The sequence below is a fragment of the Bacteroides nordii genome, assembly GCF_019930665.1.
In the GTDB taxonomy this organism is placed as follows: domain Bacteria; phylum Bacteroidota; class Bacteroidia; order Bacteroidales; family Bacteroidaceae; genus Bacteroides; species Bacteroides nordii.
The window spans coordinates 4,152,345-4,210,015 of record NZ_CP082886.1 but is presented as its reverse complement, the minus strand read 5'-3'; the positions used below and the strand labels follow the sequence as shown (position 1 = coordinate 4,210,015).

42 protein-coding genes, 1 tRNA gene and 6 pseudogenes (2 of these 49 cut by a window edge) are annotated in these 57,671 nt (G+C 43.0%); 43 read left to right on the top strand and 6 right to left on the bottom strand.

The genetic code is table 11. The features are described 5' to 3' along the window. Positions 1-442, top strand: partial view of a transcription elongation factor GreA gene (gene greA, locus K8P02_RS16660; RefSeq protein ID WP_002558148.1) — the 3' portion only. It extends 23 nt beyond the left edge of the window; only the last 442 of its 465 coding nucleotides appear in the window; the start codon falls outside the window, past its left edge; it ends in the stop codon at positions 440-442. 51 nt (positions 443-493) lie between these two features. Then, positions 494-892, top strand: coding sequence for an HIT family protein (locus K8P02_RS16655; RefSeq protein WP_002558147.1), 399 nt, complete (start codon positions 494-496; stop codon positions 890-892). 64 nt (positions 893-956) lie between these two features. Here K8P02_RS16655 and K8P02_RS16650 read toward each other — a convergent pair whose 3' ends face one another. The 3 genes from K8P02_RS16650 to K8P02_RS16640 form a co-directional block, all read right to left on the bottom strand. Then, positions 957-2,132, bottom strand: coding sequence for a DUF418 domain-containing protein (locus K8P02_RS16650; RefSeq protein WP_025868162.1), 1,176 nt, complete (start codon positions 2,130-2,132; stop codon positions 957-959). 174 nt (positions 2,133-2,306) lie between these two features. Continuing rightward, complete coding sequence (locus K8P02_RS16645) at positions 2,307-3,527, bottom strand: IS4 family transposase (RefSeq protein WP_025868357.1); 1,221 nt, start codon at positions 3,525-3,527, stop codon at positions 2,307-2,309. Positions 3,528-3,715: 188 nt separating this feature from the next. Further along, on the bottom strand, positions 3,716-4,798 hold the full coding sequence (locus K8P02_RS16640; RefSeq protein ID WP_025868293.1) for a mannose-1-phosphate guanylyltransferase: 1,083 nt from the start codon (positions 4,796-4,798) through the stop codon (positions 3,716-3,718). 157 nt (positions 4,799-4,955) lie between these two features. Here K8P02_RS16640 and K8P02_RS16635 point away from each other — a divergent pair. The 15 genes and pseudogenes from K8P02_RS16635 to K8P02_RS16565 all read left to right on the top strand — a co-directional run bounded on the left by K8P02_RS16635 (position 4,956) and on the right by K8P02_RS16565 (position 17,034). Beyond that, positions 4,956-5,039: transfer RNA gene (locus K8P02_RS16635), tRNA-Leu, on the top strand. Between the two features lie 237 nt (positions 5,040-5,276). Beyond that, positions 5,277-6,185 carry a hypothetical protein gene (locus K8P02_RS16630; protein WP_025868292.1) on the top strand — a complete coding sequence of 303 codons (909 nt, stop codon included), beginning with the start codon at positions 5,277-5,279 and terminating at the stop codon, positions 6,183-6,185. A 124-nt stretch (positions 6,186-6,309) separates the two neighbouring features. Further along, entirely contained in the window at positions 6,310-6,597 is a 288-nt protein-coding gene (locus tag K8P02_RS16625; RefSeq protein WP_025868291.1) for a helix-turn-helix domain-containing protein, read from the top strand. Between the two features lie 5 nt (positions 6,598-6,602). Then, positions 6,603-7,676 carry an AAA family ATPase gene (locus K8P02_RS16620; protein ID WP_195533885.1) on the top strand — a complete coding sequence of 358 codons (1,074 nt, stop codon included), beginning with the start codon at positions 6,603-6,605 and terminating at the stop codon, positions 7,674-7,676. A gap of 163 nt (positions 7,677-7,839) precedes the next feature. Next, a pseudogene (locus tag K8P02_RS16615) lies at positions 7,840-8,013 on the top strand (toprim domain-containing protein); the annotation flags it as partial. 556 nt (positions 8,014-8,569) lie between these two features. Beyond that, positions 8,570-10,378, top strand: a complete 1,809-nt coding sequence (locus K8P02_RS16610; protein WP_004308094.1) for a reverse transcriptase/maturase family protein — start codon at positions 8,570-8,572, stop codon at positions 10,376-10,378. Beyond that, entirely contained in the window at positions 10,368-11,288 is a 921-nt protein-coding gene (locus K8P02_RS16605; RefSeq protein WP_025868290.1) for a toprim domain-containing protein, read from the top strand. Before K8P02_RS16610 ends, K8P02_RS16605 begins: the two co-directional genes overlap by 11 nt. Positions 11,289-11,434: 146 nt before the next feature. Further along, a complete protein-coding gene (locus tag K8P02_RS16600; RefSeq protein WP_223381548.1) occupies positions 11,435-11,806 on the top strand; it encodes a MobC family plasmid mobilization relaxosome protein in 372 nt (123 codons plus the stop codon). Positions 11,807-11,830: 24 nt separating this feature from the next. Beyond that, the gene (gene tnpA, locus K8P02_RS16595) at positions 11,831-12,187 is read left to right on the top strand and encodes an IS66 family insertion sequence element accessory protein TnpA (RefSeq protein WP_025868341.1); all 357 of its coding nucleotides are present in this window, start codon (positions 11,831-11,833) and stop codon (positions 12,185-12,187) included. Between the two features lie 3 nt (positions 12,188-12,190). Further along, positions 12,191-12,556, top strand: coding sequence for an IS66 family insertion sequence element accessory protein TnpB (gene tnpB / locus K8P02_RS16590; protein WP_025868342.1), 366 nt, complete (start codon positions 12,191-12,193; stop codon positions 12,554-12,556). A gap of 75 nt (positions 12,557-12,631) precedes the next feature. After that, positions 12,632-14,305 carry an IS66 family transposase gene (gene tnpC, locus K8P02_RS16585; RefSeq protein WP_032542125.1) on the top strand — a complete coding sequence of 558 codons (1,674 nt, stop codon included), beginning with the start codon at positions 12,632-12,634 and terminating at the stop codon, positions 14,303-14,305. A 376-nt stretch (positions 14,306-14,681) separates the two neighbouring features. Then, a pseudogene (locus tag K8P02_RS16580) lies at positions 14,682-14,765 on the top strand (plasmid mobilization relaxosome protein MobC); the annotation flags it as partial. After that, entirely contained in the window at positions 14,731-15,657 is a 927-nt protein-coding gene (locus K8P02_RS16575) for a relaxase/mobilization nuclease domain-containing protein (protein WP_025868196.1), read from the top strand. The pseudogene K8P02_RS16580 and the gene K8P02_RS16575, both read left to right, overlap by 35 nt. 4 nt (positions 15,658-15,661) lie before the next feature. Further along, the gene (locus tag K8P02_RS16570) at positions 15,662-16,381 is read left to right on the top strand and encodes a hypothetical protein (protein WP_025868197.1); all 720 of its coding nucleotides are present in this window, start codon (positions 15,662-15,664) and stop codon (positions 16,379-16,381) included. A 350-nt stretch (positions 16,382-16,731) separates the two neighbouring features. Beyond that, a complete protein-coding gene (locus K8P02_RS16565; protein WP_032579587.1) occupies positions 16,732-17,034 on the top strand; it encodes a hypothetical protein in 303 nt (100 codons plus the stop codon). 79 nt (positions 17,035-17,113) lie between these two features. On the opposite strand, the gene K8P02_RS16560 is transcribed toward K8P02_RS16565, so the two are convergent. After that, the gene (locus K8P02_RS16560; protein WP_025868199.1) at positions 17,114-18,775 is read right to left on the bottom strand and encodes an IS1182-like element ISBf3 family transposase; all 1,662 of its coding nucleotides are present in this window, start codon (positions 18,773-18,775) and stop codon (positions 17,114-17,116) included. A gap of 508 nt (positions 18,776-19,283) precedes the next feature. On the opposite strand from K8P02_RS16560, the gene K8P02_RS16555 reads away from it, so the two are divergent. From K8P02_RS16555 to K8P02_RS16435, 25 genes and pseudogenes are all read left to right on the top strand, one after another. After that, entirely contained in the window at positions 19,284-19,427 is a 144-nt protein-coding gene (locus tag K8P02_RS16555; RefSeq protein WP_081030034.1) for a DNA alkylation repair protein, read from the top strand. Positions 19,428-19,568: 141 nt separating this feature from the next. Further along, on the top strand, positions 19,569-21,239 hold the full coding sequence (locus K8P02_RS16550; protein WP_025868201.1) for a DUF6377 domain-containing protein: 1,671 nt from the start codon (positions 19,569-19,571) through the stop codon (positions 21,237-21,239). A 201-nt stretch (positions 21,240-21,440) separates the two neighbouring features. Continuing rightward, positions 21,441-24,422, top strand: a complete 2,982-nt coding sequence (locus K8P02_RS16545; RefSeq protein ID WP_195534201.1) for a SusC/RagA family TonB-linked outer membrane protein — start codon at positions 21,441-21,443, stop codon at positions 24,420-24,422. Between the two features lie 20 nt (positions 24,423-24,442). Further along, positions 24,443-26,167, top strand: coding sequence for a RagB/SusD family nutrient uptake outer membrane protein (locus K8P02_RS16540; RefSeq protein WP_025868202.1), 1,725 nt, complete (start codon positions 24,443-24,445; stop codon positions 26,165-26,167). Positions 26,168-26,208: 41 nt separating this feature from the next. Next, complete coding sequence (locus K8P02_RS16535; protein WP_195534200.1) at positions 26,209-27,873, top strand: SusF/SusE family outer membrane protein; 1,665 nt, start codon at positions 26,209-26,211, stop codon at positions 27,871-27,873. Between the two features lie 39 nt (positions 27,874-27,912). Then, complete coding sequence (locus K8P02_RS16530) at positions 27,913-29,289, top strand: alpha-galactosidase (protein WP_025868204.1); 1,377 nt, start codon at positions 27,913-27,915, stop codon at positions 29,287-29,289. A gap of 33 nt (positions 29,290-29,322) precedes the next feature. After that, positions 29,323-29,730: a CBM35 domain-containing protein gene (locus K8P02_RS16525; protein WP_162173726.1), complete on the top strand. Its 408-nt coding sequence runs from the start codon at positions 29,323-29,325 to the stop codon at positions 29,728-29,730. Next, complete coding sequence (locus tag K8P02_RS16520; RefSeq protein ID WP_032579563.1) at positions 29,727-31,721, top strand: glycoside hydrolase family 97 protein; 1,995 nt, start codon at positions 29,727-29,729, stop codon at positions 31,719-31,721. Before K8P02_RS16525 ends, K8P02_RS16520 begins: the two co-directional genes overlap by 4 nt. 22 nt (positions 31,722-31,743) lie before the next feature. Further along, a complete protein-coding gene (locus tag K8P02_RS16515; RefSeq protein ID WP_025868206.1) occupies positions 31,744-33,870 on the top strand; it encodes a glycoside hydrolase family 97 protein in 2,127 nt (708 codons plus the stop codon). A gap of 284 nt (positions 33,871-34,154) precedes the next feature. Beyond that, a complete protein-coding gene (locus K8P02_RS16510; protein ID WP_004312012.1) occupies positions 34,155-35,810 on the top strand; it encodes an IS1182 family transposase in 1,656 nt (551 codons plus the stop codon). 205 nt (positions 35,811-36,015) lie between these two features. Continuing rightward, a complete protein-coding gene (locus tag K8P02_RS16505; protein ID WP_025867464.1) occupies positions 36,016-36,567 on the top strand; it encodes a helix-turn-helix domain-containing protein in 552 nt (183 codons plus the stop codon). Between the two features lie 8 nt (positions 36,568-36,575). Next, positions 36,576-37,843, top strand: a pseudogene (locus K8P02_RS16500) (site-specific integrase). Beyond that, entirely contained in the window at positions 37,840-39,000 is a 1,161-nt protein-coding gene (locus K8P02_RS16495; RefSeq protein ID WP_025867463.1) for a tyrosine-type recombinase/integrase, read from the top strand. Before K8P02_RS16500 ends, K8P02_RS16495 begins: the two are co-directional and overlap by 4 nt. A gap of 158 nt (positions 39,001-39,158) precedes the next feature. Beyond that, a complete protein-coding gene (locus K8P02_RS16490; protein WP_025867462.1) occupies positions 39,159-39,788 on the top strand; it encodes a recombinase family protein in 630 nt (209 codons plus the stop codon). A gap of 1,334 nt (positions 39,789-41,122) precedes the next feature. Then, positions 41,123-43,378 carry a TonB-dependent receptor family protein gene (locus K8P02_RS16485; RefSeq protein ID WP_025867461.1) on the top strand — a complete coding sequence of 752 codons (2,256 nt, stop codon included), beginning with the start codon at positions 41,123-41,125 and terminating at the stop codon, positions 43,376-43,378. A gap of 55 nt (positions 43,379-43,433) precedes the next feature. Beyond that, a complete protein-coding gene (locus tag K8P02_RS16480; protein ID WP_008776952.1) occupies positions 43,434-46,808 on the top strand; it encodes a SusC/RagA family TonB-linked outer membrane protein in 3,375 nt (1,124 codons plus the stop codon). A gap of 11 nt (positions 46,809-46,819) precedes the next feature. After that, positions 46,820-48,349 carry a RagB/SusD family nutrient uptake outer membrane protein gene (locus K8P02_RS16475; protein ID WP_118418028.1) on the top strand — a complete coding sequence of 510 codons (1,530 nt, stop codon included), beginning with the start codon at positions 46,820-46,822 and terminating at the stop codon, positions 48,347-48,349. Positions 48,350-48,383: 34 nt separating this feature from the next. Further along, a complete protein-coding gene (locus K8P02_RS16470; RefSeq protein WP_008776950.1) occupies positions 48,384-49,355 on the top strand; it encodes a putative zinc-binding metallopeptidase in 972 nt (323 codons plus the stop codon). A 6-nt stretch (positions 49,356-49,361) separates the two neighbouring features. Further along, positions 49,362-50,393: a DUF4302 domain-containing protein gene (locus K8P02_RS16465; RefSeq protein ID WP_008776949.1), complete on the top strand. Its 1,032-nt coding sequence runs from the start codon at positions 49,362-49,364 to the stop codon at positions 50,391-50,393. 49 nt (positions 50,394-50,442) lie between these two features. Next, entirely contained in the window at positions 50,443-51,069 is a 627-nt protein-coding gene (locus K8P02_RS16460) for a hypothetical protein (protein ID WP_008776948.1), read from the top strand. A 15-nt stretch (positions 51,070-51,084) separates the two neighbouring features. Continuing rightward, positions 51,085-52,278 (top strand): DUF4856 domain-containing protein, encoded by a 1,194-nt coding sequence (locus K8P02_RS16455; protein WP_008776947.1) that lies wholly within the window; start codon positions 51,085-51,087, stop codon positions 52,276-52,278. Between the two features lie 15 nt (positions 52,279-52,293). Beyond that, entirely contained in the window at positions 52,294-53,457 is a 1,164-nt protein-coding gene (locus tag K8P02_RS16450; RefSeq protein ID WP_025867460.1) for a fibronectin type III domain-containing protein, read from the top strand. Positions 53,458-53,464: 7 nt separating this feature from the next. After that, positions 53,465-54,376: a hypothetical protein gene (locus K8P02_RS16445; protein ID WP_008776945.1), complete on the top strand. Its 912-nt coding sequence runs from the start codon at positions 53,465-53,467 to the stop codon at positions 54,374-54,376. Between the two features lie 88 nt (positions 54,377-54,464). Then, positions 54,465-54,755, top strand: coding sequence for a hypothetical protein (locus K8P02_RS16440; RefSeq protein ID WP_008776944.1), 291 nt, complete (start codon positions 54,465-54,467; stop codon positions 54,753-54,755). Positions 54,756-54,874: 119 nt separating this feature from the next. Continuing rightward, positions 54,875-55,570: pseudogene (locus K8P02_RS16435) on the top strand (IS30 family transposase); the annotation flags it as partial. A 186-nt stretch (positions 55,571-55,756) separates the two neighbouring features. Here K8P02_RS16435 and K8P02_RS16430 read toward each other — a convergent pair. Further along, positions 55,757-56,713 (bottom strand): annotated as a pseudogene (locus K8P02_RS16430) (IS4 family transposase); the annotation flags it as partial. Positions 56,714-56,902: 189 nt separating this feature from the next. Between K8P02_RS16430 and K8P02_RS16425 the strand changes: the two are divergent. Continuing rightward, positions 56,903-57,076: pseudogene (locus tag K8P02_RS16425) on the top strand (tyrosine-type recombinase/integrase); the annotation flags it as partial. A 69-nt stretch (positions 57,077-57,145) separates the two neighbouring features. Here K8P02_RS16425 and K8P02_RS16420 read toward each other — a convergent pair. After that, on the bottom strand, positions 57,146-57,671 hold the 3' portion of the coding sequence (locus tag K8P02_RS16420) for a hypothetical protein (protein WP_008776940.1). 26 nt of this gene lie beyond the right edge of the window; the window shows 526 of its 552 coding nt (coding positions 27-552); its start codon lies beyond the right edge, outside the window; the stop codon is at positions 57,146-57,148.

Sequence of the window (57,671 nt, the reverse complement as noted above, 5' to 3'; positions counted from 1 at the left end):
TTACAAGAAATTAATGGCAGAACTAAAAGAACTGGAAACAGTAGAGCGCCCCAAAATTTCTGCGGCAATAGCCGAAGCACGTGATAAAGGTGACTTGTCAGAAAATGCAGAGTATGATGCTGCAAAAGAGGCGCAAGGTATGCTTGAGATGAAAATCAATAAGCTGAAGGCAATTATTGCAGACGCGAAGATTATTGATGAGTCGAAACTGAAAACAGATTCAGTACAGATTTTGAATAAAGTAGAACTGAAGAATACAAAGAATGGTATGAAGATGACTTATACCATTGTATCTGAAAGTGAAGCTAACTTGAAAGAAGGAAAGATTTCCGTAAGTACCCCGATTGCTCAGGGATTACTTGGCAAGAAGGTGGGTGATATTGCTGAGATTCAGGTACCACAAGGTAAAATCAGTCTGGAAGTAGTAAACATTTCGTTTTAATACTAAGGCAGGTCCGTTATAAGGGCTTGCCTTATTTTATATATTTAGGTTATGGCAACAATATTCAGTAGAATTATCGCAGGTGAAATTCCCTGTTATAAGGTGGCAGAAGATGAACGTTTTTTTGCTTTCCTTGATATTAATCCGTTGGTGAAAGGGCATACGTTGGTTATCCCCAAGCAAGAGATTGATTATATTTTCGATTTAAGTGATGATGACCTGGCAGCTATGCATGTCTTTGCCAAATCGGTAGCTCGTGCCATTGAGAAAGCTGTTCCTTGCAAACGTGTGGGGGTAGCTGTTATGGGTCTGGAGGTTCCTCATGCTCATATTCATCTTATTCCTATCAATAAGGAATCGGATATGATAATCTCCAATCCGAAACTAAAATTATCTGATGAAGAGTTTAAGGAAATAGCCGGAAGTATTCATCAGGCATGGATGAAATAAATACCTTCTTCTTCTAAATAATGGAAAAGCGCATTGTCCGGGTGGATAGTGCGCTTTGTTGTTTTTATATCTTTATCCATGTACCTTTACGCCATAAAAACTCAAGTGGCCCTTGTTTATGGCGTTCCAGCCAGTAGCGACTGAATATCAGCTGGATCGTAAATATGAATAATCCGATGAATAGCGTTGCAGTTGCTCCGGTAGATGTGTAAAGTCCTAACCCAAAGCCATAGTAAATACAAACGCCTATGATGGACTGTGAGATATAGTTAGTCAGGCTCATTCGGCCATAGGGAATAACTATCTGCTGCCATTTATATCCGTCGCCTTTCTTAAACCATAATAATGTAAATGCAGAGATTAAAATAAGCATGAAAGTAAAGTTTGCCAGCGATGGAATGGCTATGTTGAAGGGCGTTAATACAGACTGATTATGAATGTATGCCGGAGCAAAAACGCGAAGGATATGTAGTGGAATAAACGCGATAACAGATAGTTTAAGCATGCGTTTCCAAATACAGATTGTAGATGTACCTTTGATAAAGTATTTCTTGCGTCCCAGTAACATCCCAAACATAAATAAAGCGGCTGTTTGAAATAGACGTCCATTTTCTACCTGCCAGATATTACTGTATAATTGTCCGTTCCATATATTATTGTTTAAAACCTCAAGGAAAGTTCCGTGACTGGTAGCCTCTTTGGTAAGTAGGGCATAAGGCATGAACTTATCTGCGCTTATTATGTAATCGGGGTTTAATAGTGCATAAATCATCCGTCCCCATTCAAAAGGTTGGAGTAGCAGAATCAGTGCAATCCAGAAGACCGTTTTATCTTTTAGTCTGCAAACGGGGATCAATATGAGTCCAACGATGGAGTAAAGTAATAAGATGTCGCCGTTATAAAATAGTGCATGCAATTGTGAAAACAAGAATAGCAAAATCATGCGCCAGGCAAAACGTCCACGGAAATCTATTCCCCGCTTTTCGGCATTGTGGTATTGAATGTAGAAACTAAATCCAAAAAGGAGTGAGAATGTTGCATAGGCTTTTCCCGCAAATAAGAAGAACAGCACATTCCATACCCCCTTGTCCAACGTTTGCAACCATTCAGGTTGAGTTTCAGGAGTAAAATAAATATTGTAATGTTCTAAGTTATGTAATAATACAATGGCCAGTAAGGCAAAACCACGTAGTGCATCTACTACATTGAGTCTGTGAGAGTTTTGAAGAGTTTTGTCCATTTCTCAGTTGGTGCTGTTTTATTAACCGGAAACATGTCCGGAATGGTAATAGATTTTTGGCAAAGATAAAAGAATACTTTTTAATACCTATATATCTTTTGCTAAAACTGAGATGGAGTATTACTTGATAAAAAAGGGGCTTTTTTTAGCAGGAGTGGTCGGAAGAAATTCCGGTCACTCTTTCTTTATCTTGAAAAATAAGTTTGGGTCTCCCCCGCATTGCAGGACAATCATGGCTATTGCCAGATCGCGAACTTCCATAGCAAATCGCCGTTTAGCGGTTTTATAACCTATCTTGTTGGCTTTTTTGTATATCAACACGAGCATGGCTACAATCAAAGTCATGTAAAGCATCACCTCTATTCCATTCTTATTCAGTGATATAAGATGGCTTGCGTTTAATTCCTGCTTGATGAAGCGAAAAAAGACTTCAATATCCCATCGTTTACGGTAGGCATCGGTAATTTCCTTTGCCGTGAGTTCAAAGTCATTGGTAATAAACCAATACTCCATCGCTGGATCAGTTTTGCTTCGGGCAACAATAAGTCTTAAAGGTTCTTTGACCAATACCTGCCGGTAATGTTTATTACCGCGCTTATTGATAACAGGCTGGCCTGTGTACAGATACACCTTACTGTCGCGAATAAGTTCCAAAGTGGCTAAGTCGCTGTTAGAAAACGGTATCGGCTCCAGTTCTACATACTTACGGTTTTCTTTACTTCGAGCAATAAAAGTAGTTCTCTGATCGCAAAACTCTTTCATCGTTCTGGTTGACTGAAAACCTCTATCCAATACATATACGTTGCGATGTCCGGACTGCTGCTTAACGTGACTGGTTACTATTTGGGGCAGGGAAATATCCTCGCTCGAAAATACTGGATCTGTAAACAGGTTTACTTCACAAGGTAACATACCATCGAAAGCTATACTATACTTTACAGCCTTTCCGCCACAGTTGCCCAACCCCTCTGCCATCCTGCCGGATGTGTCTGAAACAATGGAACTGTCAACCCGGATAAGGTTGTATTGTGCTATCTCTGTATCGGAATAGCACTCCGAGAACTGGTCATAGACACAATCGTAAATCTGACGGAAGTAATCCGGTGATATCTTCGACAACCTCTCAGAGAGAGAACTCCGGCGTACTTTTTCATCTTCGTCCAACCCGAACAAAATCTTGAATACAGAATCGTTAAAAGTATCTTCAAGCGTTCGCTGACTAAGGCGATCATTTTCCAGAATACCGTACAATAGCAGATAGAACACCTTTTTACCGTGGAGAACTTTGGTGTAGTAATCGATGGGTGTTGTGGTTGACAGGTGTGAAATCAGGCTTTCGGGAATCACTCCCAATAGGTCGTTAACCCTTACTTTGTGATCTTTAAAAATTGCCATAATATTTTGATTATCAATGATTAAAGATAAGCAAAATAAATAACAAAAACAAATACAATCACCTGAATATCAAAATAATAACCAAAAAAATGCAGATGCAGATATCAAAATATGTACACATTAAAATACGAAAAGGGTCGAAAGAAAAATCTTCCGACCACTCCTGCTTTTTTTAGCCCCTCCTTTATTTAAATGTAGTCATCGCCCATTTTTATCTGAGCGTCATTGACATATTTTCGTATAGCATGTTCTTCGTCTTTTTTGCAGATAAGTAATACGTTTTCTGATTCTGCAACCAGGAATCCTTCGAGTCCTTCAATGACTGCCAGTTTTCCTTCAGGTAAGACAACTATATTGTTTTTGCTGTTGTAGATCAATGATTCACTTTTCAAAGTGACATTGTTGTTCTCGTCTTTCGGAGAGAGGTCATATAATGATCCCCATGTTCCTAAATCCGACCAGCCAAAGTCCCCAAGTGACACATAAACATTATCTGCTTTTTCCATAACACCAAAGTCAATGGATACATTGGGGCAAGCAGGGAAGTTCTCTTCAATAAAAGAGGTTTCTTCGGGAGTTCCATAGAAATCTTTTCCTGCTCCTAATTTTGATGCTAATTCGGGTAATAATATTTCGCTGGCTTTGATAATGGTATTTACGTTCCACATAAATAATCCGGAGTTCCAATAGAACTCACCACTTTCTACAAATACTTTAGCCAGTTCGAGTTCCGGCTTTTCTGTAAAAGTTTTTACTTTGTAGAAATTTTCTCCATCCTGTTCGGCTATCTGAATATATCCGTAGCCTGTTTCCGGCCGATTCGGCTTAATACCTAATGTGAGTAGTTTGTCTGAATGTGCAACAAAGTCGAGTCCTTTTTCAATTGCTTCCAGAAACTCACCTTCTTTCAGTATCAAATGGTCTGAAGGAGCTACTACTATGTTAGCGTTCGGGTTTAATGCACGGATATGATAGGAGGCCCACGCGATACAGGGAGCGGTATTTCTTCTTGCCGGTTCAAGCAAAATTTGATCCGGGTTCAATTCCGGAAGTTGTTCTTTTACCAGGTCTGCATACATCGCATTGGTTACGATGAGTATATTTTCCGTAGGGATTACTTTGTTAAAGCGATCAAAAGTTTGCTGTAACAAAGAGCGTCCGGTACCAAAGAAATCCAGAAATTGTTTAGGCAGAGTTTTGCGACTAAATGGCCAGAAGCGGCTGCCAATGCCACCTCCCATAATTACACAATAATTATCTTTACCTGTCATGATATTGACTGTTTTAAAAGTTTCTGCTAATTTACGGTTTATTCTTTGAACAGAGAAGTGTTTAAGGGATGTTTTATAAATTTTTCCTCCTTTTTTTATCAAAATGCTTGTGGGTTTAGAAAAAAGACGTATCTTTGCACCGCAATTGAAACCAAATGCCCAGATGGCGGAATCGGTAGACGCGCTGGTCTCAAACACCAGTGGATTCACTTCCATCCCGGTTCGACCCCGGGTCTGGGTACGAATAAACCCTGATAATCACTTGATTATTAGGGTTTTCTGCTTTTATAGGGCGTACTAAACGTGTACTGAATGACGAATACAAAGAAAAGGTGTACTTTAATAGTTTTCTTCCCCATATCTTTATAATTTCTTAACGCTTATCCTATCTTTATCTACCTTATTATTGCCGATGTTTTCGGGAAAAGTGAGATTCTTACCTTATATTTGTAGTAAGAACGTTTAAAGGCGCACGATTATGGAAAATCATATGGAAAACAATTTCAGAGAAATACAGAAGATATTAGATAGTTGTATAGCTCATGACTATAAAACTAAAGTAGATGCACTATTTTTAAAACGTGAATATTTGACGCAAGCTCAGCTAAAGGATTATTTGCGGCAAGAAATTTTCCGTGTGACTGAAAATATTGTAGCCATCCAACAAAAATACCGTGTCGTGCGTAACATTGTATCGGATATGGATATTCCCGATTTTTTGTGGGAAAGCGGTTATTTTGAGGACTTGAATTCTGATGAAAGAAAAAAGTATATCGGTTTCCGCTGCTCTGATTTTGATATGGACGCATATTTGCATGAACCGTCCTGTTATGATGGGCGGCTTCCCTATTTGTCTATTATCGTTAATCTTGTCGTGCTTTCCAAGTATTTGCGCTATCTGCAAGAACAGGAAAGCAATTACCATACAGATGCGGTTGCCATCCAAGAGCAAGTCTTGCCAAAAGAGAAAGAGGAAAGTGCAGATACTAATCCAACCAAGATTGTGGGCAAAAGCAATCCTTTCAAGTCCACGTTGAAAGCCAATGAAATCAAACTTCTGACCGACTGTGTGAATGAAGCGAATATGTTTACTACTACCGTCAGTGCCAAAATACTTACCGATTTTTTCGACTGCAAACTGAATGGGGTATTGAAAGTTAATAATACTCGTCTGTTAGCCTATCTTATGATGCAACTTAGCTGTTATAATTACATCGTTTATGAATGGCAGTCTGTCATAGCAAACAATAAGCTGATATTGAAGAAGATAAAAGGAGAACCGCTTACACGTACTGACCTGTCGAGTGCGACAGACCAAGCAAAAAACATCTATCCGAAAGGATATGAAATCATAGACAAATACATCAAACAACTGAAAAAAGGTTGAGCATAGATTGAACGCTCAAACAAAGGTCAATTAGACTTCATTTTCAACCTCTTAACTTTGCCCCCGTTAACAAAAAAACGAGGGTGCGCACCTTCATATTGTTTCACCTAAATTCCTAAACAATATGGAAAGAGATTTAGAGTTAAGAGTTTCCGAACTCGAAAAGATGTTGTTCCTTTCAAAGAGTGTGCTTAGCTTCGATGAAGCGAGCAAGTTCTTGAACCTTTCTAAAAGTTACCTGTACAAGTTGACTTCGGGTAACTTGATACCCCATTACAAGCCGCAGGGCAAAATGCTTTATTTTGAGAAAGCGGAGTTGGAAGCATGGTTACGTCAGAACCCGGTCAAGACGCAGGCGCAGATAGAGCAGGAAGCGCAGAAGTATATCCTTAACCGTCCTCTAAAGAAATAACGGCTATGGAAAATAGAAAAGCGACAGAAGCCGGGCAGGGTGTTACCATGCAGAAAGAGGATTTCGCAGCCCTTTGGAAAACCATTCATTTAAAGGTAACGGACACTTACGAAGTGCCGCCCGAAATACTCTGGGTGAACGGCTCTACCATTGGCACGCTGGGTAATTTCAGCGCATCCACGGGTAAAGCCAAGAGCAAAAAGACATTCAACATCTCCGCTATCGTTGCGGCAGCGTTGAAGAATGACGAGGTACTGAAGTATTCGGCATACCTGCCACCGAACAAGCGGAAAATCCTCTATGTAGATACCGAGCAGAGCAAATACCATTGCCATAAGGTCATGGAGCGTATTTTACGGCTTGCCGGACTACCTACCGACAAGGACAGGGACGATTTTGTTTTCATCGTGCTAAGAGAGCAGACCCCCGACAAGCGGAAACAGATTATCGGCTATATGCTTGAAAATATGCCCGATGTGGGGTTGCTCATCATTGACGGAATCCGTGACTTGATGTACGACATCAACAGTCCCAGCGAATCAACCGACCTAATCAACCTTTTGATGCGCTGGTCAAGCGGATATAACCTGCATATCCATACTGTTCTACATTTGAATAAGGGGGATGACAACACAAGGGGGCATATCGGCACGGAACTGAACAACAAGGCTGAAACCGTCCTGCAAATTACGAAAAGCCGGCAGGACGGCAACATAAGCGAGGTAAAGGCAATGCACATACGTGACCGGGAGTTTGACCCGTTCGCATTCCGTATCAATGACAACGCTTTACCCGAAATCGTGGATGATTATGTATTCCAACAACCTAAGCAGGACAGGAATTTTCCGCTTACGGAACTGACTGAACAGCAACACCGGGAAGCGTTGGAGAACGGTTTCGGCAAGCAGGTGGTACAAGGCTATTCCAATGTCATAGCGGCATTGAAGCAGGGTTATGCGAGTATCGGCTACGAGCGTGGACGCAATGTCCTTGTGTCACTTAACAAGTTTCTTGTGAACAAGCGCATGATTGTGAAAGAGGGCAAGGGCTACCGCTATAATCCCGATTTCCATTATTAAAAGTCCGTTTGGTTTAGTCCGGGTGTATATATAAGAGGAACGGACTTACTATTTCCCTGTATCGGAACAAGCAGGTTTAGTATGGTACGGGTATATATATAACGGACTAAACAGGACTGGCGCACTTTTCAACTATTTTTTAATCCCCCAAAAAGAAAATGTTATGAATATCGAAGATGTGAAACAAATACCCATCGCAGACTATCTGCACAGTTTAGGCTACTCTCCTGTCAAGCAGCAGGGCAACGGCTTATGGTACAAATCACCGTTAAGGGAGGAACACGAACCGTCTTTCAAGGTGAACACTGACCGCAACCTTTGGTATGACTTTGATGCGCCCATATAGGCTACACAATAAATATCTCTATGGCAAGAGATTAGGTTAGAGTTCAACAGACCTATCCTCAACGACTTAGCTGGAGGAGAAATCCAAAGGTGACAAAAGCATGTCGGTAAAGTCATTAGTCAGCTAAATACCAAGCTGCGACTGCATGGCGAGAGGAAAAGACAGACACAAGGATGAAGCCTGATTGGTTGAACGATAGTTCTGCTGCACACGTACCAGCCCCGACGAAAGGTATTTGATTCACGTCGGGCTGAAGCACCCCATGTAAACCGAAATTACAATGGAGCAGGAGCTGGCTTCAGAGCAACCACAATAAGTGGAATAGGAACGTAAGTCGCATCCGACAGTCTGCCGAGCCAAACAGTTATTGTGAAAGCAAATGGGGATTCCCTAAATCAGAATGCCGTAAGGCTATGGGCATAGGACCCTGAATATCTGACATGGGAACGGAGCTTCCGTAGTAGTCCGAGCAAGGGAAAGCCTTGTACATGGCGAAGGGAAGCAGTTAGATAACTTAATACAAATAATGGAAAATGTGTGAGACATTATGAGAAGTCCTGAGCAAGTATTAAAAGCTTTAAACAAGCATGGTAAAGTTTCGGATTACAAGTTCGAAAGGCTGTACCGTATCTTATTCAATGAGGAGATGTTTCATGTTGCTTACCAGCGTATTTACGCCAAACCAGGCAATATGACACCCGGTACGGATGGGAAAACCATCAATCGGATGAGTCTTCAAAGAATAAACAAAGTCATTGCATCTTTGAGAGATGAGTCTTACAAGCCTAATCCGGCAAAAAGGATATACATACCCAAGAAAAACGGTAAGAAAAGACCGCTTGGAATTCCTTCCTTTGAGGACAAACTTGTACAGGAGGTGGTGCGCATGATTCTTGAAGCCGTCTATGAAGAGGTGTTTGCAAACACCTCACATGGATTCAGACCAAACAGAAGCTGCCATACCGCATTGACCCATATCCAAAAGACATTTACAGGTACAAAATGGTTTGTGGAAGGAGACATTAAAGGATTCTTCGACAACATAGACCACAATGTATTGATTGCAACTTTGCGGAAACGGATTGCCGATGATAGATTTCTAAGGCTTATCCGCAAGTTGTTGAATGCGGGATATATTGAAGACTGGAAGTTTCATAATACAAACAAGGGAACTCCACAAGGCGGTAATATCAGTCCTATACTGGCAAACATTTATCTTGATAATTTTGACAAGTATATGGAAGAATACGCCCTACGCTTCAATAAGGGAAAAGAAAGACACATCACCAAAGAATACAAGCAACTTAGCGATAAGATGCAACGCATCCTTAAAAGCATCAAGAACATACAGGATGCAGATGTCAGATTACAGCTTAGGGATGAGTATGAGAAACTGAGACGTGAAAGGCAAAAGATTGAGAGCAGAGACAGTATGGATGAAACATACAGAAGGCTTCGATACGTAAGATACGCAGATGATTTCCTCATTGGTGTTATCGGAAGCAAGGCAGAGTGCGTTAAAATCAAGTCGGACATTACCAAGTATATGGAAGAAAACCTCAAGCTGGAACTGTCACAGGAAAAGACATTGATAACAAACGCACAAAAGCCCGCGAAATTTCTTGGCTTCGATGTTTCAGTCCGTAAGTCTGATGCTATCAAGCGGGACAAGAACAATGTGCCAGCCCGTTATTACAACGGTAAGATAGTCCTAAAGGTCGCCATAGAAACGGTGCGGAACAAACTGGAAGAATACAGCGCCATCAGATACAAGGTAGAAAATGGCCGACAAGTTTGGTTTGCAAAGTTCAGAGGCAATCTTATGAAGAAGAAAATCGAGGACATAGTGGCGGCATATAACTCTGAAATCAGAGGGTTCTACAACTACTACTGCATTGCCAACAACGTGGCATACGCGCTCTCAAAGTTTGGATACATCATGGAGTACAGTATGTACCATACCATTGCAGGAAAAACCAATAGCACTGTAAGCAAAGTCATTGACAAATATAAGGTTGGGAATGACATTATAGTGCCATATCAGGATGCAAAAGGTAAATTACGGTACAGGAAATTCTATAATGAGGGATTCAAACGTAAACCACCAATGTACTATACGGAGGTAAACGACTTATCCTACACAATCGCAATTCCACAGCCGACACTTACTGAGCGATTGGATGCGAGAACATGTGAATTATGTGGAAAAGTCGGACCTGTAGTCATGCGTCATGTCAGAAAGCTAAATCAGCTTAAAGGAAAAACTGAATGCGACAGGCTGATGCTTGAAAAGCATAGGAAGACATTGGTTGTCTGTGAAAAGTGTTATGCCAAAATACACAGCCATGCTAAATAAAGTCATGTTATCAACGGAGAGCCGTATGCGTGGAGACATGCAAGTACGGTTTGGGGGCAGGTACGGGAAAACCTACTGCCGAAAGGCAGTAAGGCGTTCTGTACCGAGCCTACGCGCAGGTAAGGGCGGCAACATCATTGCACTGGCAAAGGAACTTTATTGCTCCGGCAGCGTGCCATACCTTTTAAACCAGATAGCAGAACAGACACCGCACATCCGTCCGGTCAGTTTTTCTTTTCCCCAGCGTAGGACAGAACCGAGTTTCCAACATTTGGAAGTCCGTGACTTGACCCATCTGGCATTGCTCCGTTACTTGCAGGGACGAGGTATCAATGTCGAACTGGCAAAAAGAGAATGCAAGGAACTCCATTTTATCAATAACGGCAGACCATTCTTTGCTATCGGTTTCCCGAACATGGCAGGAGGTTACGAGGTTCGCAATTCCTTTTTTAAGGGTTGCATCGCCCCGAAAGACATCACCCATATACGGCAGCAGGGAGAGCCGAGAGAGAAATGTTTGGTATTCGAGGGTTTTATGGACTATCTTTCTTTCCTCACGTTCCGGATGAAGAACTGTCCGACCATGCCCGACCTTGACAGACAGGATTATGTCATACTCAACTCTACTGTCAACGTGCCGAAAGCCATTGACGTGCTGTACCCGTATGAACGCATCCACTGTATGCTTGACAATGACGAGACGGGGTATAAGGCGACACAGGCTATTGCATTGGAATACTCCTTCCATGTGCGTGACTTCTCGGGCAATTATAGGGGCTATTCGGACTTGAACGATTACCTGTGCGGCAAGAAGCAGGAACAGAAGAACAGCACCAGCCAAGTGCAGGAGATAAAGCAGGAAACCGGACAACGTGCCGCCCCAAGACAGAAAAGGGGCAGGGGGATTTAGTCCGGCAGGATTACCAACGGCAGGCGGTTTAATTTGGAGAGCAAGGTTATGTTTCGGTAAACCGAAACTACCTTGCTTTGCTCATCGCAAAGAAAATTTCTCCCGTTGGTCGCAATTTTTAAGACACTATTTAAACGTAAAAACTTATGACGAATATAAAGGATAAGCCGGGGGGACGTCCGGCAAAGAAACGGATAGAGAAGCAGCAACGGGTTGTCAGTACGAAACTGACCGAGTTGCAGTATTACGCCATCAGAAAGCGAGCCGGAGAAGCCGGGTTGCGTGTCAGTGAGTATGTACGGCAGGCAGTTGTTTCGGCAGAGGTCATACCCCGGCTGAACAGGCAGGATGCGGACACCATTCGCAAACTGGCAGGGGAAGCCAACAACATCAACCAGTTGGCGCACCGGGCGAATGCCGGAGGTTTCGCACTGGTGGCGGTGGAACTAGTGAAACTGAAAAGTAAGTATTCGATAAACTCCCCCTTTCATTCTAAAAATGTGATGTTACTTTTGTAGCCAAAGTAAAAAAGCTCAATCGTTATGTCACATCAATGGACCATGGAAGATTTTGAATCTATTTATGCCCGTTTCAAGTCGAGCGGACTTTCAGTTATAGATTTTTGTTCGAATGAATGTATTCGTCCCAAACGTTTCTACGAGTGGCGTTCCAAGCTGTTGCGCAAAGGCGGCTTTATCCCGGTCAAGGTAAACAGTAAGGGGCAGGTCAGTCTTCCCCATAAGGAGAAATCCCTGCTGTCTGCACCTCCGGTCAGCCCGTCGCCAATTCCCCAGCCGCTATGTGAGATCTCCTATCCCAATGGCGTCACAGTCCGCTTGAACAGCCCTTTGTCACCGGAGGTATTGCAAACCCTGATATTTTTGAATTCAAACCGTTAGCCTATGTTTTCTTTGAATGAATCCAACAGATATTATCTTTACCCGTATCCGACAGACATGCGTAAGAGCTTTTATACGCTTAGCGGCATCGTGACCAACCAGATGGGAAAGAATGTACGGGACGGTGACGCTTTCATTTTTATCAATGCGAACTGTACCTGTATGAAAATCCTCCATATGGAATATGGTGGTCTGGTGATATACCACATGAAACTGGAACAGGGGCACTTCCATCTGCCGGTCATAAATACGGAGGAAGGTCGGATTAAAGCGATTGAAACCTTCTGGAATGACCTTGTGATGATGGTCCAGGGAATGGACGGCAGCAAGGTCAGGCGTTATAAAAGAAGTGGTTTCCATGGGTTGTAGTTGTAACAAATTATAACATATACAATGTCGTATTCCGGCTGTTTTTTAGTATCTTGGCATCATAATTAAACGATTATGCCAACCGATAAGGAATTACTGATAAAGGATCTCATGCACAAATGCGACTGTCTGTATAGAGAAAACAGCCGGTTGAAGGAGATGGTGTCCACGCAGCCCCTTGAAGCTGCGGACAAAGAGGCGTATGAGGCTTTATTGTCTGACAAGGATGCCATAATCGCCCAAAAGGAAGCAAAAATCAACAGTCTGGAACAACGTGTATCCTATCTTGAACGGCAGTTGTACGGGAAGAAGGCGGAAAAGTTCATAAAGCCTGACGCCCAGGACCGCTGGCTGGATTTTGAAGGCTTCGACATGCTTCCCCGGGAGGCTGAAGCCGCAGAGGAAGCGGAAAAGGAGCTGAAGGCTACCAGAGAAGCGATCATCGCCCGTAAAAAAGCGAGGAGGCAACATCCTACGAGAAAATCCCTTCCGGAAAATCTTGCGCGTGAGGAGGTTCATATATATCCCGAAGGGTATAATCCGGAGGAGTGGACGCTCCTTCCCGGAGAGGAAGTGACCGAGATCCTTATGCACGAGCCCGAGAAGTTCTATATCCGCAGGATAGTGCGCCATACAGCCAAACGGAAGGGGACGGACGAGTTCAGGACCGGCCCGCTTCCCGTCATGCCGATAGCAAAGAGCTATGCCTCCGCCTCATTGCTGGCAGACATGATGATAGGGAAATATGTGGATCACATACCGTTCCACAGACAACTGGAACAGTTCAAGCGTGTGGGGGTACACCTCCCCGCGTCAACGGTCAACGACTGGTTCAAGGATGTGGCGGATCTGCTAAGACCCCTGTACTTCCGATTATGGGATCTGGTGATGCAGACTGACTACATACAGTCGGATGAGACGACAATCCCCGTGATGAATGACGAGAGACACAAGACGGTCAAAGGTTATATCTGGCTTGTGCGCAGCGTCATGACCGGACGTCAGTTCTTTTACTATGACAAGGGTTCCCGAAGTGGAAAGGTGGTGCTGAAACTCTTCGGCAAGTTCCGGGGAGCCATACAGACGGACGGGTACGAAAGGTACGAGATGCTGGACGCCAAGAAAGGCATTATCCTTCTTGGCTGCTGGGCCCATGCGCGCAGATATTTTTGGGAGGCAAGAAAGAATGACACGCAGCGTGCCGACTATGCGCTCGAACAGATACAGCTGCTTTATGACGTGGAGCGCAAGGCTGACGATGAACGCCTGACCTATGAACAGAGGGCTGAACTTAGGACACGTCTTGCATATCCCATACTTGTGCGCTTCGAGAAATGGCTGGTCAATGAATATCCCAAAGTGATGAAAGGCAGTCCTATCGGAAAAGCCATAAAATATACATACGGAAGGTTCGACAAACTCTCCAGATACCATCTTGACGGTCGCTACAGACCGGATAATAACGAGATAGAAAATAAAGTGCGGCCTGTCGCGTGCGGCAGACGTAATTACCTGTTCTGTGGCAATAATGATGCCGCTGAAGATGCGGCGGTGCTCTACTCGTTCTTCGGCTGCTGCAAGGCTGCCGGGGCTGACTTCCGCACGTGGCTGATCTACTTCCTTGAACATGTACATGATTATGACGATGACTACTCGATGGATCTGGCCGAATTATTACCTGACAATCTGTTATCCGGTGGCAAGATATTATCCGTTACGCCACCGGAATCTCCCAAGAAAGACTCCTGATACCTTCATAAATCCCGCCTAAACACGGGAAAACTACCGTTTTATACCAATCAAGACGGGAAAATAGGGAATAAAGTGCCGTTTTTATCTTCATTATCCCCGATAAATAGGGAAAATAAGGGAAAGAATACCCTTTTATACCAATTATGGCGGGAAAGCAGGGATAAAAATACCGCTTTATCCCATTTATCACAGGAAAATAAGGGAAAAGGGGGGAAACTCCCTTTTATCCGCTCCATTAGTAGGAAAAATATCAACTTCTATAGAACCCTGCACATCTTTTGGTTGAATTGATGTAACAATAAATCATAGAACGATAAAATGAATAAACGATATTATGAACATACGTTACCCATTATACGAGGGAGTTTATCGAATACTTACACTGAAAAACAGGATTGTCGAAATTATAAACCAGTTGTCGGATGATTGGAAAAATAAAAAAGGGAAGCGGGTTTAAGGGCTGCGTGAACTATGTGCTTGGCAAGGAACAGGCGGCTTTGCTCCATGCGGAGGGGGTACTAACAGAAAGCCGGGGAGATATAATCCGCAGCTTCTGTATGCAGACCGGGATGAATCCCGACTTAAAAAAGCCAGTCGGACATATTGCGCTAAGCTATTCGGCAGTGGATGCGCCCAAATTGACAGACGAGAAGATGATACAGCTTGCGCAGGAGTATATGCGTGAAATGAAAATCACCGATACGCAGTATATCATCGTGCGCCATCAAGACCGGGAACACCCACATGTGCATATCGTATTCAACCGTATTGACAACAACGGCAAGACCATTTCGGACAGGAACGATATGTACCGTAACGAGCAGGTATGCAAGAAGCTGAAAGCCAAGCACGGGCTTTATTTCGCTGGTGGAAAAGAACAGGTGAAGCAGCACCGCTTGAAAGAGCCGGACAAATCGAAATACGAGATTTACAACGCTGTAAAGAATGAAATCGGGAAATCCCGAAACTGGCAGCAGTTACAGGAGCGGTTAGCGGAAAAGGGTATTACTATCCGGTTCAAGTACAAGGGACAGACAGGCGAGATACAAGGCGTTTCCTTTTCCAAAGGTGAATACACGTTCAAGGGTTCGGAGATAGACCGTAGTTTCAGTTTCTCCAAACTGGATAAATGTTTTGGGGATGTAGGGCAGATGACAGTCGGAAGCAATAAGCAGACGGTTACCGCACCTGTTCAGAAATCAGTATCAGCACCCGACAAAGCGGATAATTCTTTTATAACAGGTTTAGGCGGTCTGTTTTCCGGTTTGTCAGCCCCGGCTGATGAAATGCCCGATGATTCCTTTTTGAGAAAGAAGAAGAAAAAAAAGAAAAAACAACTAAAGTTATAAGCGTATGGAGGAAAATTTGATTTTAGAGGGGCTTCTCTCAATGGTTACAGAACTGAAAGAGAAGCAGGAAGCACAGGTAACGCCAGCCAGTCGGGGGGAAACTCTCGAAAGACTGAACGCAATCGAACAGGCATTGTCGGAACTGCACAGTAACCCGGCTGTTCCCGAAAAGGATTTGCAGGCTATCCAAAGCCAGCTTGACGAGATAAGGAACAGGATGCAAGGTCAGCAGAAACATATCGAGGACACCAAGAAAATAGTATTGGAAACCTACCGTTGTTTCAAGGTAATGATTGATGTTTTGGGTTCTTGCAAGACGGATAAAGAGGAAGCTACGCCCTTACCGCTCTATCAACGGATTTACAACAAGGTAGCTTCTTGGATTTGTCCGGGATTGTTTCTTTTTTCGGCAGTGCTGGTTATCTGTTTCGTTTCCATATTCTTGAATGTTCGTTTGGCTGAACGTATGCAGCAGTTGCAGGACAACGATATGAAATACCGCTATTTGTTGATGCAAGGACAGGCAGACGGAGAAACTTTTGATATGCTGGAAAACAAGTTCAAGTGGCAACGGGATAATGGTTTTATCCGAAGGCTGACCGATTCAGTGATGGATTTTGAATACCGCATCCAAAAGCAGGCGGAAGCACTGGAACGTGCAAGGCTGTTGAACGAGCAAGCCGAACAATTGAGAAAAGAAGCCGATAAACTGGGTAAACTATAAGCGGAGTAAAGCTGAAGTTATGAACCGTATTCATAACTTCGGCTTATCTAAATTAGTTTGACTTAGATAAAATATTGATGTTGAAAAGAACAAAAAAATATTTTTTGCGAATTTAAATCTGAAAATTGTTATTTTTGCATGGACTTTGATTTATTGAAGTCTATAAATGTATATATTAAAGCGTTAGCTTTTATTCTTGCTTCTGAAATTTGGCGATTTTAAGTACTGCAATGAATTTAAGTGAACGCCTGCGCTATAGCGTGGGCTTTCCTTATTTGCAGTACAGGCTCGCCAAAGCCTCAGAAGCGTAGGGGATGTTCCACGCTTTTTTCATCTTAAAAAATAATATTATGGAAACGAAGAAAAAACAAGTTTTTAATGGACAAGAATTGGCTATGTTGTTTCAAGCTTTTTCAAAAAGAATATTTTCCAGACCTCAAAAGGGAGATATTTATTCAAAATCCAATTACTCGGATGATAATAGTTGTACATTTTATATTAGTTTATCTTATTATGACACGCTGTTGAAAGAATTTCAAAATGCGTATGTGCAAGGAAAGTTTGCGCACAGTAATGCTAATATTACATGGGTAAATTTAATGAATAAATTGATTGATGCCTCTAATGTTGTTGATTTTGAGGAAGTGAAGTAAAATCGATAAGTAAGAGGTTGTGTCAAAACGTTGGCACACCCTCTTTTATATTTTACAGTTCTGCTATATTTTCTTTTGGCTATGCTGCTTTTTCCTCATGCATTTGGCAACAAGTTGCTATATTCCAATTATATCGGGTTATAAATAGTCCCATAAACATATATTTGGCAACTGTAATGAGCCCCTTTCCTTCTTTTATCAGTTTAGCACACATTTTTTTGATATTAAAGGCTATAGCAAAGAAAGCAAAGTCCATTGTAACCTTGTCTTCTCCCACATGCCGGAATCTTCTGTATGCCATGTTGTATTTCATTTGTCCAAACACAGCCTCTGGTTCTATACACCTCCTGCCTCTATGCTTGATACCTTCTTCTGAGAGCAACCTTTCCCGTGCCTGCCGTTTGTATTGATTTAATCGGTGGTTGACTTCTATAATACGGTTCCCCCGAGCTTTAAAACAACTGCCACGCAAAGGGCAACCTTCGCATCTTTTTGCTTTATACCGGGCACTTTCGATGATGTATCCGCTCGCTGTCTTGTCACGTTTGGTTCCTATACGGTTCATGTGCTGTCCCATAGGACAAACGTAATAATCCTCTTGGGCATTGTAATGGAGACTTTCGGCATGGAACGGGTTGGGAGTATAACGAGGACGCTGTTCTTTATGGAAGTAATTGTACTTGATGAAGGCTTCTATCCCATTCTCCTGCATGAACCGGTAATTTTCTTCCGAACCGTAACCGGAGTCTGCCACACAGATATTCGGTAAACGGTTATAGCGGTACTGGAAAGAGTGGAAAAAAGGTATGAGGGTCAGTGTATCGGTAGGGTTGGGAAACAGACGGAAGTCTGTGATGAATTGGTTTTCAGTACCTATTTGCAGATTATATCCGGGTTTGGTCTGCCCGTTCTTCATGGCATCTTCTTTCATGCGCATGAATGTGGCACCAGGATCGGTCTTGGAATAGGAGTTACGTTCTCCAAGGGTATCAAGGTGATTGTCGTATTCTATCAGCTTGTCACGATACCCTTCAAGTTCCATGCCCTGCTTCTTCTTTTTGCGCAGGGCTTTCTTTTCTTCCTTATCCTTTGTTGCAGGCTGGCGTTCCAGGGCTTCTTTAAGTTCATCCACTATGTCAGAGAGCCTGCAGGGAGTAAACTCCACGGATGTGTCTTTTATAGAGTTCTCCTGTGCAATGGCTTCATCCACCTGTTCCAAGAGAATACGGATTTTATCCATTAGTCTCGTACGGTTCCGTTCGACTGTCTTGCGCCAGACAAAAGTATATTTGTTGGCTTTGGATTCAATCTTGGTGCCGTCGATATACTCCACATCAAGGCTGATGAAACCTTTATCGGCAAGGACAAGAACCAACTGGGTAAATACATTATTTATTTCCTCCTTTACACGGTTACGAAAACGGTTGATCGTGATAAAATCCGGATGCTCATTACCGGCAAGCCAAATATAATGAATGTCACGAAGGAGGTGCTTCTCTATTTTACGGCAAGAATAGATATTATTCATGTAGGCGTAGATTATCACCTTAAGCATCATTTTAGGATGATAAGGACAACGGCCCGTTTCCTTATAAAGCTTCTTGAAACTCTCAAGATTGAGATTGTCAATAACAGCATTCACGATGCGGACCGGGTCGGTCTCAGCTATGTTTTCATCAATTCTTTGTGGAAAAAGAACGGTTTGGTTGGGAATGTAAGGACGAAAATGTAACTTTGCCATAACGAAAAACTTTATACCTAAAGATACGAAAACTTTGGGTAATAACAAAGCCCGGGCTTGAGAAAGTCTGGGCTTTGCGCATAAAAAAGGCTGTGTCAGCGTTTTGACACAACCTCCATTGTCCACAATTTTGTGTGATAGAAAACTCCAAGATTTAGTTTTTTTTATTTATACAATTTATTGGATAGTCTCGAATTTTATAAGAAGGTTTGTGTTAAATCGAAAACAGAGATATTCGAACAGTGTGAACAGTTATGGCAGTTGGATAACTGAGAAGTTGTAGTGGCGTGTGCCTATTCATTAAAAAAGTGTTATGAACCGAAAGATTTCTCGGTATGTATTTTATCTGGAAGCATGGATAAAATCGGATAATTGTTGGGTACATCAAGATGTTGCAGTAACTCTGATTATCCCTGCTCGAAAGGGTTTGTGTTTTGAAGATATACTTGAGATTACTACAGCTATGCTGTGCGATCAAGATGAGATGGTGTGAAAAGATTGCGGTTGGATGCTTAAAGTAGTGAGTGAATCACATTGGGATGAAGTTTTTGATTTCGTCGTACACTATAAGAATGCTATGTCACAAACAACTTTACGCTATGCGATTGAGAAGATACCTACCTATTTGAGAATATATCCTTATAAGGCGTAACAATGCTTGTTATGTTCCAAAACAATGCTTGGCGTTTTTTACAAAATACTGTTCTATAATTGGTGTATATATCCGAAATTGTATAATTTTGCAGTATTCTTTTATTAATGTGTTAACCATTTCCACGAAAAAACTATCTATATGGATGCATATTCAATTTTATATTCACTGTATTGTCAAGTTATCAGGTCTGTTTTACTGAGTATGGTGTTTAGCTTTGTTATTATGCCGGTTGCCGCAGTAACGTCCATGCAAATAGATTCGGTATTATCTGCACTTGATACTGAAATAGACAATCGTCACAGTTACATTGTGGCAAAGGAAAAGCAGTTGATTCTGCTTAAAAACAAATTGGCTAACCTACCTACTGGAGAATCCCGTTTTGATTTATGTAGTATTCTGTATAGCGAATATCGAAATTATCAATTTGATTCAGTGTATGCCTATGCTGACAAGATGTATGATATCGCTATTGAAAACAACAATCAGTCAGAGCTCGTTCTAGCGCATGTGGCTCTCCTCGACTGTTACACTTCGGTGGGTTTCTTTAAGGAAGCCGCTGAAGTGGATAAGTTGATTAAAGTTACTGCTATTCCCAAAGCGGTTCTGCCACACTATTATACCTTAAAAGCACGTATGTTTCAAAATTTGGAGTCGTATGTAGGTCGTGAATCTAAATTGGGGCTTCGTTATGCTCATTCAAGGGAAACGTGTTATGATAGTATCTTGTCCCTGACTCCTGTTGGCAGCTATGAGCATGATTATGCAGCTATTGAGAAAAAGGTGATGTGGAAGTATCTACCGAGAGAATCTATTGATGAGCGCATCCGACTACTTAGGGTTCACCATTTGAACGATCATGAAAAAGCAATCAACTATTCTATATTGAGTAATACATATAAAGGTGTGGAGCAAGTAGATTCTGCAATATATTTTGCTGCCCTTGCAGTAATTTATGATATTCGCTCGTTAACTAGAGAAAATACAGCTGCTAAAGACCTTGCTATATTAATGCAGCAACGCGGTGACCTTAGTCGAGCAAGTCGATATATTCATTTAGCTCTTGATGATGCCAAAACCTATAATTCACGAATTCGTCAGATTGAGGTTAATTCTGTACTTCCATCAATAGAAAATGCACGTTATGTATGGCTTCGTAATACAAAGACCATGTTAATATATGCCATTTCATTATTTGGGCTGTTGCTTCTTCTTCTGTTTTTAATGTATGCTAAAATTAGAAGACGTAATAGAAGTTTGTGTGAGTCGAATGCAGCTATTCGTAGTAAAACTGAAGAACTCGATAAATCAAATGAACAGCTTTCTGAGCTGAACTTGAAACTGAAAGAAGTGAATGAAATCAAGGACCGTTACATTATTGAATCTATCAAAGCCAATCAATATGTAAACGAGGTTGCTGAGATGAGTAATACCGCCATACGTAAGTTGAATGATAAGAAATATGATGAAGTAAAATATTTGTTGTATGATATGGGGGTTAAAAAGGAATGGCAGCGGCTGTTTTCAGCTTTTGATAAAGCTTTTATGAAATTGTTTCCTAACTTCGTTGATGAATACAACAAGTTATTTCCAAAAGAATATCAGGTCAGCATCGATAGTTCTGGAGAATTGTCCACTGAAATAAGAATTTTTGCCCTGATGCGTGTTGGCATTAGTAATCCGACGGATGTGGCTAAATATTTAAATCTGTCTACCAATACGATATATGTATATAAAGCCAAAACCAAAGCTAAAGCACTTGTCCCTAAAGAGGAATTTGATGATTACATTATGGCAATTCCCAAAGTATAAGGGATAAAATCAGATTATAGCATTTGAGAAAATCTTTATTTGACCTTAATTATTTCATATCTGTAAAATGGGTAATAAGTTGATTATCATCTTATTATCCATTTTGTTTTTCTTAATTATCAGCTTTGTATTTTTATCTTGTATAATTGCATTCTATTTTTGTGATAGAATTTTAATCTTAATTAATTTAATATCATATCCATGAAAAATTTACTATCAAGATTTGTGTTATTAACATTGTTAGTTATGTCTGGTTGGACAACTATGTTGTTTGCTCAGGCAATCAATGTTTCGGGGACAGTTGTGGATGCGGAAACCGATGAGCCGCTCATTGGAGCGACTGTCAGACTAAAAGGGGTAGCCTCAAAAGGTTGCACTACGGATGTCGATGGCAACTTTTCTTTTACTGGGATTTTGCCTGAAGCAGTATTGGAAGTCAGTTATGTCGGTTATAAAAATCAGACTATCTCAGTTAATGGAATGAAGAGACTCACTATCAAGTTATTACAGAATAGTGAACAGCTTAATGAAGTTGTGGTAATCGGTTATGGTACCATGGATAAGAAAGAATTGACTTCTTCAATTTCTCATATCAATGAGAAAGATTTTTTGAAGTCTACCTCTCTTGATGTATCTATGATGATTCAAGGTAAAGTACCCAGTGTATCAATTACTAATACCGGTGCAGCCGATCCTAATAATCAGGCTAGTATCCAGATTCGTGGCGTATCGTCGAGAAGTGCGGGAACCGGTCCGTTAATTGTGATTGATGGGATTCCCGGTGGAAATCTAACGAACATCAATCCCAACGATATTGCCAGTTTTGACATACTTAAAGATGGTGCAGCAGCAGCTATTTATGGAACACGTGGTTCTAACGGGGTGATTCTTGTGACAACCAAAAAAGGAACGCGTGACGGGCAGATACATACTTCTTATATGGGAACGGTTTCAGCAAGTGTTGCAAATCATGAATTGGATATGCTTACTGCCAAACAATATCGCGCATTGCGTATTCCGGGTGGTTATGGTAATGATCTTGGTGGAAATGATGATTGGTTAGATGCTGTGACGAGAACGGGTTGGATGCATCAGCATACATTATCGCTTAGTGGCGGAAACAATAAAAACAATTACCGTGTATCGATAGATTATCGTAAAGCTGAGGGAGTGGATTTGTACTCGTCACGGGAGGAATATGGTGGAAGAGCAGGCATACAGCAGACGACACGAAACGGACTATTCACTTTTACAGCTAATGTAGCTCCAAGGCTTATTAAACGTAAAAACTCATCTTGGGATGTATTTCGCAATACGTTGGAGATTAATCCCACGACTCCTATTATGGATGTAGACAATCCAGGTCAATATACTGCAATTACTGGTCAGGCTGCTGGATACAATCCTGTTGAGTTGATTAACCTTGAAGATAATACTTCGGAAACGAAACTTTTAGACTATGATGCTACTGCCAAACTTAACTTATTACCTTTATTATGGAAAGATTCTGAGAATGGGCAGATTTTAAATACACAGATTACGTTTGCTGGACACGAATCATCGAATTTCGATTCTTGGTTTCGTCCTTCTACTTCTACACTAGCTATCGCCCAAGGATATTCTGGTGAAGGATCGCGCAAATATGCAAAGCAGTCTCAACGTATTCTGGAATGGCTTACTAATTACAATGGTTCATTTTGCGGGCATAATGTAAAAGCCATGGTTGGTTATTCTTATCAGTATACAAAAGATCAGAATCTCTCTGGTGAGAACAAAGATTTTATAAATGACGGTATTGGTTCTAATAATCTCGGTACTGGCGATTGGGATAAGGAAGAAGGCCATGTGGGAGTGGGTTCATGGGCTGAAGATTCCAAGTTGATAGCTTTCTTTGGTCGTGTCAGCTATGACTGGAAAAGCCGCTACTTGCTAACTGCTTCACTACGGCATGAAGGTTCTTCAAAATTTGGTAAAGATCATAAGTGGGGGAACTTCCCTGCTGTTTCTGCCGGATGGCGTATATCGGAGGAGTCATTTATGCAGGATATTAGTTGGATTAATGATTTGAAAATTCGTGGTGATTACGGTGAAACCGGTAATCAGGATTTCGGCAACTACAGGTCACTCAGTACTATGTCAGGGTTTGGTTATTACTATTATAACGGACAGTGGTTACAAGTGTGGGGACCAGGTAAAAATGTGAATAATGACTTGCATTGGGAAAAGGCAAAAAACTGGAATATTGGCATCGATTTTTCGCTATTAAACAATCGTATTTCCGGTTCTTTCAATTATTATAATCGTAAACAGCAGGATCTTTTGGGAGACTATAATGTTCCTGTTCCACCCTATTTGCATTCTACAACTTTTGTCAATGTTGGAACGATGAAAAATTCGGGATTTGAGTTTGACCTTCATTTTACTGCGATACAGTTGAAAGATTTTGACTACTCTATCGATTTTGTTGGGGCTACTATGGACAACAAGTTTGTTAATTTCAGTAATTCCGATTATGTGGGACAGGATTATTATGATATGGTTGAAACTTCTGATCCATATCCGCTCTATACCTTACAACGTATTTCTGCTGGTGAACGTATCGGTAATTTTTATATGTGGAAATATGCTGGTATTGATAAAAACGGTAATTTTATGATTTATGACCGGGAAGGTAATATAAAACCTGCTGCTAACGGAACAAATGATGACAAGCAAATTGTTGGTAATGGACTTCCAAAGTTTACCGCATCGATGACACACAATTTTCATTGGCGCAATTGGGATCTTTCCATTTTCTTTCGTGGTGCATTTGGTTATGATATTTTCAATGTACATGATTTCTACTATGGTACTCAGAGTTTTACAGGAAATGTCTTGCAAAAAGCATATACAAAAAATGCAGAAATAAAAGGTAAAAATGTGGTGACTGATTATTATTTGGAAAAAGGAGATTATGTGAAACTTGATATGCTTTCGTTAGGGTATACATGGCCCGTTAAATCTCATTTTCTAGAATCTGTCAAATTTTCGTTTACAGCAAAGAATCTTGCAACTTTTACCCGTTACAGTGGGGTAGACCCTTCTTCTATACAAACTAATGGATTGACACCGGGAGCTACTGGTTCACGTACATATTATCCGAGTTGCCGTCAGTTTATTCTTGGCGTACAACTTGATTTCTAAACTTATAAAATTTTAAAATCATGAAATCTAAAATATTGGCCATTATAGGCGGATTCGTTTTCACTGTCATTACAACTGGATGCACGGATTTGAGTGAGACTGTATATAGTGATGTTATGAGTGATAATTACTATAACACTAAGACAGATGTTATACGAGCAGCTCTTCGCCCCTTTGAACATGCTTATTGGTCTATTCAATCAAATATTCCTCTTAACGAACTAACGGCAGACCAAATAATGACCTGTACACGTGATGGGTGGTGGGATGATGCTGGACAATGGCGGGCTCTTCAATACCATGAGTTAACTCCTGAAAGTAAATATCTTGATATGGAATGGGATGGTTGCTACACAGGTATTATGCAAAGTAATTACATAATAGATGATCTTAGTAGATTGGATCCTGCTGATTTTGGCTTTTCCGAGCAGGAATTCAGTAATCTGAAAGCTCAGAATCGTGCTCTTCGAGCTTGGCTGTATCTGCGTTTACTTGATAAGTTCCGAAATGTTCCTCTCTATACTTCTTCTGATCCTAAAAGTGGATCTGGCGAACAAGTCTCTTCCCAAAAGCTGTTTACTTTTATAGAAGATGAACTAAAAGAAATCCTCCATCTAATCAATGCTAAATCGGGGCTTGGTGGCAACGGTAACGAACAAGGGCAATGGACCCAAGCTGGAGTTGCGGCATTATTGGTACGCTTATATCTGAATGCTGAAGTATATATTGGAGAAGCACGTTGGACAGAGTGCATTACGTATGCCCAGAAAATAGTTGATGGAGAATATGGAACCTATCAGGTAGCAGACCGTTGGGATGAAGTATTTGACTGGAATAATGATATTTCTGATGAGGTTCTCTTCGCTTTTCCCAGTAGTCAGAATTATACTTTTTGGCTTTACAAAGGTGATACGTTTTGGTGGAGCGTCCCACAACAGATGGAATATTACGTTAATGATTCCAAAAGCGAAGGTGGTGATCATAACTGCAAATATGCCCTTACTCCAAGCTATGATCTGAATGGTAAACTTTACAGTTATACACTCGGTAATACTGCTCAGAAATTTCGTAATTATCCTGAAGATGTCAGATTGAAACTTTACAAAAATCTTGGTAACAACAAACGTGAGGGGTTGTTCCTGTTTGGTTCTATTCCTGTTGTAAAAGATGGGGTGAGGGGGAATATGACCTCCCCTGATGGTAGTTATGAATTGTATATTCGTGATGCTGTCGGACAATTTAAGGGACTACGTCCTAATCAATGGCCTATAAACAAAACTAGTAATCTCCGTTCAGGAGACCATCAGTCCGGATGGCATTATGTAAAGTATCCATTCTATAGTGATGATGAATCCGGTCAAATGGAATCGGATTTTGTGGAAATACGCCTTCCGGAAATCATATATGCTTTAGCAGAGTGTCGTTTTCGTTTGGGGGAATTGTCGAAAGCTGGAATTTTACTCAATTCCGTGCGTAAACGCAATTATCCACAAGAGAGATGGAGTGATTATCTTTATGTTCCGGAAGGAGGTGTTACACTTGATGAACAGGAACTCTTGGATGAGTGGGGACGCGAGTTTCTTGGTGAAGGACGTCGTCGTGTCGATTTGATTCGTTTCGGGAAATTCAATACAGGTTCATGGTGGGATAAGACGCCCGATGAAGATGATCATACAAAGATTTTCCCCATTCCGCGTAAATCATTGGATACAAACCATAATCTTAAACAAAATCCTGGCTATTGATGCCGCAAACTTATTTGAACTTTTAAACAATGAAACAAAAGATGAAGACAATATATAATTACCTATTATTGATAGTGGGATTCTTCTTCACAGTGTTGCTGAATAGCTGTGATGCAGAAAAGGAACTAAAGGTTGTTGAAACGGGTGATGCTTCACTCTATGAACAGATTTATATTCTTGGTTATGGGGCAGAAAACAATTTTGATTCTAATTTGGCTGTTCCGATGGAAAAAACATCTAATCCGAATATATTTACTTATCAAATAGAATTGCGTTATTACGGTGACAATAAACAATTTAAATTTTGTACTGCACGAGGTGATTGGGATAAAATTTATTATATCATCCCTTCCTCAGGCGTGGTGGGTGGAAAATCTTATGCTTATACTACATTTGGAGAGAATGCACCTAATAATGCACGTCTTTGTTCAGAACTGACCGGAGATCTTGAAGACCATTTTTGGGGTATTCATGAAGGAGAAGATGGTATTTACGATATCACTATTAATGTGAAAGATATGACGGTAACTGTTGTATTAGTAAAGAAACTTGATGAAAAAGAGTTTGAACTAAATCAACTTTTTATTATTGGAGATGCTACCCCGGCTGGTTGGGATATTAATAATCCCTATCCAATGGAAAATATTTCACCAAATGTGTTTCAGTATGAAGGAGCGCTTAGACAGGGGGAGATGAAATGCCCTATTAATAATAATGGAAAATATGAAGATGAGTTTCTTATGCCTGTTGTAGCGGGAACAGTCATAAATAAATCGGGTGTTGCTGACGTAGCTGTGGAGTATGTGCCTACCGGTAATCCTGATAGCAAATGGAACATTGAGACCCCCGGCAATTATAGAATTATAGTAGACGCTTCGAAGGGTAAAAAGAACATTACTATTACTGCGACTTGGCTTAGTGAAATTGAATTAGGACCAGAACTTTATATGCTTGGAAATGCATCTGGCAAATGGTATTCACCTGATGGGCTATATATGGATTCGTCCGATGGGAATATCTTCACTTGGGAGGGAGAAATCCATTATAATACAGAAAATAAGCAGTTCAAATTTTGTACAGAAAAAGGTGAATGGGACCAAGTTGATTTTCTTGTTCCGGAAAATGCTACTGCTGACGGGTATATCGAAGTCATACAGCCTGGAACCCATAGGTTGCAACGTTGCTCACAAGGTGAAGGTACACTAAAAGATGCATTTTTCGGAATACCGGAAGAAGGTAGTGCCGTATACAAAATTATAGTGGATGTTGAATCCTTAACAGTTACGTTAGAAAAGGTTCGCGATCTTGACAAACCAGAGATTAACGAATTGTATATACAGGGGGTTGCGGGTAATTCTGGTACTGATTCAAATGATCCGGGAGTACAATTGATATATGATGAGGCATCCAAACGTTTTAGTTGGGAAGGTGAACTTTATTATACTGAGGCAGAAGGAAATCGTCAATTCAATTTCATTACATCTAAAGGAAATTGGGATCAAGTGGTTTTCCTTATACCAGAAAAAGGCGATAGTGATGGATATCGTGAGTTAGTAGAAGACAGTGGCATTTATAGGATGAAGAAAGTTCAGGGACCTGGTAATCCGTTGGCTGCGTCATGGGGTATTTCTCTAGAAAACAGTGGAAAATATCGAATCGAAGTCGATGTCGAGGGAATGACACTTTACGTGTTCAAGATAGAGTAAATTTGTAATTATAGTAATAAACTATTAAATTAAAATGATATGAATATTAGAAGTATATTTTTGTGTGGACTTGTTTTTGTTTCAGTAGTAGTCAGTGCTCGTGATAGTAGATTTACGAGACATGGCGCTGGTCCTCTTTATTGGATGGCCTACGAACAGTGTTTTGTAACTGATAGCCCATTGGCCGAGGATCGTTATCAAAAATCGGTAGATTGGGTAGCCAAGAATTTTCTCTCTTACGGTTATGATATGGTATGCACTGATGGTTGGATTGAAAGAGCACAAACTGTAAATGAAAATGGATATATAACGAAGTATAATGACGCTTGGAGTCATGATTTTGCCTATTGGATCGATTATAACAAGAAGAAAGGTTTGAAAACAGGGATTTATTACGATCCGTTGTGGATGTCGAGAAAAGCTTATGAGAACAATTTACCAGTGAAAGGCTCTACAAAGACCACTCGTGATATCAAGGGAAATGTTAATTTTAATGATTATCTTTATTGGGTAGATACAGATAAGGAGGGTGCTGAACAGTGGATTAAAGGGTATGTACGTTATTTTATTGATCTTGGATTCTCATTTCTTAGAATAGATTTTCTGAACTATTACGAAGATGCTTATGGTACAGAACGTTATGTGAAGGCTCTTCGTTGGATTAAGGAAGAAGCGGGTGATGAAATTTTTATCTCTTTGGTAATGCCCAATTGTTTCGATCATGCCGCTAACGAAATTCCATACGGTGATCTTTTTCGTATTAGTGAGGATGTTTTCGGTGGGGGATGGGATTTTATCAGTAATCGTCGTCGTGGCATTCAACAAGACCGTTGGGCACAGTGGGGCAATGCTTTTGATGGTTTTGTTGGATTTAGTGATGTAGCCGCCCGTGGGCAAATCATGATGGATGGCGACTTTATTAGGTTAAATACTTGTGAAAGTGATACAGAACGTCAGTTTTGGGTATCACTAATGGCTATAACCGGTTCGCCCATAGCTATTGCCGATCAGTATGATACAGCTAATGGGTGTGAGCGTTTTTATCAAAACGAGGAAATTCTGGCACTTAATAAAATGGGATTTAGTGCACGTCCAATGTCGGGTAATCCATCAGAAATTGCAAGCTCGAAATGGGTGGGGCAATTGCCTAATGGTGAGTGGATTGTTGGATTGTTCAACAGAGAGGAAGAAGCTTCAAATATGTCTATTAACTTTTTGCGTGATTTAGGTATTAAAGAAGGAAAAGTTAGTAATATACGTGATCTTTGGACTCATTCTGATTTAGGTGCTTTTGAAGGTGCTTATAAAGTTAACATACCTGCACATGGATGTCGTATTCTTCGTATCACATCTTCATGCAAACGTTATCAGGCTGAAGTTGCTGCTCTACGTGGCAGTGTGAAAGTTCAAAAGTAACAACCGATTATTAATTTGTAAGAAATGACCGAAATGAAAAAGATTATATTTTCCTTTTTTATAGCGATAACAGTAGGACTGATGTCTTGCAAAAACGATTGGACAATAGACGATGCGGATTTACCGCCGATAGCGGAGAACTCTGACGGGTTTGGTTATGTGGGTAATTTTACGGGTGAAGGCGCTTCTGTGCTCTTTGCTGTTGAGGTACCTGTGACTGGCGATTATACAGTTATTGTGCGAGGACGTGCTTCCTCTGATATTCCGGGTGCTGGTGTTTTTAAGGTAAACGGAGATGAGAAGCAGATTTCTTTTGATGAACAATATGTTTGGAAAGATCAGACTGTAACTGTAAGACTTAACCAAGGCGTGAATGATGTTGATATCTGTAAGGGTAGTGGTAATGGTATGTTCTTTATTGATTATATTGAACTGAAATGATACATAAAATTTTTATTAGTTGCTTCTTTGTATTATGTTCGAGCATGTTGATGATGGGTAGTAATACCCATCATATAGCATCCCCGGATGGGCATATAATAGTGACGTTCGAGGTTTCTAAAAAAGGGGAGATCTTTTATCGGATTGTTCGTGGCGGAGAAGTAGTGTTGTCGCAATCGAGATTGGGCTTGAAGCTAAAAGACGTTCCTGACATGATTACCGGATTTTCAGTTGCTAGTATTCGGCGTAATACTGTTTCGGAATCGTGGAATCCGGTATGGGGTGAAGAATCGGTAATTGAAAATAACTATAATGAGATGGCGCTTGATCTCGTGCAGAAGAAAATAGCTCCAGGTCGTGAGATTAGTGTTGTATTTCGCGTATTTAATGATGGTGTCGGATTTCGTTATGAATTTCCGCGTCAAGCACAATTGGGTGACTTTGTAATCATGGATGAACTTACCGAATTTACTTTTGCAGATAACCATACGAGTTGGTCACTTCCAGTAGAAGGGATACGTTTTTACGAAGGTCTATTTCGTGAACTCCCTATAGATAAGATAGGATGGGCGAGTACTCCGGTCACCATACGTACTGACAAAGGATTGCATATAGCACTTCATGAAGCTAATTTGACAGATTTCGCTGCTATGAATGTACGAGCTACACCGGGAAGTAATGTACTTCGTGCTGCGCTTACACCATGGAGTAGTGGTGAAAAGGTATTTGTTACTGGTGTACGGGTAAGTCCATGGCGTACACTGATAATCGCTGACAATGCCAGTAACATGATGCTTTCACGTCTCATGCTTAATTTGAATGAACCTTGTCGGATAATGGATACTTCGTGGATAAAGCCGCAACGCTATCTTGGTGTTTGGTGGTGTTACCACATGAAAACTCACACATGGTATGATGGACCACAGCATGGAGCTACAACAGAAAATACTATTCGTTATATGGATTTCGCTGCTAAAAATAATTTTGGTGGAGTATTGGTGGAAGGTTGGAATCCAGATTGGAAGTCATGGAATTTTGATTATGTACATCCGTATAAGGATTTTGACATTACACATATTAATAATTATGGACGTAGTAAAGGAGTTGCACTTATTGGCCATCATGAAACGGGTGGGCGAATTGCTAATTATGAAAGGCAGATGGAAGATGCATTTAAACTTTATCGGCAAAATGGAATGCACTATGTCAAAACCGGTTATGTTGGAGATTTGCTAGACAATAAAGAATACCATAGTAGTCAGTTTGGGGTGAGACATTACCGTAAGGTGATTGAGACTGCCGCCAAATATCAGATTGCCATCGACAATCATGAGCCTGTCATTCCCACAGGGTTACAACGTACTTGGCCGAACTTAATGACTCAAGAAGGAGTACGCGGACAAGAATGGAATGCATGGAATGAAGAAGGTGGTAATCCGCCGGAACATACAGTGACTTTACCATTCACCCGGGGATTGGCTGGCCCTATGGATTTTACTCCGGTTATATTCAATTTTGAGAATGACGCAATGCCACAGACACATCCCAATACAACACTTGCCAAGCAACTGGCACTGTTTGTGATTCTCTATTCGCCGCTTCAAATGGCTGCTGATATGATTGAAAATTACGAGAATAATCCTGGTCCATTTCAATTTGTTTGTGATTGTCCTACCGATTGGGATAAAACGACTTATCCGGAAGCTGAGATTGGGAAATATATAACTGTTGCCCGTAAAAGTAAAGGTCATGATTCTTGGTATTTGGCTACTGCTACTGGTGCAGAAGCCCGTATAGCTAATATCAGTCTTTCTTTTCTAGATGCTAACAGTAAATATAAGGCTATTATTTATCGCGATGGATGTGATGCTGATTGGGAAAGGAATCCTTATCCGGTAGAGATTGAAACTCGTGAAGTAACTGCTAATACGACGCTTTCAATTCCTGTTGCTCGTGGCGGTGGTGCTGTTGCAAAATTATTTAAAATATAATCTTTGTATTATTTTGACATTTATGATAACTCAACTATTTAAATCTTTAAGTTTGGCATTTTGCTTGGCATGTACAACCTCAGCTTTTGCCGAACAGCTATTTTCATCGCCTGACGGCAATCTGAAAATGAATTTTTCTTTATCTTCAGAAGGGCGTCCGACTTATGCGTTGTATTATAAGGGGAAAACTGTTATAAAGCCAAGTGGACTTGGATTTATGCTAAAAAACTCAGACCAATTATTTGAAAAGTTTAAAATGACTGCTGTAACAAATGATTCGTTGAATGAAACGTGGCAACCTGTATGGGGAGAAGAATCGGTCATACGTAATCATTACAATGAAGTGCTAGTAGATCTCAGGCAAGCGGATACCAATCGTCTAATGTCTATACGTTTTAGACTTTTTAATGATGGACTCGGTTTTCGATATGAGTTCCCACAGCAGCGCGAATTAAGTTATTTTGTTATCACAGACGAGTGCACGGAGTTTGCTATGTCGGGTGATATGACGGCCTATTGGATTCCAGGAGATTATGATACACAGGAATATGATTACACACGTAGTCGGCTTTCGGAAATACGTGGATTAATGGAAAAATCGATTTCTGACAACCTGTCACAGACGTCTTTTTCGCCTACTGGAGTACAAACTTCATTGATGTTAAAGACCGATGATGGTTTATATATTAATCTTCATGAAGCTGCTTTAGTTAATTATCCGGCTATGCACCTCAATCTTGATGATAAAAATTATGTATTTAAGTCATGGCTTACGCCCGATGTCAATGGGGAGATGGCATATATGCAAAGTGCCTGCTATACACCTTGGCGCACCATCATTGTCTCCGATGATGCCCGTGACATTCTCGCCTCCCGTATCACGCTCAATCTTAATGAACCATGTAAACTCAAGGACACTTCATGGATATTTCCTACCAAGTATATTGGTGTTTGGTGGGAGATGATTACTGGGAAAAGCGATTGGAGCTATACATGGGATTTTCCTAATATTCATCTTGGAAAAACAGATTATACCCATGCTAAGCCTCATGGACGTCATGGGGCTACTACAAAGAAAGTGAAACGATATATAGATTTTGCAGCGGAACATGGTTTTGACGCCGTGCTAGTTGAGGGATGGAATATCGGTTGGGAAGATTGGTTTGGTAATTTTAAGGAAGATGTATTTGATTTTGTTACCCCCTATCCTGATTTTAATTTGCCTGAAATACGGGATTATGCCAAGTCCAGAGGCATAAAGATGATTATGCATCACGAAACATCTGGTGCTGTACGCAATTATGAACGTCGTATGGATCAAGCATATCAGTTTATGGTGGATAATGGATATAAGGCTGTTAAAAGTGGTTATGTTGGTGATATAATACCCAAAGGTGAACATCATTATACTCAGCGAATGGTTAATCATTATCAGTATGCTGTTGAAAAGGCTGCTGATTACAAGATTATGGTAAATGCTCATGAGGCAGTACGTCCTACTGGTCTTTGCCGAACATGGCCCAACCTTATTAGTAATGAGTCTGCACGTGGATCTGAGTATCAGGCTTTTGGAGGAAGTAAGCCGAGCCATACAACGATACTACCATTTACCCGTCTTATTGGTGGTCCGATGGATTATACTCCGGGGTTGTTTGAGAATGATATAACAAAATATAATTCTGATAAAAAATCGTGGGTGAATACTACACTTGCCCACCAGCTCTCGTTATATGTCACAATGTCAAGTCCGCTTCAGATGGCTGCCGATCTTCCGGAAACTTATGAGAAATATCTCGACGCTTTTCAGTTTATTAAAGATGTGGCCCTTGATTGGGATAAAAGTTATTACCTTGAAGCTGAACCAATGGAATATATAACTGTAGCTCGATGTGCAAAGAATACTGACAATTGGTTTGTAGGTGGTACTAACGGTGAAGTTCCTCGTATTGCGACAATTGATTTTTCATTTCTTCCTACAGGGCAAAAGTATATTGCTACGATTTATCGTGATGGTAAGAAGGCTCATTATCGTAATAATCCCACAGATTATGTGATTGAGACAAAGACTGTCACTAATAAAACAACGTTGAAAATTAGCACTGCATCTGGTGGAGGTTTTGCTATTTCACTTGTACCGAAAGCTTCTTAGGTCCTGTTTAATTTTGTACGCTATACTCTCTTTGGGAAGTATAGGTTATCATTCTTTCGAATAAAATAGCGACTTTGTATCATTTAATTCGTAGGACTATACTTCTACGAATTAAATGATACAAAGTTAAGTAGGTATAGATAACTACCGAAAGGTATAGATAGATAAAGAAGGTGTGTCAAAATGCACACCTTCTGTTTTTTACGCACAAAGCCCCGACTTTCACAAGCTGGGGCTTTGTTATTACCTAAAGATTTTGTATCTTTAGGCATAAGAATTTCACTATGACAAAGATACATTTTCGTCCTTACAATCCCAACCAAACCGTTCTTTTTCCTCAAAGAATTGATGAGGATATTGCAGAAAACGATCCGGTACGCATGGTTGACGCCCTGGTTGAGGGCTTGAATCTTGAAAGTTTCAGAAAGCTGTATAAGGAATGCGGGCGCAGCCCTTACCACCCCAGGATGATGCTCAAGGTCATTCTGTATGCCTATATGAACAACATCTACTCCTGCCGGAAAATTGAAAAGCTCCTTCACCGTGACATCCATTATATCTGGCTGGCCGGATATGAGAAACCGGATTTCATTACCATCAACCGTTTCCGCAACCGGGTGAAGAAGGAAATCAACGAGGTGTTTACGCAAACCGTAGTTCTTCTCTCTTCCAAAGGCTTCATCAGCCTGAATGTGGAATACATTGACGGGACAAAGATCGAATCCAAAGCCAACAAGTACACTTTCGTCTGGCGAAAAACGGTTGAGCGGAACCGTGAACGCCTGATGAAGAAGATACATGTCCTGTTAGGGCAGATAGACGATGTCATTGCCCGGGAGAAGTCATCAGAGAACAATGAGGAGGTTGGGTTCACTCCGGCCATGCTGACTGAAATGGCAGGAGAATTGCGTCATGCACTGGAACAGGTTTCCGAGCCATCCGCGAAAGAGGAAAAGACTGAACTGAAAAAGAAACGCAAACAGTTGAAGGAACTGGAAGAACACAGGGACAAACTGCAGGAATACGACTGCCATCTGGAAACGCTGCAAGAGAGGAATTCCTATTCCAAGACGGACAAGGACGCTACTTTTATGAGAATGAAGGAGGATGCCATGCGCAACGGACAGACGAAGCCCGGTTACAACCTTCAAATCGGCACCGAAAATCAGTTCATCACCGATTTTGCACTCTTCCCGAACCCTACGGATACACTGACCCTGATTCCTTTCCTGCAATCTTTTTCAAACAGGTATGACCGGATGGCCCATACGGTGGTTGCTGATTCCGGCTATGGCTCCGAAGAGAATTACCGCTTCATGTCCGAAAACGGCATGGAAGCCTACGTAAAGTACAACTATTTCCACATGGAGCAGCGGCCGAGATTCAAACCGGACCCGTTCAAGGCCGAAAACTTCTACTACAATGAAGAACATGACTTCTGCATCTGCCCTATGGGGCAAAGGATGCGGAGGATAGGCACCAGGAATGTGAAAACCGCATCCGGATATGTCAACGAAAATGCACGGTACAGAGCTGTCAGGTGTGAAGGCTGTCCCCTGCGATGCCGCTGTTTTAAAGCAAAAGGAAACAGGACGATAGAACTGAATCATAGGCTTAGACAATACAAGCGGAGAGCCAAAGAACTGCTCTGCTCTGAGAAAGGACTGAAACACAGAGGGCAGAGATGCATAGAACCGGAAGCCGTGTTCGGACAAATTAAAAACAATATGAACTACAAACGTTTCCGACATTTTGGAAAGGACAAGGTCTTCATGGACTTTGCCTTCCTAGCCATTGCCTTCAATATAAAAAAGATGTGTGCAAAACTGACAAAAAAGGGTATGAACTGGCTGATTAGACTGTTTTATGAGCTTACAACTGCTGTTTTTAGATGCTGGGAACACATAAATCAAAGAAATCTTCAAAAGATCGCAGCTTAAAGAAAGTGAACAGATTTGTATAGTGATGAACAAAAAAAGAGGTGCATCGTGCATTACGACACACCTCCTTTTCTTTTTAGTTAAACTTTGTATTTCTTTTGTTATATTCGGATATTAGCTGTATTATTGTGCCATAATTGTGTCAACACTTATTGGTAGATAATGTGACACTTAACAAGCATAAGTAATAATAAAGTAGAATTGTATGGGTGCAGCAAAGTTTGAGATAACAAGGAAATGCAAGATTTGCGGTGAGCCATTCGTCGCAAAGACTATCACGTCTTGGTATTGCTCACCAAGATGTTCTAAAGTTGCATTTAAGCGCAGGAAAGATGAAGAGAAAAGAAATGAACGTTTGGATGCTATAGCCAAAGCTATTCCCAATGACCAGGAGTACATAACAGTTCCCGAAGCCTATTCTTTGTTTGGCATCAGTAAGGAAACCCTTTATCGCCAAATCCGAAAGGGCGTTATTCCAAGTGTTAATGTAGGGCAACGCCAAACACGGGTAAGCAAAGAAACGCTTATGGAGATGTACCCTCTAAGGAAGAGTCTGCTTAAAAAGCAGCCCAAGCCCATTCCCAAGCTGTATAGTTTGGAACCAAAGGATTGCTACACGATACAGCAAGCGTGTGAGAAATATCACATGAATGACAGTACACTCTATCTTCAAATCAGAAAGTTTTCAATTCCTACTCGGCAAATCGGCAATTTCGTATATGTGCCCAAAAAGGAAATAGACAATCTCTATAAATAAGCATCCTTATGAAGAAATCTCTATCCCACACCCGTGTTTCCGTGAAACTTCGCAAGGCAGAGTTTCGTAAGGAATGGTATCTTTACATAGAGTCATATCCGGTTATCTCCAAAAACGGAGGCAAACCACAGCGAGTGCGCGAGTATGTCAACCGTACTATAACCACTCCGATATGGGACAAAAGCAGAACGGCAAGAACAGCTTCTGACGGAAGTGTAACATATAAGCCGAAACGTGATGTCAATGGTGTTATACTCTGCAAGTCGGAGCTTGACCAAGAATCATGCATCTATGCAGATAAGGTCAGGGCTATTAGACAAAAGGAATATGATACCATAGGACTTTACTCTGAATCAGAAGCCTCTTTATTGGAACAGAAAGAGAAATCGCAATGTGATTTTATTACCTATTTCAAGAGCATAATAGATATTCGGCACAGGAATAGTTCAGATTCATTATCGTAAATTGGAATCGTGTATATGCACTGATGCTCATCTTTACCGACAATCAGCCCATGATCTTTGCCAACATAGACACAAAGCTGGTTGAGGATTTTAGGTTGTTCTTGTTGGATGCTCCACAAGGGGGCAACAAGAAAGGGACAATCTCACAAAATACGGCTTCCACTTATTTCGCAATATTCAAGGCTGGATTAAAGCAAGCGTTTGTTGATGGATATTTTGTATCTGATATTGCAGCTAAGATAAAAGGTATAAAAGAGAAAGAGGCAAGAAGAGAGCATCTTACCTTAGAGGAACTTAACCGATTGGTTTGTACACCATGCGACAATGCCACTATCAAACGTGCAGCCCTTTTCTCTGCTTTGACAGGTCTTCGACATTGTGACATTATGAAAATGACATGGAAAGAATTGACAAAGGAAGGTACTCACTATCGCATCAACTTCGACCAAAAGAAGACAAAGGGCGTTGAGTACATGCCTATTTCTGAGCAAGCGTATGATCTATGCGGAGAACCTGGACATCCCGACCAATTAGTATTTGAAGGTCTTCCTGCCCCATCCTGGATTTCCAAACCTTTGGCAAAATGGATTGAGGCATCAGGAATCACTAAGCATATCACTTTCCATCAAATACGACATACGGCGGCTACGATGTTCCTGACCCTTGGTGCAAGTATCTATGTAGTAAGCAAGATACTCGGACACAAGAGCATCAAGATGACGGAGATTTACGCCAAGATTGTTGACAAGAAGAAGCTGGAAACCGTGAACCTCGTGAACGGAATGTTTGACCAAATACCTGTAATACAATGAAGATAGAAATCAAGGAACGTAAGCTGACGGAAGGCAAAAGAACCTTGTATCTGGAATACTACGAGAGTGGCTACCGTAAGAGAGAAAACTTGCACCTCTATCTCTTGCCCGATCATGCCGTTGGTGCTGCAAAGCACAATCGGCTTACATACAACAAGGCTATGGAGATACGAGCAGAGCGCATCCTCACCCCTCCTATATTGGAGAAAGAGAATGCCAAAAGCGAAGAACAAGGCAACGGCTTGACTTGGCTACAATGGTGCGATGACTATATCAAATGGTCTGTTGATTGTGGCAACTGCAAGAAGATGATAGGTCATAAGAATGTTGTCCGCAAGCGTATTGCTACTTATTTACGGAGAGTAGATAAGAAAGACATCCTGCTGAAAGATGTCAGTAAAGATGAAATTTGCGGTCTTTTTGACTATATGCGCAACAAGTATCGCAACAAACGCCAAATCAAGACCAACGGAGGACGGTTGGCTGATTACACATTACTGTTGTTTGAGGAAACAGTCAAAGCGATATTTAACAAGGCTATGCGTGAAGGACTTGTAAAATTCAATCCTGTACACAGTCTAAACAAGTTGGAACGCTTCCATGCTCCAGACAAACACAGAGAGTATCTTACGCCCGAAGAACTCACACGTTTCCTGGCGGTGGAAGCTGAATGTGAGAATGAACGAACCGTACAACTGGCATTTGGTTTGTCATCCATGACTGCCCTTCGCCTTGGCGATATGCAGCATCTAAGGTGGTGTGATATAAAAACGATAGATGGCGTGCCGACAATCAGCATCATACATCGAAAGACAAAGCGTCCTCCCATTATTCCGCTCAATGAAATGGCGCAATCGTTGTTGCCACCTCGGACGGATGACAATCCGGAAAGTCTTGTATTTCACCTTGTCAAGAAGTCAGACAACGTATCGAAATACGTAAGAAGGCTTAAAGAAAAGGCTGGTATAGAAAAGGATTTGACCTACCATTGCTCACGGCATACGACAGCATCGTTGGCTATCTCAGCAGGAGCAGATATATCTGCAGTGAAGGATGTTTTGGGACATGGAAGCATAACTTCAACCGAAGTTTATGCAAAAGTGGCTCTTGAAAAGAAGATAGAGGCGGTCAATCTGTTTAATGGCGTGTTTGATTAAGACATATAGCAGAGTGCGAACAATGGGGAAGTCTTACTTCTTCCCTTTTGTTGGTAAATTGCCGTCAGGCTGTATTCAAAAAACGCTTGTGTTCAAATAAATCTGCGAGACTTATCTGGACACAGGCTTTTTCATGTTCAATTTAATCTTTGATAAAAATGACAACAGGAATAATATACGCTCGTGTCTCCAGTATTGGTGACAGGCAGAGCACGGAAAGACAGGTCAAGGACTTGTCGGAGTATGCAAAGTATAAAGATATCGAAGTCCGTAAAGTCTTTGAGGAGCATATCTCTGGCGCGAGGAAGAATGAGGAGCGTCCAGTGTTGTGTGAGGCAATAGCTTTTTGCAAGGAAAAACGCATAGGCATTCTTCTTGTCAGCGAGCTGTCAAGGTTAGGTCGCAATGCGTTTGAGGTTCTTGCCTCTGTCAAGGAACTCATTGACTGTGGCATCAACCTCTATATACAAAAGGAGCAGCTTACTTTATTGGACGATGATGGACATCCGTCCCTCTTCGCCCCAATAATGATAGCCACGCTTTCTACCTGTGCGCAATTGGAACGTGAAAATATCTCGTTCCGTTTGCAATCAGGCAGAAAGCGGTATATAGAGAAAGACGGAAAACTTGGTCGCAAGGTCGGCTCGGTAAAGACAGTAGAGCAGATGAAAACGGAATATAGGGAAGTAATAAATCTGCTCCGCAAAGGATATTCCATAAGGGATGTGGCAAAGTTGAGTGGCAAGGGTATAAGTACGGTTCAAAGAGTGAAGAAACTGTTTACATGAAGTGTACTATGCAGTAGTGACTCACTTACAACCAAATATTTTATGTTAAAAAAAGTGAAAAATCTTTGGCGATTTCAGCCAAATTGAATAAATTTGCATTTAAATTAAAATGTTTTACGCTATGGCAAATCTAAACAGGCTAAAAGTAGTGCTTGCAGAACAGCAGTGACTATCACTAGAAAGGCTTGACAGATTTGAGTACGATTAACTAATTCGTTTTACACTCTTAATATAGGTTCACTAATCAACTTTACACTTAATGTTGAGTGAACTAAATCGGTTTACATTTAGCCTTCATTGAACTGAATGGCTTTACAGTAATTTAGACTTAGGACCAAGAACGCCTATCTCCGATATGAACGCAAATTTAATAGCTTAGCCTTGAAACTATAAATAGTTCAAGAAAAAAATATATCTTTGCAGTCATAAGCCGAAGAGGAAACGTGCTCTGCTGAGGAGCAACCCGCCAGCAATAGGCTTAGCACTACACTGAAAGTAGATTCAGACGAGGTTGCTTTATAGGTGATCTCGTCATTTTATTTTCAGGAAGTGCATATGGCTAAGAAAACCTATTCCATAGGACTGGGCAGTTTTGCCTCCCAGGGATTTCTCCAACATCTTTTTTGAGGACCTTCCTGCAAATGTGCAACCTCTGGCGTTTGCATGCCTATACTTCTATGGGGTCGTTCCGTATTGTAAAACAGGATAGTGTAGCAGTAAAATATCTAAATATTTATGGCATAAAGATTTGGGGTAAACAAAAAGATCTAACTTTGTACTCCGAGAATGGGAGTGAGTGTGCTTTCAACAGATAGTCAAAATAGCGGTCATAAACCAGTCTGTTTGCTGCTACATTTCTGCTACACAGACTATCAGTACAAAAGGTAAATATTTAGATAACAGCGATAAGGAAATACCGTGGATTAGTCCTAGCTGGTCCACGCTACGTACTCTGGACAAGAGTAAAACAAGAAAAGATTGAATCAGACAAGAGGTTGTACGGCTGCTCGTTGTGGAGCACATACAGATATTGTATCTCTTTGAACAAACAAGAAAAGGCATCCGTATGACGCGTATTCGTCTCAAAAGAGAAAGAGAGACGCTTGATGCGGCCGGTTTTGCTTGGTCTAACCCGATGTATGAGGCAAGGACTTTGCTATAAATACCAAGAAATAGGTATTGCGGGATCAAATAACTTCAATTAAATTTGCGCAAAATTTAACAAATGATTTAAAATCGACTTATCTGCTTGATGGCAAACAATATTTGGGTGCCATCGTTGAGGCTTGGAGTTCTCAGTGATGAGAAAGCATCATAGGTCTAATAAATTTACTATGCATTATATAAGAAGAATGCTGCTTCTGCTTCTCGCACTGACACCCTTAGGCGTGTGTGCCCAGACGCAACAAAGCACAAAAACAGAGAGAAGAAGTGCGATGACCGATTCGGTGTACAGGTTGACAGAGGTGGTGGTGCGATCCAATCAGATGTTGGGTAGCAAGTTTGAGGTCCGCAACCGTACGGGGGCGGCTTATTATATCTCTCCGGAGGAACTAGGAAAGTTTGGTTATACCGACATCAACCGTATGCTCAAGAGCGTGCCGGGAGTGAACGTGTATGAAGAAGACGGTTTCGGATTGCGGCCGAACATCAGCCTGCGTGGTACGAAAGCCGAGCGAAGCGAGCGTATCTCACTCATGGAGGACGGAGTGTTGGCTGCTCCGGCGCCTTATGCCGCTCCCGCGGCCTATTATTTCCCCAATGCCGGGCGCATGTATGCCATCGAGGTGCTGAAGGGGAGCAGTCAGGTGCAATACGGTCCGTTTACCACCGGTGGCGCTATTAATATGGTGTCGACGCCCATTCCCTCGAGATTCACCGCCAAGTTGAACACCTCTTACGGCAGCTACAACACGCTCAAGTCGTATGCAAGCATAGGCAACCGCTTTAAATATACGGGCTTTCTGGTGGAATATCTGCGCTATCAGTCGGATGGTTTCCGCAAGGATGAGCCGAACGAGCGCACGGGATTCAAGCGCAACGACCTGATAACAAAGTTCTCGGCACAGACCAATAGGGATGAAGGACTCAACCATTTGTTCGAACTGAAGTTTGGGTTTGCGAATGAGACTTCTGACGAGACTTATCTGGGATTATCGGAAAGCGATTTCGCCATGCGTCCCTACTTCCGCTATGCTGGTGCGCAGAAAGATAATTTAAAGACCCGTCATACCCAATGGGTGGCTACCTATCTGATAAAGGCTGGCAGCAAATTTAAGATAACCACAAACTTATATTATAACTATTTCTTCCGCAACTGGTATAAACTGAACGAGGTGAGGGCAGGCATTACCAAGGCCGAACGCCGTTCGATCGATGCCGTGCTGGCTGATCCGGAGACCAATCGAGACTATTTCGATATTGTTACGGGCAAGAAAGACTACATCGGCGAGGCGCTGATGCTGCGCGCCAATCATCGTGTGTACCGCTCGCGAGGCATACAGTCGAAGGGTGAGTATCGTATGATGCTGGGCGGTGGCTATCTCACCGCGGAGCTGGGCGTGCGCTATCATGCCGACAGTGAGGACCGATTCCAGCAAGACGATGCTTATGCGATACAAGGCGGGCGTATGAGTCTTTTCTTGGCGGGACAGCCGGGCGACAATGCCAACCGCATTACCACGGCTCATGCCTGGTCGGGCTATTGGCTGGGAAAATGGTCGAAAGGCATTCTCACGCTCACAGTCGGTATGCGCTATGAGGATGTGGAACTGCTGAATCGCAATTATACCAAGGCCGATCCGCGTCGTACGGGCAAGGTGCGCATTGAGACACCCAACCACGCACATGCTTTGTTGCCGGGATTAGGATTCAATGTGAAGGTACTGTCTGTCCTTTCGGCTTTCGGAGGAATTCACAAAGGGTTCGCACCGCCCAGCGCCGTGCTCAACCAAAAACCTGAAAGCAGTGTGAATGTGGAAGCCGGACTGCGCCTGACGACGCAAAAGATGAAGTTCGAGGCCATCGTCTTTAACAATAACTATTCCAATATGCTGGGAAGCGACTTGGCCGCACAGGGCGGACAAGGCACGCTCGACCAGTTCAATGTAGGTAAGGCTATGGTAAACGGCTTGGAACTAATGTTCCATTATCTGCCGCTACCCAGGCATTTCGCCGTCCAGCTGCCCATTCAGCTTTCCTACACATACACCAATACCGAGATGAAGAACGATTTCATAAGTTCGGCTTGGGGAAATGTGGTTTATGGCGACGAGATACCTTATATATATAAGCACGCTTTCAATGCTCAGATAGGCATCGAGCATAAATGGGTGGAAGCAAACTTCGGAGCACGCTATAATGGTGATATGCGCACCACGCCGGGGCATGGAAAGATTGCCGAGCGTGAGAAGATTCCCGCCCATCTGATTTTGGACGCTTCGCTAAAAGGGCATATCAATAAGAATATCACCATCACACTGAATGCCATCAACTTGGCCAATAAGAAATATTTGGTATCACGCCATCCCGCCGGATTGAGGGCCGGCCATCCTTTTGGCATCTACGGGGGCGTCCAGCTGCATCTGTAAAGCAAAGGCAGATTATAGTCAATAAAGCAAGTAGAATCATCATTGTAAAAAAAGAATGTATAGACTTATAAACATAAAGAAAGCATTGACAACCGTCTTGTTGTTGTTCACGCTTCTCACCGCGGTGGCGCAAACAGCCGGAACCGTTACGGGAACGGTGAGGAACGAGCAGGGCGAAACACTCATCGGAGTGCATGTGCAGGTGTTGGGAACCAAGGCAAAGGCCGTGTCTGATGTAAACGGAAACTTCACCATCAAGGCTGTGCCGGGACAGACATTACAGGTAAGTTACATCGGCATGCTCACACAACGGGTGAAAGTCGGTGGGCAGCCATTGAATATCGTGCTGAAAGACGACAGTCGGCAAATAGACGAAGTCGTGGTAACAGGCTATCAGAACATCCGTAACCGGGTATACACCGGCGCTGCCACATCGGTAAAGATGGATGACATCAAGCTTGAGGGTGTCGCCGATGTATCACGAATGCTCGAAGGACGCGTGCCCGGCCTGTCGATACAGAACATATCGGGTACATTCGGATCGGCGCCTCGTATCAATATCCGGGGTGGCGCCTCTATCATCGGCAATGTGCAGCCGCTGTGGGTTATCGACGGTGCGGTGTATGAAGACCTTGTACACCTCAGTCTCGACCAACTGGCATCGGGCGATGCCGTGACACTCATCAGCTCGGCCGTATCGGGACTTAACCCGGCCGACATACAGGACATACAGGTGTTGAAAGATGCTTCGGCCACATCGGTGTACGGTGCTCGGGCTTTGAACGGCGTGATTGTGATTACCACCAAGTCGGGTAGGAGGGAATCTCCCCTGCGGGTAACTTACTCCACGGAGAATACCGTGCGCCTGAAACCTCGTTATAGCGAATTCGACTTGCTCAATTCGCAGGAAACGATGTCGCTCTATCAGGAGATGAACGACAAGGGCTATTTCGGTATCAGCAATTCACTTTACGGAAGACGCAGCGGAATCTATTATCAATTATATAAGGGAGTGAGTACCGTCAATCCGGCAACGGGCACCTATTACCTACCCAATACGCCCGAGGCAAGGATGGATTTCCTGCGTAAACACGAATATGCCAACACCGACTGGTTTGATCTTCTCTTTACGATGAAGCCCATCACTAATCATGTGATAACGCTTTCGGGCGGTGGCAAGAACACGGCTACCTATGCGTCGATAGGTTTCTATCACGATGCGGGATGGACCGTTACCGACAAGGTGCGCCGACTTACGACCAATGTGAAGAATACCTTTTATATAAACGATAAGCTCACGGCTATGCTCACGGCACAGGGTAACATCCGTTCGCAGAAGGCGCCGGGCACGATGCCGCAGCGCAAGAACAATACGCTTGGAGTATTTGAGCGCGATTTCGACATCAATCCATTCACGTATGCTCTCGGAACGAGTCGCACTCTGCGCCCCTATAATGAAGACGGGAGTCTTGAGTACTACCGCAATAACTGGGCGCCATTCAACATCTTCAACGAATATGCCAATAACAAGATGAACATAGATGTGCTGGATTTCAAGATACAGGGTGAAGCTACTTATAGGCTGAACGACGACATCGCTATCAAAACCCTGCTGTCTACGCGACAAGCATATACCAGTACGACCCACGAAGTACATGAAGCCTCGAATATAGTACAGGCTTTCAGAGCCAATGAAAATCCGTTTGTCGCTCAGCAGAACATCTATCTGGTGCACGATAAAGACAATCCGCAGCTCCAACCCAAGGTCGGGCTGACCCATGGAGGTATACTAAACAAGACGGAAGCCTCGCTGAAAAGCGTCTTGGCTCGCATCGCCCTTGATTTCGATAAGCGTATGGGCGAGCATGATTTAAAGGCTTTTGCCTTTACCGAGGTACGATCGGCTGTGCGCACGGTCAATCCTTTCCAAGGTTATGGCATTCAGTACGACAGGGGAAATCAAGTCTACACCAATCCATTGATATTCAGCAAACTGATAGGCGAGGGTAACGATTATTTCAATCTGCACAAGAGAAACGACCGGGGGGTTACTTTCTCGTTTAATGGAACCTACGGCTATGCGGGTAAATATGTCTTCAATATGGTGTTCAACAGCGAAGGCTCCAATACTTCTGGCAAAGGAGCGCGTGCGTTGTGGTTGCCCACATGGAATGTGGGAGCCAAATGGAACATCGACCAGGAGGCCTTTATGAAAGACAATAAGACGATTTCCAGACTGGCTTTGCGCGTCAGTTACGGCCTCACGGCCAAAATGAACGAAGAGGCCATCAATGCTAATTCCATTTACAAAAGCGGCATTGTGAATCGCCATAACTTCAACGATAGGGAGAATAAATTCAATATCCTGCATTTGGAAAACAGAGACCTGACATGGGAAAAAATGTATGAGCTGAATATCGGTGCGGAACTGGGACTGTTCAATAACCGCATCAGCACGACATTGGATGTGTATCAGCGTAACACTTTCGACCTGATAGACCTTGTGCGCACCTCTGGCGTGGGCGGTCAATATTATAAATATGCCAACTTCGGCGACATGCGCACGCGAGGCGTAGAGTTGGGGCTACATACCAAAAATATCGTAACGGACGGCTTCAGTTGGAGTACTAGCCTCACATTGAGTGCAATGGATCAAAAGATTACGCGCCTGCAGAACACGCCGAATGCTTTTGATATGGTGGCGGGAAGAGGTCGTGGAAACATCGTGGGCTATCCGAGAGGTTCGCTCTTCTCGTTTAATTTCCAAGGTCTGAACAACAACGGACTGCCCACATTCGACTTCGGGCTTTATCCATCCAGCCAAGGAGAATACTCAAATATTGCTGGAGCTGACTTCCTCGATACGCAGTATGCCAAGTCATATCTGCTGTATCACGGACCGATAGAGCCGCAAGTGATAGGTGGCTTGTCCAACACATTTAAATATAAAGATTGGGAATTCTCGTTCTTCATAACGATGCAGGCAGGCAATAAGATTCGTCTGAACCCTACATTCGACCCCGAGTTCGGCGACTTGAATGTCTTCTCCAAATCTTATTACAACCGTTGGCTCAATCCGGGCGATGAGTTCAAGACCGATGTTCCCGCGCTTCCTTCTCAGGAACTGATTGCAAAAGTAGGTAAGGAGAATATCGAGCGTGCCTATAACACATATAATTACTCGCAGCAGATGGTGGCCGACGGAAGTTTTGTGCGGATGAAGAATATCTCGTTGGGATATAACATGCCTGATAAATTTCTGAAAAAGGTGAGGCTGCACGCAGCAAACCTACGCCTGAATATCACCAATCCGTTCCTGATCTATTCAGATAAGAAGCTCAAAGGACAGGATCCGGAGTATTATAAGTCGGGTGGGGTGTCGCTTCCTACGCCTAAACAGTATACTGTAACATTGAACATAGGTTTTTAACAAGAAGAAATATGAAAAGAAATATATCATTGTTGCTATTTGCGACAGCAGCTTGGCTATTCGTCGGCTGTAACAACTTCCTGGATAAAAGTCCCGATTCAGAACTGAATGTTGATATTGACTCCGAGGAAAAGATTGCGGAACTGCTTACAGGAGCTTATCCCGAGGCAAGCTATATCCCCTTTCTGGAGCCTCGCACCGATAATGTGGAAGAGCGTGTCAACGGTGTACATTCGCGGCTGAATGAGTCCATGTTCTTTTGGGAGGACTACGATCAGGAAGACCTCGATACGCCTTTGAACTATTGGAATGCCTGCTATAAGGGCATCGCACAGGCCAATAAGGCTTTGGAACTACTGAGTCGCTATCCCAAGAGCGAACGTGTAAAGGCCTTGTATGGAGAGGCCTTCCTGTTGCGAGCTTACCTGCACTTTATGTTGGTCAACATCTGGTCGGAACCTTATGGGGGAAAAACGACCAATCCGGGCATTCCTTATATTACGAAACCTGAGAAAAATGCTTTGGTAGACTATCAGCGAGGTACGGTGAACGAAGTCTATGCCCAAATCGAAAAGGATTTGAAATTGGGCATATCCTTAGTTTCAGACATCTATTATAAGCATCCTAAGTTTCATTTCAATAAGAAAGCAGCCTATGCCTTTGCCTCTCGCTTCTACCTGATGAAGGGAGAATGGAAAGAGGTCATTGCATATGCGGACTATGTTCTTGGCGGAGATCCCAAGACACAGCTCCGCCCTTGGCGGCAATATGCCGACGTATTCGAGTTCAACCACAGAAGTCTCTATCGCAGATATGCCGCTGCGAGCGAGCCGGCGAACTTGTTGCTGACCACTACAGAGTCGCGTCTGGCACGTACTACGCCCAGCGAGAAATATGGTTCCACATTCAATACGGTAGACAAGATTTTTGCTCAAAAGGGCATTGAGGGCGGGGGAGATTATGCAAAGATGAACTTCATAGGTACCTATATCTTCACTTCGTCAACCGCTCCTGTTACTACCGGTCGCTATTTGGCCAAGTTCGACGAGCTTTCTACCTCCGAAAGCATCGGCACAAAGCCCCGTGGACTTTATGTAACGAATGTGCTCTTCACCGTCGACGAGGTGCTCTTAAACCGGATGGAAGCCTATGCCATGTTGAAGAATTACAGCCATGCCATCGACGATTTACTGCAATATATGCAGGGAAAGTTCGGGTTTATGCCCTCCGTAGACCGTGCCGTGTATACATCTACAAACAGCGACAATTATAATATCTATACTCCTTTCTACGGGTTGACACTAAAACAGCTGGCCATGGTGAAACTCTTCCTTGATTTCCGGCAGAAAGAATTCTATCAGGAGGGTCTGCGCTGGTTCGACATACGGCGTTTCCATTTGGCCGTAAAACGCTCGTCGAAGAGTTCCTACTACTTCCCGCTGGAAAAAGAAGACCCCAGAAAAGTGCTCCAGATACCAACCGAAGCCATTCAAAGAGGTCTTGCCGCCAATCCGCGCGAGCGCCAGGAACCAATCCGATAAATCCTATCAACATCCAAACAGATAAAGTAAGACAATGAAAATAAAGATAAGAAAGACAACTCTTCTGCTCCTCACGGCACTCACTCTCACAGGATGCGACGAAGAGAAACTGAGCGACAGAAGCGTGATTGACGACGGTAAGCAGCAGATAGAAACCACGCAGCTGGATAATTGGATACTCGACAATATCACCAAACCCTACGGCATTGAGGTAATCTATCGCTGGGAAAAGAATACCGGCTCTACGGGTACATTCATTTATCCACCCAAATTAGAGAATGTGCGTGCGATACTCGAGGCTGTGAGAGAATTAGGTTTAGAGACCTATCGACTGAAAGAAGTGGGAGGAGCAGACTTCCTGCTCGGTCGTCTGCCCATCAAGCTGTATCTCTATGGCGGTGGAAATCCCGATGAGAACGGGGTGGAGCGCCTCAATAATCCGCAGCTCACGGCAGCGGAGATGTGCCTGTACAATGTGAACGACTTCAATCCGGGCGATGCCGACAAGATGTTCGTACTCATGCGCAGCGTACACCATCAACTGGCCAAGCGTCTTATGCAGCTCATCGCTTACGACCGTGATAAATTTTTCACCATCAGCGGGCATCGTTATACGGGTTCTACCGAGTTGATAGCAGCCCAGTTGGGCTATGCCTCTACTGGAAAAGAGAAGTTCGGACTGGATGCTTATGCCAATAAGCGAGGATTCTATACAATGCTCTCGTTCCTTTCGGCTGAAGACGACTTTGCTGAAATCATCAGCGCCACGCTCACCAGTACGCCTAAAGAGGTGTATGACGCTACCGTTACGGCAAAGACGCCTGATACGGATGTCGACCCGGAAGTGAATGCGCGTTATGCCAAAGAGGCAGAACAGGCTTATAAGGAATTTACGGAAAAACAAGCCTTCGTCAATGAATATGTGCAGAAAAGCTGGCATATCAATCTCAAGCAGATGCAAGTGATCAGTGTTCGCAGAATCAATGCCTATATAAAACAACATTAAGAAAAAATGAATAACAGATATATGAAATACTGTCTTGTATTGGCGGCCTTGTTGTTGGCAGCTTGTTCTTCCAAGGACGATGTGTTCGATAAATCTCCTTCGCAACGCAGCAGCGAGAGTATTACAGCCTTGAAAGCCGAACTTGTGAATGCGCCTTATGGCTGGCGGGTACTCTATTTTCCCAAAACCGACTCGCTGTTGTTCTCCAATCCGTCGGAACTGATCTCTCAACATGGATTCAGGGGGCACTACGGTTATGGCGGCGACTGCTTCACGATGAAGTTTGCGGCTGACAATACCGTAGAGATGTGGGCAGATTTCACCGACCAAACAGCGGCTGAGGCCGTGAAGAGCGAATACCTTATCGGCCGAAACAGCTTCACCCAATTGAGTTTCTCTACATATAACTATATACACAGACTCGTGAACGACCGCTTTGCCGGAGCTTCAGATTTCCTTTATATGGGCAAGAATGAGGATGGAGACTTGGTGTTTCGCACGGCTACTTACCTGCAGCCGGCACGCGAATACATAGTCTTCACCAAGCTGAGAAGCGCAGAGGAGACAACAGGCTTCGTGCGGAAAGCTTACGATAATCGCACATTCTTTGAGCAGATGGTCAATCCGCAGCTCCTTATACATAGGGGCGGACGCACCTATTTCCGGAGCGACATCTACATCAAGCGCAATGTGGAGACCAATCAGGCTTTGCTCAAGGAAATCAAGGAAAAGAAATACTATCTCTTCCTTTTCACCCAAAAGAAGAATCCCATCCCGGGCTACCCTGCCAAAGAGATGACCGGCCTTGGCTCTGGATATGCCGGGACAGAGCACGGCATAACATTCAGAGCTGGTCTGCGCTACGACAGTAAGACCATGTTTTTCGACTTTCAGCGTAAGGGCAACCGATTTGTGGCTGAACTGGTATCGGTCTACGACCCGTTGCTGCGTAGCATCCGTTTAGTGAGCAAGCACCTGCATCCCGAAGGAGAGTTCACAGGACTCGAAGCGGAAATATGGGACGAGCCCGTAGAATGACAAGTGAGAACATAAAAAAAATACATCATAGAAACAAGGACAACAGACAATGAAGATAAACTTGACAAAATACACTTTGATAGGCCTGACCCTGCTCACGCTGGGTTGTTCGAGAAGCAGTGAAGATTATGCCGATGAGGACTATGAGAAGCTGTTCCCATTTCCCGGTATTGAAAAGCCGAAGGTCTCCTATGAAGACCAAATCGTGCAATTGGGCGATCCCGACGCACCAGTTTCGGACTATGTATATCCAGGAGTGGACATTACCGAGAATGTGAGGGAATATAAAGTAACGCTTACTTGCTCGTTCAATGAAGTGGATATTCTGGGGCAACTTGTAGGCGAGGACGATATCTCTTCCCGCTATACGATTCATTACATCGCTCCCGACAAGCAGTTGCGTATCGTATCAAGCAATAATGGCGACGAGACGGCACATCTGTTTCTGACCAACGGTAAGGAGCAAACCATCACATTCGCGGCCAAATCGGGTTACCCGATGTATCTCTGTGTCAACGGAGTGGGGCCGCGTGGATCGTCTGTAAAAGCCACCATCTCTGCCATATCCGAAGACGGGTTCACTATTGTGAAGCCGCTGAGCGTGAACGAGCATCAGAACGAAGAAGGCCTTGACAAAATCAAGGCTCCGTTCTGTGGCTACATCATTCTTCCTTAATATAATATTAGAAATATGAAAAAGAACATTGCAATTTACATCATGTTGCTCTTGGCTCCATTGACATTCCTTTCGTGCGATCAATGGGGGGGTGAGACCGTGGAGTCTGCTTATCGCGAACCGCAGATCCCTGATCCGACCTATCAATTCAAACGCAATGGTAGCAGCAGTATAGACTATCTGGAATGCGGCCTTCTGCGCGATCCGCTTGACTATATTTACAACAGTTATCTCAAAATCGCTTCGATAATGTATCAGGCCAATATGGACAAGGTACAGGACTATTTCTGCAATGGAGAGTTCGGCTTGAAGCCCAAGGAAGAGCTGGCGTCGTCTCCTCTGCACAAGGCCGACAGGGCACGCATACTGAAAGATGTGGAAGACATCTTTCAGACAACGGGCGTGTTGAGTGGACTGTCTAAGCCGAGTCCCGGAACTTATCGCAACCGCAAGGCAAAACCCGGACAAGGCGGATATGTGGGCACGAATATCGGTGATGTCAACATTGCCTTCGCCAACGAGAAAGGAGTGATAGTGGCAGAGTTGTTCAATGGCATCGTATGGGGGGGGGGCTATTTGGATAAGATCCTCAATACGCATCTCAACGACAGTCTATACAACGACACCCGACTACGCCGTGAACATGAAAGCACAACACTACTCCCGGGACGGAACTATACGGAACTTGAACACCACTGGGACCTTGCCTATGGCTATTATCAGTATTGGCTGCCCTTCATACAGACAAGCGGCCTGTCTGTGTTGCGCGAAAGCCGAATTAAGATCTACAATGCCTTTGCAATCGGCCGTCAGGCGCTCACCGAGTTTCGCTATGAGGAAGTGCAAGCTCAGTTGCTGCTTATTAGGGACGAATTGTCGAAAGTGGCTGCCGTGCGGGCTATGAGCCTGCTGGTCGGCGAGATAACCCTTGTCAACTTAGATGAAGACATCAACAATGCCTTGGTGTTTCTTTCCAAGGGCTGCGGTGCCGTTTACGGACTGCAATTCACCTTGCAGGCCTCGGGTAATCCCTACCTTTCCTACGAAGAAGCAACACATTTCATCGCACAGCTCACGGCCGGCAGCGGATTGTGGGACAAACAGCGGCTGCTTGGCTCGGAATCGACCGAAGGATCTCTCAAGAATGTGGCGGCGGCCATCGGTAAATGCTATGGGCTGACACTCGACGATATTAAACATTCCAATTAGCAAACTTCACACAGAATGATACATAGAATCTATTTCATTTTATTATTATTGTCGCTTTCGTTTACGGCGAAGGCACAGTTGGGGAAAGAACTAATTCCCAATGGCGGATTTGAAGAATACGCCAAAGTTACGCCTCCTCCATCAGGAGAAGACGACGAAGAGGATGAGGAGGAAGAACCTCCCGGCTATTTTGATCCTTATCAAAAACCGCTTTATTGGTCTTTCAACTCGTCGTTGTTCTATACGAGAATCAAGGATGCGCACAGCGGTGTATTCGCCGTGAAAGTATATCCCAATGGGGGCTCGTTCTTCTCGCGCGACGAGAATTTCAACCCTTATCACATCGCGATTGAGGCTGGCGGAGAATACCGCCTTACCTATTGGTATAAGGGTAATGTCAAGAATCCCAATATCACGGTAACGGTAGACTGGTATAAGGGCACGACATCCATAAAGAAAGAGACGCGCGACAAAGAAAAAGCAACGGATTTCTCGGATCAGTGGCAACAGAAGACATTTACATTCAAGGCTCCTGCTGGAGTAGACAAGGCTGGAGTGGGCCTCTATATTGAAAACGATTACAAGTCGGCAGAATCCGGCGGTTGCATTCTTATCGACGACATCTCATTCGTGCAGACCAAAGAGGGGAAACCCTCAGCGGCGCTCGAAGCGCCTTCCAATGTCGTGGTCAGACCGCAGCAGCGAGAAATGGAGCTGTCGTGGAATGCCATTGCCGAAGAAAATGTAAGCTATCAAATCATAATGAATGGAGAAAAAGTGGCTACTACAGAAGGGACATCCTATATCGTCGAGCGACTCGAACCGGGCAAATCCTATCAGTTCAGCGTGTGTTCTGTCAAGGGGTCGGATATATCGGCTCCTTCTGCTCCGCTCACGCAACAGACCCAACGGATGAATACGGGCATTGACAAGGAAGATCGCGTTCCTTATTTGTACACAGTGCGTGAGGTCGGAACCTGTCCCCGCACACTGCGGCTGTTCTATCACGATTTGGCCGATCCCGACGCCAAAATCATATACAGGGTAGACGGAATGCCTGTGACGCCTGTTAATGGTAGCATTATCTTCACGGGCAAGGGGCAGCATATCCTGCAAATCGAAATCACAGAGACGCCTGAACGCAAATGGGATATAGAATACAAATTGAATGTGGATTAGAAAAACGATGAAACAAATACTTTTTTATTTGCTGCTATGTTGCGGCATCGTGTTTGCTGCATGCGACAGCGACAACGTACAGGAAAAGAAGGACATCCGCTTGGGAACTGACAACATCACCGAGGTTTCGCTCAATAAGCTGTCTACCCGAACCATTATTCTCAGCGGGGGAACTGGAAAATATATGGCCAATGTTGCCGACTCGAAAGTCGCGGAGGTCAAGATCAGCAAAGATACCTTGCGCATCAGTGGGATATGGGAGGGACGAACCTATGCCACCATCATTTCTGGCGACTTCAAAAAGCGTGTGGAAATCAACGTGGTGGTTCCTGAACTCAGTATCAGCCAGTCGGAAATAAGACTTTATCCTCGTGATGAAAGTAAGTTCGTGAGCTTGAACGGTGGGGGAGACATCGTCGACTTGAAGATAGAAGACTCGGACAAAGTAATCAATGCGAAGTGGAACGCAAAGACCAACATCTTGGAAATTCAAGCCTATTACGAGGGTGAGGCGATGATACGGGTCATCTCGCAAGACAAGAAAGAGAAGACTCTGAAAGTCGTTGTGCGCTGCGATGGTACGGCCGGTCGCGTGGGCATCTATGGCACCACTTCGCACAGTCTTTACGAGCAGATGAACACGGTGATGGCCGTGCGGCGTCCCGGTGTGGGAGTGTGGCTCTGCAACGGTGCGCACCCATATTCTTCCCGGAAGGTTTTGAAGATAACACCTGCTGTTGTCAATCCCGTGGCTGGAACACATATTGATGTCTCGTTCTCGATGCTTTATCCTGATGAGTTCGCAAGTAGCGGATTGAAAGAGGGCAATTGTAAATTATACGTAGAAGAGGTGAGGGAAAAAGATGTTGTGCTTCGTGGTCGGGGTTTCAAGATTGTCATACCTTACGAGAAGAAATAAGACAATATTTTCCATATCTTTACCAATTCTTCGCTAGGAAAAAAAGGTATATACGAATCCGATTTATTAATCAAATAAAAAAAGAACTATGCAAATCTTTACATTCAGAAAAGGCCTGACGGTAATAGCGTTATCTTTGCTTTGCTGTGTGGCTTATGCACAGAAAACGGTGATATTGGAAACTCCCGGAAAACTTTCCGAGAAAATATCCGGGGCAGAAAAGTATACCACAACCTCTCTGGTAATATCTGGTCCTATTAACGGAGCTGATATTTTATTTCTCAGGGAGATGGCCGGCAGAAACCAAGAAGGGGGCAAGACGGAGGGAACGCTGCAGTGTCCAAATAGAAGTGCAACGATTTTCGGGGTAAAACTATGAAAAACACTGCGGGGGAAGCCTAAGTGGCGGGGGCGCAAAGCCCCCAAGAACGTCTGACAGCAATACAAACAAAAAAAGGAGACCGAAGTCTCCCAAAGATTAATTATTCTTGTATTGCTATGTACAATCAATTAACCTCAGAACAAAGGTACGAAATATACCTGGGAATAAAAAGGAAGTGGAGCATAAGTAGAATATCTCGCGAAATCGAGGTGTCCGCGTCCACTGTGCTTCGAGAGATCAGACGCAACAGCAACACCAACGGCGAATACGTGTGGCGCACAGCCCAACGCAAGGCGGAAGCGCGCAAGCACGGGCTGGAGGGCAATCACCGCAAGCCGGCGGAATTATGGTGGCGTATCGAGCAAATGATAGAGGAAGAGGACTGGTCACCATCGCAGATTGCCGGCGTCTTGCGCAAGGAGGGTATTCATATCGCAATACAGACCATCTACAACCACGTGCATGCAGACGCCAGCGGACGTCTTGCGAAACATATGCCGCATGAGCTTAAGTATACCAAGAGAGTCAAGGCGACACGCCCCACCAAGGCCACAAACATAGCCAATCGCACAAGCATCCACGACCGTCCCAAGGAGGCGGACGGCACACGCTTCGGCGATTGGGAGATGGATACCATCGTGGATTCTTACGGCCACGCCATTGTCACGCTTACGGAACGTTCAACCAACTTCATTCTGATGGAGAGACTGAAGTGCGGACGCAAGGCTGTGCCTACGGTGAAAGTCGTGGCTAGGCTGCTTTTCCCGTATAGGGAGTTCGTTCACACGATAACCACAGACAACGGATGCGAATTGGTTTTGAATGATTGAGTCCTTTGGCTTAGTTATGAGGTCTCTCAAATCCACCCTTTCTAGTGCGGAGATCCTTATTAAGGTAGCCACCTCGGTGATTGAATACGGACTTTTGTAGTCAGCCTTGATTTTGGCGATTATCAGATATGCAATAATAGCAACCCACAAATGAGTACGTACTGCATTCTCTGAATATCCCCACAAGTTCTTCACTACGATATTCTGCTTTATCCACTTGAAGAAAACCTCAATATCCCATCTATGACGGTATAGATTGGTGACCTCAATGGCACTGATCTCAAAATTGTTGGTAATAAATTCCACATCATTGCCTGTTACCGAGTCATGGTAAGTAACCATCCGGATTGGTTCTGGGTAGAGTTTCTTCGACTTATGGGTAGTCAGCTTTATGATAAAATCGCCACAGATTCCTGTACTTGGATCAAAGTCAAGACGATGGTTAACGACCTCGTATCTCATATTATCTTTGGGACGACTTATCCAATATGCACCGGCTTTATGAAAGCGAAACAAAGCAATGAAATCAACATATGCTTTGTCCATCATATAGAACGCAAATGCCTCAGGCACAATCTCATCCAGTTCATTGCTGTCATGCCATTTCCCATCTGTAATATGGATATTTGCAGGAATGCTTCCACGAAGATCCAGCAGTGTGTGCATTTTGACTGCGCCTTTGCTATACTTGCCCAATGCCCATGCAGCCAGAACAATGCTTGTTGAGATAGTTGTGGAGTCAAGCGCATAGAGGACATTGTCTATTGTTATCTCAGTAACCTTTGTGTTTGAATACATTGGTCGGACGATACTGATTAAATACATGCCAAGTCCTTCGTAGATGCGATAGTCTCTTTTCTCATTAGCACGACATAAATTGGATTGATTGACAGACTTGCGAATTCCCAAGTGGTATATGCTACTTCCATGAGCCTCTAGGCACAGACAAATATCACGGATGGATACGCAACCAGTAATCTGACCAAATAGCAGGTGAAGCAACTGGCTATAGCAGGATAAATCTTTTGCATGCCAGTCACCTTTGTACTTCTTCACCAACTTGTCAAATTGGTATCGAGGTATGAAGTCGATGACTTGAGCAAAGATATATTTGCCGATGTTCATAATCTTGCAGTTTTGGCTGCAAAATTACTCAATCAATTTCAAATCAAAAAACAAAGAACGCTTGTAAATAATTAAATATCAAATATATAACTATAGTTAAGCGAATAATATCGCATCACTAGTAAGCATTAAACAAGAAGATATATACCTATACTACAAATTTAAGCCACGGACTTATGCAACTGTGCCGTTTATCCGCATTCATTCCGTCATCGCTATGCTAAGAATTTCTTGGAAAAATTCAATGACATAGCATTACTTGCTGACCTCATGGGGCATAAAAGCATCGAAACCACTCGCATATATCTGCGAAGAAGTAGTCTAGAACAACAAGAGATTGTTGATAAGGTAATTACTTGGTAATGTCGTTCGGGCAAACAACAGGTCGCCAGTTCTTTACACGGTGATGGAACTGACGACTTACTGTCGCTTTCACTTGCATTTCAAAACGATCCACACGACTATTGTTGAAATAGTAAAGATGAAGCATGGCAAGAAAATCCATAGCAAAGTCTTCATCCAAATGTTAGATAGCCATACGCCCTCATTCTGTGCCATTTTGTTTGCCATATTATAGAAATGACTGGAGAGTATTTTCTTAGTTTCATTTCTGTGTTCTTCCAATAATTGCGTTCCACCAACAACAATCTGCTTTTGGAGCTCAGAAAGTTTGTTCAAATCATCAGAGGAGAGTTTAGCCTTGAAGGTGAAGGCATGGAATTTTTCAAAAGTTTCAAAGAGATGTTGAACAGCAGCATTTGCATCGTCCACAACCTCATTGAAAGCGGTAGTGGCTTCGTTCAAAGAATCCTTGGCTGCAGAGATACTGTTATTTGCTGCATCAAGTTTTACTCCAGCCTCCTTGTATGCTTGCAGTTGTCGGTCGAACCTATCTGAAGCCTTATCGGTTTCGATATTCTTGTCAATCGTGTCCTTAAAAGAACCAAAATCCATATCT

What these genes read in the sequence shown, in the direction of transcription:
- K8P02_RS16655 (WP_002558147.1), top strand. Translation starts at nt 494, where the DNA reads ATGGCAACAATATTCAGTAGAATTATCGCAGGTGAAATTCCCTGTTAT.
- K8P02_RS16650 (WP_025868162.1), bottom strand. Translation starts at nt 2,132, where the DNA reads ATGGACAAAACTCTTCAAAACTCTCACAGACTCAATGTAGTAGATGCA.
- K8P02_RS16645 (WP_025868357.1), bottom strand. Translation starts at nt 3,527, where the DNA reads ATGGCAATTTTTAAAGATCACAAAGTAAGGGTTAACGACCTATTGGGA.
- K8P02_RS16640 (WP_025868293.1), bottom strand. Translation starts at nt 4,798, where the DNA reads ATGACAGGTAAAGATAATTATTGTGTAATTATGGGAGGTGGCATTGGC.
- K8P02_RS16630 (WP_025868292.1), top strand. Translation starts at nt 5,277, where the DNA reads ATGGAAAATCATATGGAAAACAATTTCAGAGAAATACAGAAGATATTA.
- K8P02_RS16625 (WP_025868291.1), top strand. Translation starts at nt 6,310, where the DNA reads ATGGAAAGAGATTTAGAGTTAAGAGTTTCCGAACTCGAAAAGATGTTG.
- K8P02_RS16620 (WP_195533885.1), top strand. Translation starts at nt 6,603, where the DNA reads ATGGAAAATAGAAAAGCGACAGAAGCCGGGCAGGGTGTTACCATGCAG.
- K8P02_RS16610 (WP_004308094.1), top strand. Translation starts at nt 8,570, where the DNA reads ATGAGAAGTCCTGAGCAAGTATTAAAAGCTTTAAACAAGCATGGTAAA.
- K8P02_RS16605 (WP_025868290.1), top strand. Translation starts at nt 10,368, where the DNA reads ATGCTAAATAAAGTCATGTTATCAACGGAGAGCCGTATGCGTGGAGAC.
- K8P02_RS16600 (WP_223381548.1), top strand. Translation starts at nt 11,435, where the DNA reads ATGACGAATATAAAGGATAAGCCGGGGGGACGTCCGGCAAAGAAACGG.
- tnpA (WP_025868341.1), top strand. Translation starts at nt 11,831, where the DNA reads ATGTCACATCAATGGACCATGGAAGATTTTGAATCTATTTATGCCCGT.
- tnpB (WP_025868342.1), top strand. Translation starts at nt 12,191, where the DNA reads ATGTTTTCTTTGAATGAATCCAACAGATATTATCTTTACCCGTATCCG.
- tnpC (WP_032542125.1), top strand. Translation starts at nt 12,632, where the DNA reads ATGCCAACCGATAAGGAATTACTGATAAAGGATCTCATGCACAAATGC.
- K8P02_RS16575 (WP_025868196.1), top strand. Translation starts at nt 14,731, where the DNA reads ATGATTGGAAAAATAAAAAAGGGAAGCGGGTTTAAGGGCTGCGTGAAC.
- K8P02_RS16570 (WP_025868197.1), top strand. Translation starts at nt 15,662, where the DNA reads ATGGAGGAAAATTTGATTTTAGAGGGGCTTCTCTCAATGGTTACAGAA.
- K8P02_RS16565 (WP_032579587.1), top strand. Translation starts at nt 16,732, where the DNA reads ATGGAAACGAAGAAAAAACAAGTTTTTAATGGACAAGAATTGGCTATG.
- K8P02_RS16560 (WP_025868199.1), bottom strand. Translation starts at nt 18,775, where the DNA reads ATGGCAAAGTTACATTTTCGTCCTTACATTCCCAACCAAACCGTTCTT.
- K8P02_RS16555 (WP_081030034.1), top strand. Translation starts at nt 19,284, where the DNA reads ATGCTTAAAGTAGTGAGTGAATCACATTGGGATGAAGTTTTTGATTTC.
- K8P02_RS16550 (WP_025868201.1), top strand. Translation starts at nt 19,569, where the DNA reads ATGGATGCATATTCAATTTTATATTCACTGTATTGTCAAGTTATCAGG.
- K8P02_RS16545 (WP_195534201.1), top strand. Translation starts at nt 21,441, where the DNA reads ATGAAAAATTTACTATCAAGATTTGTGTTATTAACATTGTTAGTTATG.
- K8P02_RS16540 (WP_025868202.1), top strand. Translation starts at nt 24,443, where the DNA reads ATGAAATCTAAAATATTGGCCATTATAGGCGGATTCGTTTTCACTGTC.
- K8P02_RS16535 (WP_195534200.1), top strand. Translation starts at nt 26,209, where the DNA reads ATGAAGACAATATATAATTACCTATTATTGATAGTGGGATTCTTCTTC.
- K8P02_RS16530 (WP_025868204.1), top strand. Translation starts at nt 27,913, where the DNA reads ATGAATATTAGAAGTATATTTTTGTGTGGACTTGTTTTTGTTTCAGTA.
- K8P02_RS16525 (WP_162173726.1), top strand. Translation starts at nt 29,323, where the DNA reads ATGAAAAAGATTATATTTTCCTTTTTTATAGCGATAACAGTAGGACTG.
- K8P02_RS16520 (WP_032579563.1), top strand. Translation starts at nt 29,727, where the DNA reads ATGATACATAAAATTTTTATTAGTTGCTTCTTTGTATTATGTTCGAGC.
- K8P02_RS16515 (WP_025868206.1), top strand. Translation starts at nt 31,744, where the DNA reads ATGATAACTCAACTATTTAAATCTTTAAGTTTGGCATTTTGCTTGGCA.
- K8P02_RS16510 (WP_004312012.1), top strand. Translation starts at nt 34,155, where the DNA reads ATGACAAAGATACATTTTCGTCCTTACAATCCCAACCAAACCGTTCTT.
- K8P02_RS16505 (WP_025867464.1), top strand. Translation starts at nt 36,016, where the DNA reads ATGGGTGCAGCAAAGTTTGAGATAACAAGGAAATGCAAGATTTGCGGT.
- K8P02_RS16495 (WP_025867463.1), top strand. Translation starts at nt 37,840, where the DNA reads ATGAAGATAGAAATCAAGGAACGTAAGCTGACGGAAGGCAAAAGAACC.
- K8P02_RS16490 (WP_025867462.1), top strand. Translation starts at nt 39,159, where the DNA reads ATGACAACAGGAATAATATACGCTCGTGTCTCCAGTATTGGTGACAGG.
- K8P02_RS16485 (WP_025867461.1), top strand. Translation starts at nt 41,123, where the DNA reads ATGCATTATATAAGAAGAATGCTGCTTCTGCTTCTCGCACTGACACCC.
- K8P02_RS16480 (WP_008776952.1), top strand. Translation starts at nt 43,434, where the DNA reads ATGTATAGACTTATAAACATAAAGAAAGCATTGACAACCGTCTTGTTG.
- K8P02_RS16475 (WP_118418028.1), top strand. Translation starts at nt 46,820, where the DNA reads ATGAAAAGAAATATATCATTGTTGCTATTTGCGACAGCAGCTTGGCTA.
- K8P02_RS16470 (WP_008776950.1), top strand. Translation starts at nt 48,384, where the DNA reads ATGAAAATAAAGATAAGAAAGACAACTCTTCTGCTCCTCACGGCACTC.
- K8P02_RS16465 (WP_008776949.1), top strand. Translation starts at nt 49,362, where the DNA reads ATGAATAACAGATATATGAAATACTGTCTTGTATTGGCGGCCTTGTTG.
- K8P02_RS16460 (WP_008776948.1), top strand. Translation starts at nt 50,443, where the DNA reads ATGAAGATAAACTTGACAAAATACACTTTGATAGGCCTGACCCTGCTC.
- K8P02_RS16455 (WP_008776947.1), top strand. Translation starts at nt 51,085, where the DNA reads ATGAAAAAGAACATTGCAATTTACATCATGTTGCTCTTGGCTCCATTG.
- K8P02_RS16450 (WP_025867460.1), top strand. Translation starts at nt 52,294, where the DNA reads ATGATACATAGAATCTATTTCATTTTATTATTATTGTCGCTTTCGTTT.
- K8P02_RS16445 (WP_008776945.1), top strand. Translation starts at nt 53,465, where the DNA reads ATGAAACAAATACTTTTTTATTTGCTGCTATGTTGCGGCATCGTGTTT.
- K8P02_RS16440 (WP_008776944.1), top strand. Translation starts at nt 54,465, where the DNA reads ATGCAAATCTTTACATTCAGAAAAGGCCTGACGGTAATAGCGTTATCT.